The 56184-nt window shown below is 67.2% G+C and carries 55 protein-coding genes (2 of these 55 cut by a window edge); 34 read left to right on the top strand and 21 right to left on the bottom strand.

The window, feature by feature from the left end:
• Positions 1–734, top strand: the 3' portion of a protein-coding gene (locus GU920_RS17370; RefSeq protein WP_161768376.1) for an acyl-CoA dehydrogenase family protein. Its footprint begins 934 nt before the window's first position; the window shows 734 of its 1668 coding nt (coding positions 935–1668); its start codon lies off the left edge, out of view; the stop codon is at positions 732–734.
• A 226-nt stretch (positions 735–960) separates the two neighbouring features.
• Here the strand turns inward: GU920_RS17370 and GU920_RS17365 are convergent, their stop codons facing one another.
• On the bottom strand, positions 961–2196 hold the full coding sequence (locus GU920_RS17365; RefSeq protein ID WP_161768375.1) for an MFS transporter: 1236 nt from the start codon (positions 2194–2196) through the stop codon (positions 961–963).
• An 87-nt stretch (positions 2197–2283) separates the two neighbouring features.
• Complete coding sequence (locus GU920_RS17360; protein ID WP_235933367.1) at positions 2284–4221, bottom strand: lytic transglycosylase domain-containing protein; 1938 nt, start codon at positions 4219–4221, stop codon at positions 2284–2286.
• A gap of 186 nt (positions 4222–4407) precedes the next feature.
• Between GU920_RS17360 and dapA the strand changes: the two genes are divergently transcribed.
• From dapA to GU920_RS17330, 6 genes are all read left to right on the top strand, one after another.
• Positions 4408–5280 (top strand): 4-hydroxy-tetrahydrodipicolinate synthase, encoded by an 873-nt coding sequence (gene dapA / locus GU920_RS17355; RefSeq protein ID WP_161768373.1) that lies wholly within the window; start codon positions 4408–4410, stop codon positions 5278–5280.
• Complete coding sequence (locus GU920_RS17350) at positions 5277–6152, top strand: DMT family transporter (RefSeq protein ID WP_328799309.1); 876 nt, start codon at positions 5277–5279, stop codon at positions 6150–6152. Before dapA ends, GU920_RS17350 begins: the two co-directional genes overlap by 4 nt.
• 39 nt (positions 6153–6191) lie before the next feature.
• Positions 6192–6671: an SsrA-binding protein SmpB gene (smpB, locus tag GU920_RS17345; RefSeq protein ID WP_161768372.1), complete on the top strand. Its 480-nt coding sequence runs from the start codon at positions 6192–6194 to the stop codon at positions 6669–6671.
• A 173-nt stretch (positions 6672–6844) separates the two neighbouring features.
• Entirely contained in the window at positions 6845–7708 is an 864-nt protein-coding gene (gene sseA / locus GU920_RS17340; protein WP_161768371.1) for a 3-mercaptopyruvate sulfurtransferase, read from the top strand.
• A 3-nt stretch (positions 7709–7711) separates the two neighbouring features.
• On the top strand, positions 7712–8893 hold the full coding sequence (locus GU920_RS17335; RefSeq protein ID WP_161768370.1) for an amino acid aminotransferase: 1182 nt from the start codon (positions 7712–7714) through the stop codon (positions 8891–8893).
• 148 nt (positions 8894–9041) lie between these two features.
• Positions 9042–10232, top strand: a complete 1191-nt coding sequence (locus tag GU920_RS17330) for a hypothetical protein (protein WP_161768369.1) — start codon at positions 9042–9044, stop codon at positions 10230–10232.
• A 131-nt stretch (positions 10233–10363) separates the two neighbouring features.
• Here the strand turns inward: GU920_RS17330 and GU920_RS17325 are convergent, their stop codons facing one another.
• Together GU920_RS17325 and GU920_RS17320 are read right to left on the bottom strand one after the other, a co-directional pair.
• Positions 10364–11830, bottom strand: a complete 1467-nt coding sequence (locus tag GU920_RS17325) for an ammonium transporter (protein WP_161768368.1) — start codon at positions 11828–11830, stop codon at positions 10364–10366.
• A gap of 40 nt (positions 11831–11870) precedes the next feature.
• Positions 11871–12209: a P-II family nitrogen regulator gene (locus tag GU920_RS17320; RefSeq protein WP_161768367.1), complete on the bottom strand. Its 339-nt coding sequence runs from the start codon at positions 12207–12209 to the stop codon at positions 11871–11873.
• Between the two features lie 275 nt (positions 12210–12484).
• On the opposite strand from GU920_RS17320, the gene GU920_RS17315 reads away from it, so the two are divergent.
• A complete protein-coding gene (locus GU920_RS17315; protein WP_161768366.1) occupies positions 12485–14686 on the top strand; it encodes a transglycosylase domain-containing protein in 2202 nt (733 codons plus the stop codon).
• 82 nt (positions 14687–14768) lie between these two features.
• Here GU920_RS17315 and GU920_RS17310 read toward each other — a convergent pair whose 3' ends face one another.
• The gene (locus tag GU920_RS17310) at positions 14769–15386 is read right to left on the bottom strand and encodes an MlaC/ttg2D family ABC transporter substrate-binding protein (protein ID WP_394351573.1); all 618 of its coding nucleotides are present in this window, start codon (positions 15384–15386) and stop codon (positions 14769–14771) included.
• The gene (locus GU920_RS17305; protein WP_235933366.1) at positions 15376–16194 is read right to left on the bottom strand and encodes an MlaA family lipoprotein; all 819 of its coding nucleotides are present in this window, start codon (positions 16192–16194) and stop codon (positions 15376–15378) included. Before GU920_RS17305 ends, GU920_RS17310 begins: the two co-directional genes overlap by 11 nt.
• Positions 16195–16573: 379 nt before the next feature.
• On the opposite strand from GU920_RS17305, the gene GU920_RS17300 reads away from it, so the two are divergent.
• The 6 genes from GU920_RS17300 to GU920_RS17275 all read left to right on the top strand — a co-directional run bounded on the left by GU920_RS17300 (position 16574) and on the right by GU920_RS17275 (position 22667).
• Positions 16574–18307 carry a type I secretion system permease/ATPase gene (locus GU920_RS17300; RefSeq protein ID WP_161768365.1) on the top strand — a complete coding sequence of 578 codons (1734 nt, stop codon included), beginning with the start codon at positions 16574–16576 and terminating at the stop codon, positions 18305–18307.
• Positions 18304–19605: an HlyD family type I secretion periplasmic adaptor subunit gene (locus GU920_RS17295; RefSeq protein ID WP_161768364.1), complete on the top strand. Its 1302-nt coding sequence runs from the start codon at positions 18304–18306 to the stop codon at positions 19603–19605. The genes GU920_RS17300 and GU920_RS17295 overlap by 4 nt, the downstream gene beginning before the upstream one ends.
• Positions 19606–19690: 85 nt before the next feature.
• Positions 19691–20149 carry a RidA family protein gene (locus GU920_RS17290; protein WP_161768363.1) on the top strand — a complete coding sequence of 153 codons (459 nt, stop codon included), beginning with the start codon at positions 19691–19693 and terminating at the stop codon, positions 20147–20149.
• A 4-nt stretch (positions 20150–20153) separates the two neighbouring features.
• On the top strand, positions 20154–20924 hold the full coding sequence (locus tag GU920_RS17285; protein ID WP_161768362.1) for a glycerophosphodiester phosphodiesterase family protein: 771 nt from the start codon (positions 20154–20156) through the stop codon (positions 20922–20924).
• A gap of 92 nt (positions 20925–21016) precedes the next feature.
• The gene (locus GU920_RS17280) at positions 21017–22186 is read left to right on the top strand and encodes a GNAT family N-acetyltransferase (protein ID WP_161768361.1); all 1170 of its coding nucleotides are present in this window, start codon (positions 21017–21019) and stop codon (positions 22184–22186) included.
• 178 nt (positions 22187–22364) lie between these two features.
• Complete coding sequence (locus GU920_RS17275; protein WP_161768360.1) at positions 22365–22667, top strand: 4a-hydroxytetrahydrobiopterin dehydratase; 303 nt, start codon at positions 22365–22367, stop codon at positions 22665–22667.
• 54 nt (positions 22668–22721) lie between these two features.
• On the opposite strand, the gene GU920_RS17270 is transcribed toward GU920_RS17275, so the two are convergent.
• From GU920_RS17270 to GU920_RS17255, 4 genes are all read right to left on the bottom strand, one after another.
• Positions 22722–23204 carry a RidA family protein gene (locus GU920_RS17270; RefSeq protein ID WP_161768359.1) on the bottom strand — a complete coding sequence of 161 codons (483 nt, stop codon included), beginning with the start codon at positions 23202–23204 and terminating at the stop codon, positions 22722–22724.
• A gap of 52 nt (positions 23205–23256) precedes the next feature.
• Positions 23257–26079, bottom strand: coding sequence for an error-prone DNA polymerase (locus tag GU920_RS17265; protein ID WP_161768358.1), 2823 nt, complete (start codon positions 26077–26079; stop codon positions 23257–23259).
• 126 nt (positions 26080–26205) lie between these two features.
• Complete coding sequence (locus tag GU920_RS17260; protein ID WP_235933365.1) at positions 26206–26382, bottom strand: type II toxin-antitoxin system CcdA family antitoxin; 177 nt, start codon at positions 26380–26382, stop codon at positions 26206–26208.
• 15 nt (positions 26383–26397) lie between these two features.
• Positions 26398–27201, bottom strand: coding sequence for an LOG family protein (locus GU920_RS17255; RefSeq protein WP_161768357.1), 804 nt, complete (start codon positions 27199–27201; stop codon positions 26398–26400).
• Positions 27202–27282: 81 nt separating this feature from the next.
• Between GU920_RS17255 and dapD the strand changes: the two genes are divergently transcribed.
• The 3 genes from dapD (at position 27283) to GU920_RS17240 (ending at position 29036) form a co-directional block, all read left to right on the top strand.
• Positions 27283–28110, top strand: a complete 828-nt coding sequence (dapD, locus tag GU920_RS17250; protein WP_161768356.1) for a 2,3,4,5-tetrahydropyridine-2,6-dicarboxylate N-succinyltransferase — start codon at positions 27283–27285, stop codon at positions 28108–28110.
• Positions 28111–28240: 130 nt separating this feature from the next.
• Positions 28241–28615 carry a hypothetical protein gene (locus tag GU920_RS17245; protein WP_394351572.1) on the top strand — a complete coding sequence of 125 codons (375 nt, stop codon included), beginning with the start codon at positions 28241–28243 and terminating at the stop codon, positions 28613–28615.
• 208 nt (positions 28616–28823) lie between these two features.
• Positions 28824–29036 (top strand): hypothetical protein, encoded by a 213-nt coding sequence (locus GU920_RS17240; RefSeq protein WP_161768355.1) that lies wholly within the window; start codon positions 28824–28826, stop codon positions 29034–29036.
• A gap of 358 nt (positions 29037–29394) precedes the next feature.
• On the opposite strand, the gene GU920_RS17235 is transcribed toward GU920_RS17240, so the two are convergent.
• On the bottom strand, positions 29395–30384 hold the full coding sequence (locus GU920_RS17235) for a Hint domain-containing protein (protein ID WP_161768354.1): 990 nt from the start codon (positions 30382–30384) through the stop codon (positions 29395–29397).
• Between the two features lies 1 nt (position 30385).
• On the bottom strand, positions 30386–31966 hold the full coding sequence (locus tag GU920_RS17230) for a Hint domain-containing protein (protein WP_161768353.1): 1581 nt from the start codon (positions 31964–31966) through the stop codon (positions 30386–30388).
• Between the two features lie 253 nt (positions 31967–32219).
• Here GU920_RS17230 and dapE point away from each other — a divergent pair, with 253 nt between their 5' ends.
• From dapE to GU920_RS17210, 4 genes are all read left to right on the top strand, one after another.
• Positions 32220–33365, top strand: coding sequence for a succinyl-diaminopimelate desuccinylase (dapE, locus tag GU920_RS17225; protein ID WP_161768352.1), 1146 nt, complete (start codon positions 32220–32222; stop codon positions 33363–33365).
• A 2-nt stretch (positions 33366–33367) separates the two neighbouring features.
• A complete protein-coding gene (locus GU920_RS17220) occupies positions 33368–33787 on the top strand; it encodes a GNAT family N-acetyltransferase (RefSeq protein ID WP_161768351.1) in 420 nt (139 codons plus the stop codon).
• Positions 33788–33983: 196 nt separating this feature from the next.
• The gene (rnr, locus tag GU920_RS17215) at positions 33984–36242 is read left to right on the top strand and encodes a ribonuclease R (protein WP_161768350.1); all 2259 of its coding nucleotides are present in this window, start codon (positions 33984–33986) and stop codon (positions 36240–36242) included.
• Positions 36243–36346: 104 nt separating this feature from the next.
• Complete coding sequence (locus GU920_RS17210; protein ID WP_161768412.1) at positions 36347–37594, top strand: lytic murein transglycosylase; 1248 nt, start codon at positions 36347–36349, stop codon at positions 37592–37594.
• An 89-nt stretch (positions 37595–37683) separates the two neighbouring features.
• On the opposite strand, the gene GU920_RS17205 is transcribed toward GU920_RS17210, so the two are convergent.
• On the bottom strand, positions 37684–38889 hold the full coding sequence (locus GU920_RS17205; RefSeq protein ID WP_161768349.1) for a winged helix-turn-helix domain-containing protein: 1206 nt from the start codon (positions 38887–38889) through the stop codon (positions 37684–37686).
• 236 nt (positions 38890–39125) lie between these two features.
• Here GU920_RS17205 and GU920_RS17200 point away from each other — a divergent pair, with 236 nt between their 5' ends.
• Positions 39126–40379, top strand: coding sequence for a cation:proton antiporter domain-containing protein (locus GU920_RS17200; protein ID WP_161768348.1), 1254 nt, complete (start codon positions 39126–39128; stop codon positions 40377–40379).
• A 75-nt stretch (positions 40380–40454) separates the two neighbouring features.
• Here GU920_RS17200 and rlmN read toward each other — a convergent pair whose 3' ends face one another.
• The gene (gene rlmN, locus GU920_RS17195) at positions 40455–41639 is read right to left on the bottom strand and encodes a 23S rRNA (adenine(2503)-C(2))-methyltransferase RlmN (RefSeq protein ID WP_161768347.1); all 1185 of its coding nucleotides are present in this window, start codon (positions 41637–41639) and stop codon (positions 40455–40457) included.
• A 142-nt stretch (positions 41640–41781) separates the two neighbouring features.
• Here rlmN and GU920_RS17190 point away from each other — a divergent pair, with 142 nt between their 5' ends.
• Both GU920_RS17190 and GU920_RS17185 read left to right on the top strand, forming a co-directional pair.
• Complete coding sequence (locus GU920_RS17190) at positions 41782–42045, top strand: type II toxin-antitoxin system ParD family antitoxin (RefSeq protein WP_161768346.1); 264 nt, start codon at positions 41782–41784, stop codon at positions 42043–42045.
• Positions 42046–42142: 97 nt separating this feature from the next.
• A complete protein-coding gene (locus GU920_RS17185; RefSeq protein WP_201744208.1) occupies positions 42143–42379 on the top strand; it encodes a hypothetical protein in 237 nt (78 codons plus the stop codon).
• A 51-nt stretch (positions 42380–42430) separates the two neighbouring features.
• On the opposite strand, the gene GU920_RS17180 is transcribed toward GU920_RS17185, so the two are convergent.
• Positions 42431–42955 carry an invasion associated locus B family protein gene (locus GU920_RS17180; protein WP_161768345.1) on the bottom strand — a complete coding sequence of 175 codons (525 nt, stop codon included), beginning with the start codon at positions 42953–42955 and terminating at the stop codon, positions 42431–42433.
• A 188-nt stretch (positions 42956–43143) separates the two neighbouring features.
• On the opposite strand from GU920_RS17180, the gene GU920_RS17175 reads away from it, so the two are divergent.
• Positions 43144–44151 carry an asparaginase gene (locus GU920_RS17175; RefSeq protein WP_161768344.1) on the top strand — a complete coding sequence of 336 codons (1008 nt, stop codon included), beginning with the start codon at positions 43144–43146 and terminating at the stop codon, positions 44149–44151.
• 234 nt (positions 44152–44385) lie between these two features.
• Positions 44386–44733 carry a DUF2794 domain-containing protein gene (locus tag GU920_RS17170; protein ID WP_161768343.1) on the top strand — a complete coding sequence of 116 codons (348 nt, stop codon included), beginning with the start codon at positions 44386–44388 and terminating at the stop codon, positions 44731–44733.
• An 8-nt stretch (positions 44734–44741) separates the two neighbouring features.
• Here GU920_RS17170 and GU920_RS17165 read toward each other — a convergent pair whose 3' ends face one another.
• The gene (locus tag GU920_RS17165; RefSeq protein ID WP_161768342.1) at positions 44742–44900 is read right to left on the bottom strand and encodes a hypothetical protein; all 159 of its coding nucleotides are present in this window, start codon (positions 44898–44900) and stop codon (positions 44742–44744) included.
• A 159-nt stretch (positions 44901–45059) separates the two neighbouring features.
• On the opposite strand from GU920_RS17165, the gene mbfA reads away from it, so the two are divergent.
• Positions 45060–46037, top strand: a complete 978-nt coding sequence (mbfA, locus tag GU920_RS17160) for an iron exporter MbfA (RefSeq protein ID WP_161768341.1) — start codon at positions 45060–45062, stop codon at positions 46035–46037.
• Positions 46038–46218: 181 nt separating this feature from the next.
• On the opposite strand, the gene GU920_RS17155 is transcribed toward mbfA, so the two are convergent.
• From GU920_RS17155 to GU920_RS17145, 3 genes are read right to left on the bottom strand one after another with little or no spacing between them, the layout of a single operon-like run.
• Entirely contained in the window at positions 46219–46869 is a 651-nt protein-coding gene (locus tag GU920_RS17155; protein WP_161768340.1) for an HAD family hydrolase, read from the bottom strand.
• A complete protein-coding gene (rsmD, locus tag GU920_RS17150) occupies positions 46866–47429 on the bottom strand; it encodes a 16S rRNA (guanine(966)-N(2))-methyltransferase RsmD (protein ID WP_161768339.1) in 564 nt (187 codons plus the stop codon). The genes GU920_RS17155 and rsmD overlap by 4 nt, the downstream gene beginning before the upstream one ends.
• A complete protein-coding gene (locus GU920_RS17145) occupies positions 47426–48634 on the bottom strand; it encodes an NAD(P)/FAD-dependent oxidoreductase (protein ID WP_161768338.1) in 1209 nt (402 codons plus the stop codon). The genes rsmD and GU920_RS17145 overlap by 4 nt, the downstream gene beginning before the upstream one ends.
• Before the next feature lie 87 nt (positions 48635–48721).
• Here GU920_RS17145 and GU920_RS17140 point away from each other — a divergent pair, with 87 nt between their 5' ends.
• Positions 48722–49210, top strand: a complete 489-nt coding sequence (locus tag GU920_RS17140) for a peroxiredoxin (protein WP_161768337.1) — start codon at positions 48722–48724, stop codon at positions 49208–49210.
• 94 nt (positions 49211–49304) lie between these two features.
• Positions 49305–50063, top strand: coding sequence for a 2OG-Fe(II) oxygenase (locus GU920_RS17135; protein ID WP_161768336.1), 759 nt, complete (start codon positions 49305–49307; stop codon positions 50061–50063).
• Between the two features lie 47 nt (positions 50064–50110).
• Here GU920_RS17135 and GU920_RS17130 read toward each other — a convergent pair whose 3' ends face one another.
• On the bottom strand, positions 50111–51847 hold the full coding sequence (locus GU920_RS17130) for a Y-family DNA polymerase (RefSeq protein WP_161768335.1): 1737 nt from the start codon (positions 51845–51847) through the stop codon (positions 50111–50113).
• 175 nt (positions 51848–52022) lie between these two features.
• On the opposite strand from GU920_RS17130, the gene GU920_RS17125 reads away from it, so the two are divergent.
• Positions 52023–52460 (top strand): c-type cytochrome, encoded by a 438-nt coding sequence (locus GU920_RS17125; RefSeq protein WP_161768334.1) that lies wholly within the window; start codon positions 52023–52025, stop codon positions 52458–52460.
• 61 nt (positions 52461–52521) lie between these two features.
• Here the strand turns inward: GU920_RS17125 and GU920_RS17120 are convergent, their stop codons facing one another.
• Positions 52522–52815, bottom strand: a complete 294-nt coding sequence (locus tag GU920_RS17120) for an I78 family peptidase inhibitor (RefSeq protein ID WP_161768333.1) — start codon at positions 52813–52815, stop codon at positions 52522–52524.
• A 174-nt stretch (positions 52816–52989) separates the two neighbouring features.
• On the opposite strand from GU920_RS17120, the gene GU920_RS17115 reads away from it, so the two are divergent.
• The 4 genes from GU920_RS17115 to GU920_RS17100 all read left to right on the top strand — a co-directional run.
• On the top strand, positions 52990–54126 hold the full coding sequence (locus GU920_RS17115) for an S-(hydroxymethyl)glutathione dehydrogenase/class III alcohol dehydrogenase (protein ID WP_161768332.1): 1137 nt from the start codon (positions 52990–52992) through the stop codon (positions 54124–54126).
• 132 nt (positions 54127–54258) lie between these two features.
• Positions 54259–54729 (top strand): Cys-tRNA(Pro) deacylase, encoded by a 471-nt coding sequence (gene ybaK / locus GU920_RS17110; RefSeq protein WP_161768331.1) that lies wholly within the window; start codon positions 54259–54261, stop codon positions 54727–54729.
• Positions 54730–54787: 58 nt separating this feature from the next.
• On the top strand, positions 54788–55540 hold the full coding sequence (locus tag GU920_RS17105) for an NYN domain-containing protein (protein ID WP_161768330.1): 753 nt from the start codon (positions 54788–54790) through the stop codon (positions 55538–55540).
• Between the two features lie 218 nt (positions 55541–55758).
• On the top strand, positions 55759–56184 hold the start of the coding sequence (locus tag GU920_RS17100; RefSeq protein ID WP_161768329.1) for an LLM class flavin-dependent oxidoreductase. It continues 618 nt past the right edge of the window; 426 of the gene's 1044 nt are visible here — the first part of the coding sequence; it begins with the start codon at positions 55759–55761; its stop codon lies off the right edge, out of view.

The following is a 56184-nucleotide window of genomic DNA, read 5'->3' as shown; positions in this document are numbered from 1 at the left end:
ACGATTGGGTGATCAACGGCAACAAGACCTGGATCACCCACGCCGCCCGCACCCATGTGATGACGGTGCTGGCCCGCACCGTGGATGGCACCACCGATTATCGCGGCCTGTCCATGTTTCTGGCCGAAAAGACGCCCGGCACGGACGAGACCCCCTTTGTGGATCAAGGTCTTTCGGGCGGCGAGATCGAGGTGCTGGGCTACCGCGGCATGAAGGAATACACCGTCAACTTCGACGATTTCCACGTGAAGGGCGAAAACCTTCTGGGCGGGGTCGAAGGTCAGGGCTTCAAGCAACTGATGCAGACCTTCGAATCCGCCCGCATCCAGACCGCCGCCCGCGCCGTGGGCGTGGCGCAATCGGCGCTGGAAGTCGGCATGAAATATGCCGAGGATCGCAAGCAATTCGGCAAGTCCCTGATCGAATTCCCCCGCGTGGCGGGCAAGCTTGCCATGATGGCGGTGGAAATCATGGTCGCCCGGCAGCTCACCTATTTCTCCGCCTGGCAGAAGGACAATGACAAGCGCTGTGATCTGGAGGCGGGCATGGCCAAGCTGCTGGGCGCCCGCGTGGCCTGGGCCAGCGCCGATAACGCGCTCCAGATCCACGGCGGCAACGGCTTTGCGCTGGAATACCAGATCAGCCGCATCCTCTGTGACGCCCGCATCCTGAACATCTTTGAAGGCGCGGCAGAAATTCAGGCGCAGGTCATCGCCCGCCGCCTGCTGGATTGATCAATCCTTCCCTGTCACGCTGATGGATCAAACGCGGACTGGCCCCCCGGTCCGCGTTTTTCACCTCAGCGACCGCCCGCCACCTTAACAAACCCTTAACGACACCGATTTCTGGCACAGAAATCGCCGCGTTCTCTGCACGCAGAAAACGGCCCCCAACGCACCGCGCGGATACCGATTTTTGCGTGCAGGAATCGTCGCGAAATCTGCGTCAGATTTCGCCCTGTCACTCCCCGGGGACAGGCCGCCCATGCGATGGCCGCAGCGTCCCCAGTCGCGGATGCAACCGCCCGGCAATGGCGAAGGCCCCGATCATCCCGGCCCCCGTCACGGCAAAAAACGCCGCCAGCGGCGCGCCAAAAGGCACCAGAACGATCCAGGCCGACGCCGGGGTCAGGATCCCGCTCACATCGCGGAAGCTGCTGTAAACGGCCGACATTTCCGTCCTCTCCGACGGTTTCACCGCCATCAGGAAGGGCAACCCCCCCACCACATCCAGCAGCACCAGAAACACCGACGCACCCATCATCGCCACAACCGCCACCCAAGGCAGCGGCGAAAACACCGCGCTGGCGATGAAACACAACCCGCACAGGCCGAACGCCGTCCGAACCGCCCGGCGCACCGACCGCCGCCGCGCATAGCGCAGCATGAGGGGCGAGATGAACAAAAGCGCGTTCGAGATGGACAGCGCCACCCCACCCACCTTGTCGCCCAACCCGCTCTCGATACAGAAGATCGGCAGATAGACGACATAGACCCACCACCCGCAGGACCGCATCACCGCGAACATCCATCCCGCGATCAGCCGGGGCTGGCGAAAGAACCGCCCCAAATAGGCCAGGGGGTTCAGCGCAGGCCCCTTCGCCCGCGCGATCTGCTTGCCGTTGCCCAACCGCAGGATCCAGAACACCGCCAACAGGCAGAGCGCGAATGTCCCCGCCAGCAGGAAGGGCGCGGGCGCCCACCAGTCATGCAGCGTCACCCCCAGCATCGGCCCGATGGCCCAGGGCGCAGCGGAATAGACCATCTGGGTGGATTGGCTCCGCCCCAGATCGGTGCGATCAATGTAATCAAGCACATAGGCGTTGAAGCAGACAAAGGTCGTCGCCGTCGCCGCCGCAAGGCACATCAGCGCCAGCGGCACCGTGACCACCGTCCCCGTCACCGCCAGCGTCATCCCCACCAGATAGAGCAGGCAACCGCTCGTATACATCCAGCGCCGGGGCAGATGCCGGGTGAACCACGGCACCATCAACCCCCAGACCAGCGCCACGATCCCCGCCCAGAAATAGGCGCTCGACGTGGCCTCGGCGCTGCCCAGCGCGTCATAGACCACCAGAGGCATGGCCGAAATCAGCGTGCCCCGCACGCTCGCCTCGATCCCTGCCAAGAGGGCGAAGTTCTGCACCTTGGGCGTGGGCGAATGGCGCAGGAAAAGGGGAAGGTATCGGGTGGCCATGATCTGTCACAAATTTGTGCAATCAGCGCATCCTGCGGGCGCCGCCGTCTGCACCACGCGCGACAGATCGCGTCGGGAATGGACCCCTCACCCCCGCAACTCGCCCGTCACATCCACCGGCCCGACTGCCCCCCGCAGAATGGCGCGATAGATCACAAGGCTTTCCGTCACCCGCATCACATAGGTGCGCGTCTCGGTAAACGGGATCATCTCCACCCAATCCACCACATCCACATTCGGATCCCGCGGGTCCCCGAACATCCCGATCCACCGCTTGGGCCGCCCTGGCCCGGCATTGTAGCCAGACGCGATCAGCGCGACCGATGTCCCGAATTGTTCAACGAGTTGCGCCAGATAGCCCGTCCCGATCCGCACGTTATAGGCCGGATCGTTCAGCTTGCGCGCATCAAACGACAGCCCCACCCGCGGCGCCACCAGCTTGGCGGTCGAGGGCAGCACCTGCATCAACCCCCGCGCATCCGCCGCCGACCGCGCCGCCGGGTCGAACTCCGACTCCCGCCGTGAAATCGCCAAGGCCAGCGCCCGGCTCACCGGCAGCCCATCGCCCGGCACGAAGGCCGGCACCGGATAATAACTGCGCGGCAGGATCACGCCCTTCTCTGCCGCCTGCTTGGCCACCACCAGCGCGATATGCGGCTCCTCCATCTGCAGGGCCAGATCGGCCAGTTGCCCCAACTCTGCCCCGCTCAGGCTTTCCCCAAGATGCAGAAAGAACCGCTTGGCCAGATTGCGCTCTCCGGCGCGGGACAAAAGCATCGCCGCCTCCAGCACCGAGGATTGCGCAAACGATGCCCCCCGCCAATCCGCAGGCCGCCCGTCATGCAAAAGCGCCGGGTCCAACGACTGGCCCAGCGCCTCTGCCGCCAACAACCCGTAATAGGCGCTCTGATGCTGCGCCGCCTGCTGCAATTCGGCCGTGCCGCCCGCCTGATCGCCCGCCGCCAGCAGCGCCCGCCCCGCCCAGTAATGCGCGCGCGACACCGAGATCGGCGTCGCCACGCCTTCCCGCAGATTGCGGAAATGCGTCAGCGCCGTCTGGGCGTCCCCCAGTTTCCGCAGCGCGATGAAGCCTGCCAGAAATTCCAGATCGGCATAGCCCGATCCACCGCTGGTGAAATGCCGCGCCGCCACGCGATAGGCCGCCTCCGGCTTGTCCGCCCGCAAAAGCGACCGCGCCAGCGCCGCCCGCCGCTCGGCCCAGGCCTCTGGATCGCCCAGTGCCGCCGCCCCGGTCGATTGCGCGATCACCAGTTCCGCCGCCTCGTCATCCCGGTCGCGGCGGAACCGCCAGTCGAACCGCTCATAGGCCAGCCCCGGATCTGCCTGCAATTCGGCGGGGATACGGTCGATCAGCGCATTCACCCCATCCGCATCCGCCCGCAGCGCGATGCGCGCCTGCGCCAGCGCCTGCCAGCCCGGGCCGACGCGGGGCAGCATCCGCTTGGCCTCGGCCACCCGGTTCTGCCACAGCAGGCGATCCAGCCGCACCTCATGCGCCACCCGCAGCGCCTCGCCGTAAAGGCCAAGGATGTCCTGTTCTTCCTCGGCGGAAAAGGCCAGTTCCGTCCACGCGCGGAACGCCTCGGCCTCGGCCTCCGGCCCGCGCTCCAGCGCGCGCAGCGCCTTGATCAGCGCGAGCGACCCTTCCGCCGTTTCCGGCAAACCGCCCCCGAAATAGGCCACCACCCGGCCGGGATCGGTGGACCGCGCCACCGCCTCTTCGCCCTTTTCCTTCAACAGCGCCATGCCCGGCCAATCCGCCCGCCGCGCAAGGAAATCCTCGTAATCCCCCAGCCGCCCATCGCCCGCCCGCAGCCGCTGCCAGGTGATGATGTCGGCCCCCACCTGCCCGGCCCCGCGCGCCGTCGCCGCCGCACTGTCCCAATCGCCGCTTGAGGCCTGCGCCATGGCCTGCCGCAGCGCCGCAGGATCGGCCAGCACCGCCCCCGGCGCCAGCATCAGGAATAGGGAGAAAAGCCACCCAAGGCGGCGCAAATGTGCCATCGTCTGCCCGATCATCGTTCTTGTAGGTTATGCGTGATCCTTGCGCGCAATCCTGCCGCACCCGGATCGCCCCCGCAACCCACAAGCGCGTCAGCGCCTGCCCCACTTGGCAAGGCTTTGCCACAGGTCTAGGAAGGGCGCGTTTGCAACCGGGCGCACCGCGCCCAGAGACAGGAGACGCGTGCCATGATCCAAGGGTCCATTCCCGCCCTGGTAACGCCGTTCAAGAACGGCGACCTTGATCTGGACACGCTGAAGAAACTTGTCGACTGGCAGATCGAAAGCGGCTCCACCGGCCTTGTCCCCGTCGGCACCACGGGCGAAAGCCCGACGCTGAGCCACGAGGAACACGAAGCGGTGGTCGAGGCGGTGGTCAAATTCGCCGCAGGCCGCGTGCCGGTGATCGCGGGCGCAGGCTCCAACAACACCGTCGAAGGCATCCGCCTGATCCAGCACGCCGAACGGGTGGGGGCCGATGCCGCCCTCGTCGTCACGCCCTATTACAACAAACCCACACAGGCGGGCATGATCGCGCATTACACCGCGCTGCATGACTGCTGCACGCTTCCCATCATCATCTACAACATCCCCGGCCGCTCGGTCGTGGACATGACGCCGGAAACGATGGGCAAACTCGCCCAACTACCCCGCATCATCGGGGTCAAGGATGCGACCGGCAAGATCGAACGCGTCTCGATGCAGCGCGCCTCCTGCGGGCCGGATTTCATCCAGCTTTCGGGCGAAGACGCAACTGCGCTCGGCTTCAACGCCCATGGCGGCACGGGCTGCATCTCGGTCACCGCCAACGTCGCCCCCAAACTCTGCGCCGAATTCCAGGCGGCCACGCTGGTGGGCGACTACCGCAAGGCGCTGGAATATCAGGATCGGCTGATGCCCCTGCACGAGGCGATCTTCCTAGAACCCGGCCTTGCGGGCGCGAAATACGGCCTCTCCCTCCTGGGCCGCTGCAGCGAAGAGGTGCGCCTGCCGCTGGTGGGCCTGACCGACGCCACCAAGGCCCGCATCCGGGCCGCGATGGAACACGCAGGGCTGCTGTGACGGCAAAGATCCCGCGCAGCGCCAATCTGCGCGGGTCGCTCTGGATGGTTGCCGCCATGGCGGGCTTCGCGGTCGAGGACATGTTCCTCAAATCCGTCACCGCCCATATCCCCTTGGGGCAGGCGCTTCTGATCTTCGGCCTGACCGGCGCCGCCTTCTTCGCCATCCGGGCAAAGCGCGCGGGCGATACCCTGCTGCACCCCGCCCTCCTCTCCCGCCCCCTGCTCCTGCGTTCAGGGTTCGAGGTGGCGGGTCGCCTCTTCTATTCCCTCGCCATCGCCCTCACCCCTCTTTCCACCGCCTCCGCCATCCTTCAGGCCACCCCCCTCGTCGTCGTGGCGGGCGCGGCGCTTTTGTTCGGCGAAAGGGTCGGCTGGCGGCGCTGGACCGCCATCACCTTGGGTTTTGCGGGCGTCCTTCTGATCCTGCGCCCGGGGGCCCAGGGTTTCACCCTCCTCTCCCTCGTCACCGTGGCAGGGATGCTGGGCTTTGCGGGCCGTGACCTTGCCACCCGCGCCGCGCCCCCGGCGCTGTCGAACCGCCAGCTGGGCGTCATCGGCATGGCCATGCTCGCCATCGCCGGGGCCGTCATCCTGTCTGTCACCGGCGGGGCGCGCCTGCCCGATCCAACCGCGCTGGCCATGCTTGCCGGCGTTATCGTCTTTGGCATCGCGGGCTACAACGCCCTCACCATCGCCATGCGCACGGGCGAGGTGTCGGTCGTCACCCCCTTCCGCTACACGCGCCTTGTGTTCGCGATGATCCTCGGCATCGTCGTCTTTCAGGAACGCCCCGACGCCCTTACGCTGGCAGGCTCCGCCCTTGTCGTGGCCTCGGGGCTCTACACCCTGTCCCGCGCGCGCCGGGCATAACTGGACTTCGCGCCGCCCATCGCCTATCTCGGCACGACCATGGCCACGAAATCCGACCCCAACTCCAAACTCATCGCGGAAAACCGCCGCGCCCGCTTCGATTACCACATCGAAAGCGATCTGGAGGCAGGCATCATGCTGCTGGGGTCCGAGGTGAAAAGCCTCCGCCAGGGCGGATCGAACATCGCCGAAAGCTACGCCTCCGTCGAAGGCGGCGAATTGTGGCTGATCAACGGCTACATCGCCCCCTACCGCGAGGCCAAGACCTGGGGGCATGAGGAACGCCGCCGTCGCAAGCTTCTGGTGTCGCGCAAGGAACTGTCGCGCCTGTGGAACGCCACCGCGCGCGAAGGCATGACGATCGTGCCGATCCGCATGTATTTCAACGACCGCGGCATCGTGAAGATCAAGCTCGGCATCGCCAAAGGCAAGAAGCTGGCCGACAAGCGCGAAACCAGCGCCAAGCGCGACTGGGACCGCGAAAAGGCGCGCCTCCTGAAGATGTCCAAGCGGGACTGACTCAAATTCCTTCGAAGGAATTTGCAAAATTCTTCAAAGAATTTTGGCCCTTTCCTGCGCGCAGAGAACGTCGCGGTTTCTGCGTCAGAAATCGCCCGAGACCCTGTCCCGCCCTTGCCACAAAGGCGCGATCCGGCTAACTGCCCCCAGACCGCATGGCCGGAGGCCCACCCGTGACCGACGATCCAAAGACCCTCGTATCCACCGACTGGCTCGCCGCCCATCTGCGCGACCCCGACCTACGCATCCTCGATGCTTCGTGGTATCTCCCGGATGCAGGCCGCGACGCCCGGGCCGAATACAATGCCGCCCATATCCCCGGCGCGCGTTTCTTCGATATTGACGAAATCTCGGACCAGCGCTCCGCCCTGCCCCACATGGCCCCCCCGGTGGAAAAGTTCATGTCGCGCATGCGGGCCATGGGCGTGGGCGACGGGCATCAGGTGGTCGTCTATGACGGCGCGGGTCTTTTCTCCGCCGCCCGCGTCTGGTGGACCTTCCGCCTCATGGGCAAGACCGATGTCGCCGTGCTCGACGGCGGTTTCCCCAAATGGCGGGCCGAAGGGCGCGAGATCGAAGACCTCCCCCCCTTGGTCCGCGACCGCCACATGACCGTGTCGCGGCAGAACCAGCTGGTGAAGGACGTCACGCAAGTGGCCCATGCCTCCAAGCTGCGCGAGGCCGAAATCCTCGATGCCCGCTCTGCCGCGCGCTTCGCGGGCGAGGCACCCGAACCCCGCCCCGGCCTGCGCGCGGGCCATATTCCGGGGTCAAGGAACATCCCCTATGCCACGGTCCTGAATGCCGATGGCACGCTGAAATCCATTCCCGACCTGCGCGCCACGTTCGAGGCTGCAGGCGTTGATCTGTCCAAACCGGCCATCACCACCTGCGGATCTGGTGTGACGGCGGCAGTGCTGTCCTTGGCGCTGGAACGGATCGGCCACCGCAACCACGCGCTTTATGATGGCTCCTGGGCGGAATGGGGGATGTATGACGATCTGCCTGTCGAAAAAGGCGCAGGGGAAAAGGGATAGCCGATGTTTGACCAGTTGAAGGCCCAACCGCAGGACAAGATCCTGCAACTCATCGCCATGTATCGCGACGATCCGCGCAGCACGAAGATCGACCTCGGTGTCGGGGTCTACAAGGATGCGACCGGTCTCACCCCCGTCATGCGCGCCGTCAAGGCCGCCGAGAAAAAGCTGTGGGAGACCGAGACGACCAAGACCTACACAGGCCTTGCGGGCGAGCCCGCCTATAACGCGGCCCTGTCGTCGATGATCCTCGGCGATGCCGTGGCGGCTGATCGCATCGCCTCTGTCGCCACGCCGGGCGGCACGGGCGCCATCCGGCAGGCGCTGGAACTGATCCGCCTTGCGACGCCCGCCGCCACGGTCTGGATTTCCAACCCCACCTGGCCGAACCATCCGTCGATCATCCGCTACCTCGGCATGAACATGGCCGAATACCGCTACTTCGATCCTGCCACGCGGGGGGTGGATTTCGCCGGGATGATGGAAGACCTCGCCCAGGTGCGGGCGGGCGATGTCGTCCTGCTGCATGGCTGCTGCCACAACCCGACCGGCGCCAACCTCGATGCCGCGCAGTGGCAGGGCGTCATCGCGCGTCTGGCCGATCAAGGCGCGATCCCGCTGGTGGACCTCGCCTATCAGGGCTTCGGTGACGGGCTGGAGCAGGACGCCGCAGCCACCCGGCAGATCGCCGCTGCCTTCCCCGAGGTGCTGATCGCCGCCTCCTGCTCCAAGAATTTCGGCATCTACCGCGAACGCACCGGCATCCTGATCGGCATCGGGGCTGCCGCGGGCAAGGGCGTGCTGCAGGGCAACCTCAACTTCCTCAACCGCCAGAACTACAGCTTCCCGCCCGATCACGGCGCGCGGCTGGTGACGATGATCCTCGAAGATGCCGCGCTCCGCGCCGACTGGATGACCGAACTGGAAGAGGTGCGGCTGAACATGCTCACCCTCCGCCAATCGCTGGCGGATGAGCTGCGCAAGGCCACCAATTCCGACCGTTTCGATTTCGTCGCCACCCATCGCGGCATGTTCTCGCGCCTCGGCCTGACCGAGGCGCAGGTAAACACGCTGCGCGAAGATCACGGCATCTACATGGTGGGCGACAGCCGCATCAACATCGCAGGCCTCAATACCCGCACCGTCCCCATCCTCGCCGCCGCCATCGCGCAGGTAGCGGGCTGACAGGCACTGGCACCGAAACTTAAGCGCCCGCCGCACCCTGCGGCGGGCGCTTTCCGTTCGGAGAATGGCAGGCGCAATTCGGAGTGATGCCGCGAAACCGCCAAAGACCGTTCTGAAAAGCGCCGGAAATCCGCGCAATACCCACCGCATGTCCAGTGTGTTTGCCAGACTTCCTTCCTACCAGTTCTTCGCCATCATCGTGGCGGGTGTCCTTGCCCTCTACGCGATGGGCTATTTCGACCCCGTCCCCGAACAATCCGACGATCCCAGCGGCACCTATCTTTACTACGGCCCCGAAGGGGAAACCCGTCCCGCCCCCGGCGCAACAGCCGCCGAACAGGCCGCCGCCGCAACGGCCCTTGCCAATAGCGACTATTTCGGCGCCCTCGCCATAGGGCCGGGCGGACGCCAAGGGGTCTGGACGGGCGCGCGCAAACCCGAACTCGCCCGCGCCTACGCCCTCGCCCTGTGCGGCGATGACTGCCGCGTGGTTGCAGAGCGCCTTCCCCTCCACCGCGACCCGTCCCGCAGCGAACCCGTCCTGACCCGCGCCATGGCACAGGGCATCGCCACACGCTCCATGCTCAGCGAAGGCACGGTTGCAGTGGGCGGGGCAAATGCCTGGGGCGCAGACTTTCTGGGCAAGCGGCGGCGAAGTGCAGGCTTTATGCGCGACGCAGCCGAGGATTGCGAAGCCCGCCGCGCCACCGAACCGCTGGCCGATACCCCCCTGTCCGAACCCTGCCGCGTCCTGCGCGTGACGGGGATCGAGGATCTGCGCCCGAGGCCACAACTCTACCCTGCCGCTTTCACCATCGCACCCACCGAAATCGCCCCCGCAACCCGGTCGCATGTCATCCACCTGGCCGGTGGGCCGAAGCTCTGGCTGCAACCCTATCTCCCGAAAGGCCTGCACGGCACCCACGCCGCCAATGGCGGCGACGGCGGCGAAACCGTGCGTGAGGCGGGCTGGCCCGAGGCGGGGCGCGAAATCGCCCTTCTGTTCTGCGAAACCCAGCGCCGCCCCTCCGAAGGCCCCTGCGCCGTGACCCACATGAATGTGCCCGTCGAAAAGATGGAAGGCGTCCTTCCTGTCCCCCCCGACGTCTACTCCGCCTTCCAGCACTGGCAGGCGACCAAAGGGCCGGGCGCATTTGCCCTCAGCCCCTATGGCGTCTGGGGATCGTCCCACGACATGCCGGACGCGAGCGCCGCGATCCAACGCGCCGCCGACTGGTGCTGGTACCACTCGCGCCGCACATGGGTGTATCGCAAGGTGAACGATGCCTTCCTCGACCCCGCCATCCCCTGCCGCATCATCGCCATCCGCGACCGCTGATCCCGCCGCAACGAAAAACGGCCCGCGGGGGGAGGATCCCGCGGGCCGTCTCAGTTTCGCGCCGAGGAAGGGAGGAGGAACCCCGACGCGCCGTTTTCTGACGGGGCCACCCGCAGGCGGCCCCGCCAATCTCACATGTTGTAGGCGCGCTCGCCGTGTTCGGCGATGTCCAGACCTTCGCGCTCCACTTCCGGCTTCACGCGCAGGCCGATGGTCAGGTCCACCAGCTTGAACAGGATGAACGACCCGATCCCCACGAAGACGATGGTGAACGACACGGCCTTGACCTGCGCCATGAAGGCGGTGGAGAACACATACTCGGCCACCTGCAGCGTGCCCGGCTGCGACAGGTAGTCAGGGATACCCGCACCACCCAGCGCCGGGTTCACCAGGATGCCCGTGCCCAGCGCGCCGATGATGCCGCCCAGACCGTGGATCCCGAACACGTCGAGCGAGTCGTCCAGCCCGAACTTGTTCTTGATGAAGCCCACGAAGATGAAGCAGATCACGCCCGTCACCAGACCCAGCACGATCGCGCCCATCGGCCCGGCAAAGCCCGCCGCCGGCGTAACCGCCACCAAACCCGCAACAACACCCGACACAAGGCCCAGCAGCGACGGATGACCCTTGGTCGCCCATTCGGCGAACATCCACGCCACGCCACCCGCAGCCGCCGCCACGAAGGTGTTCACGATGGCCAGAGAGGTGATCGCATTGGCTTCCAGGTTGGACCCGGCGTTGAAGCCGAACCAGCCAACCCACAGCAGGGCCGCGCCGATCATCGTCATGGTCAGCGAGTGCGGCGCCATGGATTCCTTGCCATAGCCGATCCGCTTGCCCACCACGATCGCACCGACAAGCGCCGTGATGCCCGAGTTGATGTGAACGACCGTACCACCCGCAAAGTCCAGCGCGCCCCAGTTCCAGATCAGCCCGTTCGCGGCCAGATTCGCGGCGGCAGCTTCGGCAGCGGCAGTGTCACCGGCGGCTTCGGCGATCAGCAGCGCGGTCTGCTGTTCAGCCAGGAAGTCCGGGCCGCCCCACCACCACACCATGTGCGCCATCGGGAAATAGATGAAGGTCACCCACAGCACGACAAACACGATGATTGCCGAAAACTTCACCCGCTCGGCAAAGGCGCCGACGATCAGCGCCGGGGTGATGCAGGCAAAGGTCATCTGGAAGGCGATGAAGGTGTATTCCGGCATCCAGATCCCGTTCGAGAAGGTGGGAACCAGCGTCGAGTAATCCACGCCCGCCAGGAACATCTTCGACAGGCCACCCACATAGGTATCCAGCGACCCGCCGTAGGAGAAGGCGAGCGAATAGCCATAGGTCACCCAGATCAGGCAGACGATGGCGGTGATGGCAAAGACCTGCGTCAGCAGCGACAGCATGTTCTTGGTGCGCACCAGACCGCCATAGAACAGCGCCAGGCCCGGCACCGTCATCAGCAGCACAACGATGGTCGCCACCGACATCCACGCCACGTCGCCCTTGTCCACGACCTTTTCATAGACATAAGGCGTCAATTCCTGCGCCACGGCAGGCAGCGCCGACAGGCCCGCGACAAGCGCGGAAAGGCCGGACAGTTTCATCAAACTCTTCATTGTTGCGGTTTCCCCTTCCCTGCGTCTCTCAGAGCGCATCGTCATTGGTTTCGCCGGTGCGCACGCGCACGGCCTGTTCGACATCCAGAACAAAGATCTTGCCGTCGCCGATCTTCTCGGTCTTCGCGGTTTTCTGGATCGTATCGACCACCTGGTCGGCCAGGCTGTCGCTGACCACGATCTCAAGCCGGACCTTCGGCACAAAGTTCACGGCGTACTCGGCGCCACGATAGATTTCGGTATGGCCGGACTGCGACCCAAATCCCTTGATCTCGGTCACCATCATGCCCCTGACGCCGATGGTGGTCAGTGCCTCACGGACCTCCTCCAGCTTGAACGGCTTGATTGCAGCAATGATGAGTTTCACGTCGTTCCCCTTCCATTGGCGGGGGCCCGTTTAGGCCCTTGACGGCATGAAGAGGGGCCACTGCCCGCCACGACAAGGAAAGCCAGCGTCGCCCATCCCCCCGCAGCCGCATATTTTGCACAATTTTTGCACTTTTTGTAACGTGTGACTAATTTTTAAGCATAAAATGTAAGCGAATCGTTGCCGATCTGTGAACATCATCCTGTCTCCACATTCCGCTGCTGGCAGGCTAGACTGACGGCGCAGCAGCACGCAGAAGACGGGCAGAGACAGGCATGGCAGCATCGGGCAAAGGGCGCGGGTCGCTCGTCGCGGACAAGCGTTACACACCTGCACGCCAGACGCCGGCCCGCAACACGGGCGGCGGGGGCGGCACGCCGCCGCGCCGGCCATCGCGCGGGTCCGGCTCGGGTCGCCCGCCGCGCAAGCGCGGGCCCATCGGTCGCGTCTTCTTCGGCTTTTTCGGCCTGATCTGGCGGATCGTCTGGGGTGTGGGCTGGCGGCTCGGCGTTGTCGGCGGCTCGGTCCTCGGCGCGGCCATCCTCTACTTTCTGGCCCAGCTTCCCGATGTGGAACAGCTGGTCGATGCCCGCTCGCGCGGGTCGGTCACCTTTCTTGACCGCGAAGACAAGGTCTATGCCTGGCGCGGCGAAACCTTCGGCGGCATGATCACCGCCGACACCGTCTCTCCCTTCCTGCATGACGCCGTGGTTGCCACCGAAGACCGCCGCTTCTACCGCCATCTCGGCATCTCGCCGCGCGGCATCGCCAGCGCCATCCGCATCAACCTGTCCGAAGGACGCGGCCCGCTGGAAGGCAACGGCGGCTCCACCATCACCCAGCAGGTGGCCAAACTCCTCTGCCTCGGCGTCCCCTACGACCCCGCGCAATGGGAATCAGAGGCCGATTACGAAGCCGACTGCCGCCGTGGCAGCATCGCGCGCAAGATCAAGGAAGTTCCCTACGCCATGGCGATGGAGTTGAAATACTCCAAGGAAGAAATCCTCACGATCTACTTCAACCGCGCCTATCTGGGCGCGGGCGCGCGCGGGTTCGAGGCCGCCGCCCAGCGCTATTTCGGCAAATCCGCCAATGAGGTGAACGCCGCCGAAGCCGCGATGCTGGCAGGGCTGCTGAAGGCGCCCTCCTATTTCGCGCCCACCAACAACATGGACCGCGCCCGCGCCCGCGCCAACGTGATCATCGGCCTGATGGAAGAACAGGGCTACCTGACCGCCGATCAGGCCGAAGACGCCCGCGCCAACCCCGCCCGCCTGTCCGAGGCCGCCGCCTCCCGTTCCGGCGGCTTCTTCGCCGACTGGGTGATGGAAACCGCCCCCGCCTTCCTGACCAAGCAGACGACCGAGGATGTGGTCATCCGCACCACGCTCGACCAGCGGCTGCAGAAGGCCGCAGAAGAGGCGCTGGCCTTCGTGTTCGAGACGAAGATCAAGCAGGGATCGAATGCCCAGGCCGCCATCGTGGTCATGTCCGCCGATGGCGCCGTGCGCGCCATGGTCGGCGGCCGCAAGATCGAGGCGGCAGGCAGCTTCAACCGCGCCACGCAGGCGCTGCGCCAGACCGGATCGACGTTCAAACCCTTCGTCTATGCCGCCGCGCTGGATCTGGGTTACAGCCCGTCGGATTTCGTCGAAGACATCCCCCTGACGCTGAACATCCCCGGCTCCGGCCCGTGGACGCCCAAGAACTACGACAATGAATTCAAGGGTCTGATCACCCTGACGCAGGCGTTGGCCGAAAGCCGGAACATCCCCGCCGTCAAGGTCTCGGAATGGGTGGGCCGCGATGCCGTGCGGCAGGTCGCCAACGGCTTCGGCATCAAATCCAACCTGACCGACGTCCCCTCCATGGCGCTTGGCGCCTCCGAGGCGACGCTTCTGGAAACCACGGGCGCCTTCGCGGGCATCCTGAACGGCGGGTCCGCTGTTACGCCTTACGGGCTGGTGGAACTCAGCCTGCAGGGCGAATCCGAACCGCTGATCGGCGCCACGGGCGGGATCGGCGAACGCGTGATCCAGGAACAGTCCGCGCGCTATCTGACCTACATGATGTCGCAGGTGATCGAGGCCGGCACCGGCACCCGCGCCCGGCTCGAAGGCCGCCCTGCGGCGGGCAAGACCGGCACCACACAGGCCGCCCGTGACGCGTGGTTCGTGGGCTTTACCGCCGATTACGTCGCGGGGGTCTGGATGGGCTATGATGACAACACGCCCCTCACCGGCGTCACCGGCGGCGGCCTTCCGGCCGAGATCTGGCACGAGGTGATGGTCCGCGTCCACGAAGGGGTGGAGGTGAAGCCCCTGCCGATGGACATCCCCGAACCGCGCGTCCCGCCACAGCAGCAATACCCTGAATACGCCCAGCCCCTGCCCGACCAACCCGCCCAGCCGCAACGCGACCGGTCGCAGGAAGACCCGGTCGAATCCTTGCTGCGCGATCTGCTGGGCCTATACTGACTGGCGCAAGACCCGGCATCCGCGCAACAAAAAACCCGCCGGGACCAGACCCGGCGGGTTTTCTTATGCTATCGGATGCGCCTTACAGCGTGCGCAGTTCCGCCACCAGCCGGTCGATATCGCCGCCATTGCGATCCAGAAGCGCCCCGATCTCCGTCCGCTCAGAAGCCAGCATGTTGACCCCTTCGATAATGATGTTGAAGAACAGGTTCCGCCCCGACTTGTCCGACACATGCCAGCGCAGGTCGAACGGCGCCTCGCCCTGCAGATAGGCGACCGAGATCACCTCGAAATAGCTCTTGATCGGGCGCGCATCCGTTACCTCGATCCGGCCCCCGATGAATTCGCGGAAGCGGCGGCCGTATTTCCGGCTCAGATAGCCTTGAAATGCATCCGTAAAGGCCGAAAGCTGCGCCCGGCTGGCCTGCCGCGCCGCAGGCCCCAGCGCCGACCGCGCGATCACCGGCACATCGGCATAGCGCGCGAACAGCCGCTCGAAATCGCCAAACATCGCGTTCTCCGATTTGCCGGATGCAATGATGCGGTTCACGTCCGCCACGGCGGAATCAATCAGCGACCGCGCATCGTTCACCGTCAGCGCGAACACCGGCAGCGGCATCCCGAACGCGGCCGATGCCGCCAGCGCGATGGACGTAAATCCCCGGCGCGTCATCCGGGTCGCGTTGTGATCACTCTGCATAGGGGTCCTCGAAATCAGAATAGGGATCCTCGAAAGCGGCATAGGGGTCTTCGAACCCCTCCTCCGCCGCGCCCGCCGCGCCGCCCAGTTCGAAGCGGCGGTTCTGCAGATACAGCAGGCGCGTCTGCGCATAGCTGTCCGCACTTTCATACAGGACCGAATCCACCGTGTCGCTGTAGCGCGCCCTGCGGCTCAGCCCCGAGGCGACCTTCGTGCCCGTCGCGTAATAGGATTCCGGCTCCGGCAAGGCCAGCCGCACCGGGTTCGCCGCCACATCCACGATCACGCCGATGAAATCGCGATCGGTCGTCGGCCCCAGCAGCGGCACCTCGGCATAGGTGCCCTCCGGCATGCCCCAGACATGCAGCGTCTCGCCGAAATCGGTGGGATCGCCCTCGATCCCCAACGCGCTGGCCGGATCGAACAGCCCGCCGATCCCCACCGTCGTGTTCAGCGCAAAACGCAGCGTGTTCTCGGCCGCGCGGCCCAGACGCAACTGCAGCACGTTGTTCACCACATCGCCCGGCGCATCGAGGTTGCTGGCAAAATTGGAAATGCCCTGCTCCACCGGCTCGGGCAGAATGCTGCTATAGGTCGTGGCAGCCGGGCGCAGCAACGCCCGGTCCAGCCCGCGGTTGAACGCATGGACCTGCCGGTTGCTCGCCTCGTTCGGGTCCTTGACGCCTGTGGCGATCGGTGCCGGGCCGCAGGCCGTCAGCAGCGCCGCGCAAAGGCCCGCCACCACCAGCGCCGGCCGCGGCGCGCCGCTTGCCGCCATCCCGCCCGTGCTATCGCGTTTCACCATCATCCTGTCTCACCGTCCCGCCTGTTCACCCTGCTCCCGTCCCGCCCAAGCGGATCGCAACCGGCGACACATCCGCCAGCCATAAGCCCCCGCCCCGCCCTTGACAACCGCCACGCCCTCGCGCCCCGGTCACGAATTGCGGAAACCCGCCCGCCCTGGCGGACCCCAGACCGTGCGGCCCCGAACCGCAAGGCCCGCAATTCCACTGCATACGCAAGCCGATCCTCGCCGGATGTCTTCTTTCGCAGCCCGACTGTCGCCGCCCAAGGGAATAGACCGCCCCCTGCGCCGTTTTCCACATGGCACCGCCCCTGATGGCGTGTTAGCGTTTCGGCGTGCGGCCAGCCGCCGGGTAACCAGTGTTTGGGTAAGAGGGCGTCGCATGAAGCGGGGCAGACCAGCCGACGGCGTAGCAGAACTGCGCCACGCATTCGCAGACCAGCGCGGGCTGTTTGTCGCGGCCATAGTATTTTCCAGCGCCGTCAACCTGCTGATGCTGACCAGCCCGCTTTACATGCTGCAGGTCTATGACCGCGTGCTGGGCAGCCAGTCCGAAGCGACGCTTGTCGCCCTCACCCTGCTGATGACCGCGCTCTTCGTGATCATGGCCGTGCTCGATCACCTGCGCGGGCGCATCCTCGCCCGCATCGGCGCCCGCCTGCAGGACGCGCTCGATGCCCGTGCCTTCCGCGCCGCCCTGTCCCGCCAATCCGTAGCCCCCGACGACCGCGCCGCCCTCGCCGCCCAGCGCGATGTCGAGGCGATCCGCACCTTCTGGTCCTCGCCCATCGTCAGCGCGCTGATCGACATGCCATGGGCGCCCATCTACTTCGCCGCCATCTTCATCTTCCACCCGCTGCTGGGCTGGCTGGCCATCGCCGGGGCCGCGGTGATCTTTGCCATGGCCCTGTTCAACCAGCGCAGCACGCAGGCCGCGCTGCAACGCGCCAGCGAAACCGCCCTTCTGGCCGACCGCACCGCCGACCGCATGCGCAGCGAAGCCGATACCATCCGCGCGCTCGGCATGACCGGCGCCGCCTTCGCCCGCTGGCAACAGACCCGCGCCACCGCGCTGGAACAATCCATCCGCGCGGGCGATACGGGCGGCGGCTGGTCTGCCGCCTCGCGCGGGTTTCGCCTCTATCTGCAATCGGCCATGCTGGGCCTTGCCGCCTGGGTGGTGTTGCGCGGCGAACTGACCCCCGGCGCGATGATCGCCGCCTCCATCCTGATGGGCCGCGCGCTGCAACCCATCGAACAGGCCGTGGCGCAATGGCCCATCCTCACCCGCGCGCAAGAGGCTCGCACGCGCCTTGCCGATCTGCTGTCGCGCGTCCCGCCGCCCGTGCCGCGCACCGCCCTGCCCCGCCCCGCCGCACGGATCGAGGTGACGAACCTCTCCGTCATTCCCCCGGGCCAGACCGTCCCCACCCTGCGCGGCCTGTCCTTCACCCTGCAACCGGGGCAGGCGCTTGGCGTCATCGGCCCGTCTGGCGCGGGCAAATCCACCCTTGCCCGCGCCCTCACCGGCCTGTGGCATCCCGCCTCGGGCAGCATCCGGCTCGATGGCGCCACCCTCGATCAATATGATCCCGACACGCTCGGCGCGCTGATCGGCTACTTGCCCCAGCGCGTTAGCCTGTTCGACGGCAGCATTGCCGAAAACATCGCCCGCCTCGCCCCCACCGATGATGCCCGCATCATCGCCGCCGCCCGCACCGCCGCTGCCCATGACATGATCCTCCGCCTGCCTGGCGGCTATGACACCCGGCTCGACAGCACGGGCGGCCTCCTGTCAGGTGGTCAGGTGCAGCGCGTGGGGCTGGCGCGCGCGCTCTACGGCGAACCCGTGCTCCTGATCCTTGATGAACCGAACTCCAACCTCGACAATGAAGGCTCCCTCGCCGTGAACGCCGCCATCCGCGCCCACAAGGCTGCGGGAGGATCCGCCCTCATCATGGCGCACCGCCCCGCCGCCATTCAGGAATGTGACCTCCTCCTCGTGCTCGAAGATGGCCTGCGCCGCGCCTTCGGTCCCCGCGATCAGGTCCTGCGCGAGATGGTGCAGAACGCGGGCGACATCGTCGGCAAGGTCGCGCCCGGGGGCATCCGATGACGCCATCCCCCGATTGGTCCGCCCGCCGCCACATCCGCGCGGGCCTTGCTACGCTTGCCGGGCTGGCCCTCATGCTCGCCCTCTGGGGCAGCGGCACCGAACTGGATGGTGCGGTCATCGCCCCCGGCCAGATCCAGGTGGATCAGAACCGTCAGATCGTGCAGCACCCCGATGGCGGGGTCGTTTCCGCCATCGCCGTGCGCGAAGGGCAGGCCGTGCAGGCGGGCGACCTCCTGCTGTCGCTGGACGGCACGCTCCTGCGCTCCGAACTCAGCATCGTCGAGGCGCAGCTTTTCGAACTCCGCGCCCGCCGCGCCCGGCTCGAGGCCGAGCGTGACGATGCCCCCGCCCCGGCCTTCCCGCCCGACCTCAGGGCGCTTGCCGATACGCGCCCCGAGGTGGCCGAACAGATCGAAGGCCAGCGCCGCCTCTTTCTCGCCCGGCGCGACACGCTCGCCCGCCAGACCGAACAACTCGCCCGCCGCAAGGCCCAGACCGCAGCCCAGATCGAAGGGATCGACGCGCAATCCGCCGCCCTCACCCTGCAGGCCGAACTGATCGCGGGCGAACTGGCCGATCAGCAATCCCTGCTCGACCGCGGCCTTGCGCAGGCGGCCCGCGTCCTTGCGCTGCGCCGCGAGGCGGCCAGCCTGCAAGGCCGCGTGGGCGAGCTTGCCGCCCTGCGCGCCCAATCCGAAGGCCGCATGACCGAGATCGACATCGAATCCCTCCGCCTCGCCGCCCTGCGCCGCGAAGAGGCCACCGCCGAGCTGCGCGACATCGGCCCGGCGGAACAGGAACTGGCCGAACGCGCCCGCGCCTTGGGCGAACGCATCGCCCGGCTCGACATCCGCGCCCCAGTCTCGGGCACCGTCCTCAGCCTCGCCGTCACCACGCCGCGCGCCGTGATCCGCCCCGCGGACCCGATCCTCTACCTCGTCCCGCAGGATCGCCCGCTCGTCATCGCCGTCCAGATCCCGCCCCCCCATGTCGATGAGGTGCGGCTGGGTCAGCCCGTCCGCCTCGTCTTCTCTGCCCTCTCCACCCGCGATGCGCCGGAACTGCAAGGCACCCTCGCCCTCGTCTCTGCCGATGCGCTGGCCGATCAGACCACGGGACAGACCTTCTTCCGCGGCGAAATCACTCTTCCCCCCGATCAGATCGCCCGCCTTGGCGGGCGCGCCCTCGTCCCCGGGATGCCGGTCGAGGCCTATATCCTCACCGGCGCGCGCACCCCGCTGGCCTATCTGTTGCAGCCCTTCACCGATTACTTCCGTCAGGCCTTCCGCGAATCCTGATGCCACCCACCCTTGCCGCCCGCCGCGCCCCCGGCTAGCCTCCGCCGCGCAACAGCCGCGCAATCGCCCATCCCCCGGAGGAACCATGTCCATCGAAGCCCGCCTCACCGATCTCGGCGTCACCCTGCCCGATGCCCCTGCTCCGGCGGCGAACTACGTCCCCTTCGTGGTGGTGGGCAATCTCGTCCATGTCTCGGGCCAGATCAGCCAGAACGCGGGCGGCCTGATCAAGGGCCGCCTCGGCGCAGACATGACCATTGAACAGGGGGCCGACGCGGCGAAATCCTGCGCCATCTCGCTGCTCGCGCAGGTGAAGAAGGCCTGCGGTGGCGATCTTTCGCGCCTCGTGCGCGCGGTGAAACTGGTGGGCTTCGTCAACTCCACCCCCGACTTTACCGATCAGCCCAAGGTGATCAACGGCGCGTCCGATTTCCTCGTCGCCGCCTTGGGTGACGCGGGGCGCCACGCCCGCTCCGCCGTCTCGGCGGCCGCGCTGCCGCTCGGCGTGGCGGTCGAGATCGAAGGCATCTTCGAGATCCGCTGATCCCATGCGCCCCGCCCTGCCGCCTGCCTTCCTCAAGGCCCCCATCGCCCACCGCGCCTATCACGACCGCGCCCAAGGCCGCCCCGAAAACAGCCGCGCCGCGATCCGCGCGGCCATCGCCGCGGGCTACGCGATCGAGATCGACCTTCAGCTTTCGCGCGACGGCGTGCCGATGGTCTTCCATGACGAAACGCTGGAACGCCTCACCCCGCAGGACGGCTGGCTCTGCGACATGACCGCCGCCGCGCTGGCCGAAATCCCGCTCACAGGCGGCGACGAAACCATCCCCACCCTTGCCGAGGTGCTTGCCCTCGTCGCGGGCCGCGTGCCCCTGCTGATCGAACTCAAGGATCAGACCCTGCGCATGGCGGAAACCGATGGCCGGCTCGAGGCCGCCACCGCCGCCCTTCTGGCCGATTATGCAGGCCCCGTCGCGGTGATGTCCTTCAACCCCCATTGCATCGCCCATATGGCCCGCCTCGCGCCCGGGCTGCCGCGCGGCCTAACCACCTCGGCCTATGATGCCGCAGACTGGCACCCCCTGCCCCCCGCCACCTGCGACCGCCTCCGCGACATCCCGGATTACGACCGGGTTCAGGCCAGCTTCATCAGCCACGAAAACACCGATCTCGCCCGCCCCCGCGTGGCCGAACTGGCCGGCCAAGGTGCCGCCATCCTGTGCTGGACGATCAAATCCCCCGCGGCCGAGGCCGCCGCACGCCGCATCGCGCAGAACATCACCTTCGAACAATACCCCGCCCCGATCCCGGCTTGACGGGCGGCCCCGCCGCGCCAAGTGTCTGGCGTCGGGCGGGGGGGCCAAGCCCCCCCGGGCCCCCCCTCCTCAAGAACCGGCACCGGCAGGCCATGGAAACCCACCTCCTCGACAGCGTGACCGACCTGCCCGCCGCCCAATGGGACGCCCTCGCCTGCCCCGAAGCGGCCACCGGCGCGCGCCCGATCGACCCCTTCACCACCCACCGCTTCCTCGCCGCGCTTGATGCCTCCGGCTCCACCGGCAGCGGCACCGGCTGGCAACCCCGCCCGCTCGTGATCCGTGACGGCGACCGCCTCCTCGCCGCCACGCCGCTTTATGTGAAATCCCACAGCCAGGGCGAATACATCTTCGATCACGGCTGGGCGCAGGCCTTCGAACGCGCCGGTGGGCGCTACTACCCGAAACTCCAGATCGCCGTTCCCTTCACGCCCGCCACGGGCCGCCGCTTCCTCGCCGCCCCGGATGCGCCCCATGCCCGCGACACGCTGGTCGAGGCGGCGATCCACCTCGCCCGCTCGAACCGCCTGTCCTCGCTGCACGCCACCTTCTGCACGGGGGAAGAGGCCGAAACGCTGGCCGCCCGCTACGGCCTGCTGCACCGGGTGACCCAGCAATTCCACTGGGAAAACCGCGGCTACGCCACCTTCGATGATTTCTTGGGCGACCTCTCCTCGCGCAAGCGCAAGATGATCCGCAAGGAACGCGAAACCGCCCGCGCCTCGGGCCTGACGATCCGGCAACTGACCGGCGATGAGATAGAGCCCCACCACTGGGATGCCTTCTGGGCCTTCTATCAAGACACCGGCGCCCGCAAATGGGGCACCCCCTACCTCACCCGCCGGTTCTTCACCCATGCGCAGGAAACGATGCGCGCCGACATGCTCCTCGTGCTGGCCGAACGCCCCGACGGCACCCCTGTCGCGGGCGCGCTCAACTTCATCGGGCGCGACACGCTCTTCGGCCGCTACTGGGGCTGCATCGAGGATCACCCCTGCCTGCATTTCGAACTGTGCTACTATCAGGCCATCGACTGGGCCATCGCCCACCACCTGCCGCGGGTGGAGGCCGGGGCGCAGGGCGAACACAAGCTGGCCCGCGGCTACCTTCCCACCCCCGTTCACTCCCTGCACTGGATCGCCGATCCCGGCTTCCGCAAGGCCGTCGCCGATTACCTGCAGGCCGAACGCCGCGCCGTCGATGAGGAAATCGAGGTGCTCACCGCCTATGGCCCCTTCCGGCGCATCACCGCCGAGACCTGACAGCAATGTTGACCTTTTCGCCATACGGTGCCACCCCTAGGGCAGCCACCCGCGGCACCCCGCAACCCGGTCGCGCCACGGTCGCCATACCGCCGATTTTTCAAGGAAAAATCACCCCGCCCGAAGCCCGATTTTTCGCAGGAAAATCGCCCCTCCCCCGCAAGACCCGAAGATCGCCATGACAGACCGGCCCACCTACACCCCCGTCACCCCCGCCGACCTCATCCCCCTCACCGCCACCGGCTGGACGGCGGTCGAAGGCGGCCGCGCGCTGGCCAAGGTCTTCACCTTCCGCAACTTCATTGATGCGATGGGCTTCATGACCCGCGCCGCGCTCTGGGCGGAAAAATGGAACCACCACCCGGAATGGTCCAACGTCTACAAGACCGTCACGGTCACGCTGACCACGCATGACACCGGCGGGTTGACCGAGCTTGACCTCCGCCTCGCCGCCAAGATGGACGCGCTCTACAACGACTGACGGCGCAAATGCGCCCTGCACCGGGCCACGGTCAGGGCGCAGGCGCGCGCCGGATCAATCCGCCACCTCCACCGTGGCCCAGGTCTCGAAACACACGCCCCCCGCCAGCGCCATCACCCCTATGGTCGCCCGGCCCCCAAGGCCGCGCTCGCGCCCGAACACCTCCACGAACAGGTCGGACAGGCCGTTCGATACCTTGTGGACATCCTCATAGTCCGGCGTGCAGACCACGAAATTCAGCGTCCGCACGATGCTGCTCACCCGGTCCAGCGATCCCACCGCCTGCCGGATGCCGCCCAGCACGTTCAGCCCCGTCCGCCGCGCCGCCTGATAGCCCTGCTCCGTCGTCAGGTCTGCCCCCAGCCGCCCCTTATGGGTGATCTCGGTGCCGATCTGCGCCACATGGCCCGACAGGAACAACAGGCTCCCCACCCGGTGATAGGGCTTCATCGTGCCGTAATCCGCCCCGTAATACCCCATCGCGTCGAAATCCGGGATATCCAGCCCCATCTCGATCGCCATCCGCTCCGGTGTCATGCCCGCGCCCTCCTGTCAGATGCGCCCAGCCTGCCCCGCGCCCCGGAACCCTTCAAGCCGCTTCCGGCGTCAACCATGGTCGCAAAAGCGCCATGGGATGCGCCCTGAGCGTCAGCCGCATGGAGACATAATCCTCCACCACCTGCTCGCCTGCCGTCATCTCGCGGAACACCACCGCCGGCTCCACGATCCCCTCGCCATCCATGTCGCCCGCAAACAGCGGCAGCGGCCTGCTCTCGCCCAGCGCCTTGGCCGCCCATAGCGCATCCCGCCGCGACAGGCCCAGCGCGGCAAAGCCATCCGCCTCTGCCAACCGCGCCAGCGTCAGCGCGCTCACCCCCGCCCGCCGCCACACATCCTCCACCGCCCGATATCCGTTGCCACGCGCGCCCACGATCCACTGCGCCTCGTCCTCGGCCATCCCCTTGATCTGCCGGAACCCCAGCCGCAGCGCCAATCCCCCCCGCCCGTCGGGTTCCATCACATTGTCCCAATGGCTGGCATTGATGCAGGGCGGGCGCACCACCACCCCATGTTCGCGCGCATCCCGCACGATCTGCGCCGGCGCATAAAACCCCATCGGCTGGCTGTTCAGCAGCGCGCAGGCGAAGATCCCCGGATGATGCCGCTTCAGCCAGGCGCTCGCATAGACCAGCAGCGCGAAAGACGCCGCATGGCTTTCGGGAAAGCCGTAACTCCCGAACCCCTCGATCTGCGCGAAACAGCGCGCGGCAAACGCCTCGTCATAGCCATTGGCGGCCATCCCCGCCATGAACCGGTCGCGGAACTCGCTCACATTCCCATGCTTCTTGAACGTCGCCAGCGACCGGCGCAGACGGTCGGCCTCGGTGGGCGAAAACCCCGCCCCGATGATGGCGATCTGCATCGCCTGCTCTTGGAACAGCGGCACGCCCAGCGTCTTGCCCAAGACCCGCCCCAGCTCGTCGGATGGGAAGGTCACCACCTCCTGCCCGTTCCGCCGCCGCAGGAAGGGATGCACCATGTCCCCCTGTATCGGCCCGGGCCGGATGATCGCCACCTGAATGACCAGATCGTAGAATGTCCGCGGCCGCATCCGGGGCAGGAAATTCATCTGCGCCCGGCTTTCCACCTGAAACACGCCCAGACTGTCGGCCTTGCACAGCATGTCATAGGTCGCCGGGTCCTCGGCGGGCAGGCTCGCCAATGTGTGATGCACTTGATGATGCCTGCCCATCAGATCAAACGCCTTGCGAATGCAGGTCAGCATCCCCAGCGCCAGCACATCCACCTTCAATATCCCCAACGTGTCGATATCGTCCTTGTCCCAGCAGATGACGGTGCGATCCTCCATCGTCGCATTCTCCACCGGTACCAATTCATCCAGCCGCCCCTCGGTGATGATGAACCCGCCGACATGCTGGCTCAGATGCCGGGGAAACCCCTGTATCTCGTCGATCAGCTGCATGGTCAGCGCCAGCCGCCTGTCCGCAGGGTCCAGCCCGATCTCGCGCAGCCGCGTCTCGGTGATCTGGCCGGGTCCGCCCCAGCCCCAGATCTGGCTCGACATCGCCGCCAGCGTATCCTCGGTCAGGCCCATCGCGCGGCCCACCTCGCGCACCGCCCGCTTGCCCCGGTAATGGATCACCGTCGCGCACAGCCCCGCCCGATGCCGCCCGTATCGCGCATAGATATGCTGGATCACCTCCTCGCGCCGCTCATGCTCGAAATCCACGTCGATATCCGGCGGCTCGTTCCGCGCCTCGGACACGAAGCGCTCGAACACCATCGTCCCGATCTCGGGCGAAACGCTCGTCACCCCCAGCGCATAACACACCACCGAATTGGCCGCCGACCCCCGCCCCTGGCACAGGATCCCCCGCCCCCGCGCGAAATCCACGATGTCATGCACCGTCAGGAAATAGGGCTCGTACCGCAGCTTCCCGATGAGCTGTAACTCATGCGCCATCTGCGCCCGCACCCGCTCCGGCGCACCATCCGGGTATCGCCAATCGAGCCCCGCCCAGGCCAGCCGCGCCAACCGCTCCGCCGCCGTCTCGCCCCCCGTCACCTCGGACGGATATTCATAACGCAACTCGTCCAGCGAAAAGGCCAACCGCCCCGCCACCTCCCCCGCCCGATGCACCGCCGCCTCATGCCCGGCAAACAGCCGCAGCATCTCGGCCTCCGACCGCAGCCGCTGCTCGGCATGGGGCAGCGCGCGGCGGCCCAGATCATCCACCCGCACCCCCAGCCGGATCGCCGTCAGCACATCCGCCATCCGCCGCCGCGACCCGTGATGCATGATCGGCAGCGCGCTCGCCACAGGCAGCACCCCCACCCCCTCGGCCAGCCGCGAAAGTCGCGCGAAGCGCGCCCGGTCCTGCCCGTCATAGCGCGGCGCCATCAGCAGGAAACACGCCCCGGCAAAGCGCGCCACCAGCCGCGCCACCGCGCCCCGCCACGCCTCCATCTGCCCCCGCTGGGGTGGATGGATCAGCATCGCCATCCCCGCCCCCCAGTCCAGCAGATCCTCCAGCGACAGGTCGCACTCCCCCTTCTCCACCCGCAACCGCCCTGTTGAGATCATCCGGCACAGCCGCCCCCACGCCGCCCGATCCCCCGGCAGGCAGGTCACCGTGAACCCATCCCGCAGCACGATCCGCGCCGCCGGGATCAACCGCGTCCCCGGCCAGTCCCGCCCCTCCTCCGCCGCCAGCCGCGCCAGTTCCCGCGCATGGGCATGGGCGCGCACGATCCCCGCCACGGAATTCACATCCGCCACCGCCACCCCGGCCATCCCCATCGCGGCAGCACGCGCCATCACCTCCTCAGGATGCGATGCCCCGTGAAGAAAGGTGAAATTCGACAGGGCAGAGAGTTCGACGAAAGCCATGGGCAGCAGGGGATTCGCAGATGTTCCGGCAGGAACATTATAGGAACATCTGCACCAAGGACGAGTCCCCAAACCAGCCCTTCACGCCGGATCAGACACCGTCAGACAGGATATCTACCGCCCGTTTCAGAACGTCCGAAACGCAGCCAGCGGCAACCCCTCGCGCGCCACTTCCTCGGCATGGGCCTCCAGCGCCGCACGATTCTCCTCGCGCCAAAGGCGATTGCGCTCCGCCTGCGCAGCCTTCGCATCCAAAGGCCCCGTCACCTCAACCCGTCCCATCCCATGCTCAGCCTCACGCATGACCGCACCGCTCCCTCACCCTACGTCCCCCAAGACCACCTCCAGCGCCTCCTCCGCCGTCTCCACGAACCGGAACAGCGCCAGATCGCCCGCGTTGATCAGGCCCTGATCCGCCAGCGCCTGCCAGTTCACCACGCCCTCCCAGAAGGCCCGCCCGAACAGCAGGAACGGCACCCGCTTCATCCGCCCCGTCTGGATCAGGGTCAGCGCCTCGAACATCTCGTCCAGCGTGCCGAACCCGCCCGGGAAGATGCAGATCGCCCGCGCCCGCATCAGGAAATGCATCTTGCGGATGGCGAAGTAGTGAAAGTTGAAACACAGGTCCGGCGTCACATGGGCATTGGGCGCCTGCTCATGCGGCAGCACGATGTTCAACCCGATGGACTGCCCCCCTGCCTCCGCCGCGCCCCGGTTGCCCGCCTCCATGATGCCGGGTCCACCCCCGGTCACCACCACCAGCTCGCGCCCGTAACTCTTCAGGCTCTCCTCCGTGACGAGGAAGGACAGCTTCCGCGCCTCCTCATACCACCGCGCCAGCCCGCCCGCAGGCCCCGTGCCATCCGCCCGCACCCGCGCCGATCCCATCACCACGACCGTGGACCGGATCCCCCGCTCATCCAGCACCATTTGCGGCTTCAACAGCTCCAGCTGCAACCGCACCGGGCGCAACTCCTCGCGCATCAGGAAATCGGTGTCGGTGAAGGCCAGCCGATAGGCCGGCGCCCGCGTCTGCGCCGTATCCGGCAACCGCTCCGCCGCCGCCGCATCCTGCGAACTGTCGCGGAACGGGTGGCTGCGTCCGTCTTCCTTGGGTGTCATGCCGTTCCTCTTGTTGCATGGGTCATCCGCCCTCTCTATAGGGTCGCACCGGATCAGCCAATCAGAACGGGGGAACTGCCCATGTCCTACGCCGCGCTAGAGCACGCCATCGAAGCCGCATGGGAGACCCGCGACACCATCACCCCCGCCACCAAGGGCGAGGCGCGCGATGCCATCGAGACCACGCTGAACGCGCTCGACAGCGGCAAACTCCGCGTCGCCGAACGGCAGGCCGACGGGCAATGGCACGTCCACCAATGGGCCAAGAAGGCCGTGCTGCTGGGCTTCCGCATCAAGGACATGGAACACCATTCCGGCGGCCCGCAGGGCGGCGGCTGGTGGGACAAGGTGGACAGCAAGTTCCACGGCTGGGGCCCCGATCAATGGCGCGCCGCAGGCTTCCGCGCGGTGCCCAACTGCGTCGTCCGCCGCTCGGCCCATATTGCCAAGGGCGTGGTCCTCATGCCCTCCTTCGTCAACCTCGGCGCCTTTGTCGATGAAGGCACCATGGTCGATACCTGGGCCACCGTCGGCTCCTGCGCGCAGATCGGCAAGAACGTCCATCTCTCGGGCGGCGTCGGCATCGGCGGCGTGCTCGAACCCATGCAGGCCGGCCCCACCATCATCGAAGACAACTGCTTCATCGGCGCTCGGTCAGAGGTGGTCGAAGGCTGCATCGTGCGCGAAGGATCCGTCCTCGGGATGGGCGTCTTCATTGGCAAATCCACCAAGATCGTCGATCGCGAGACGGGCGAAGTCATGTATGGCGAGGTGCCTGCCGGATCCGTCGTCGTCGCGGGTTCCATGCCCTCGAAGAATGGCATCAACCTCTACTGCGCCGTGATCGTGAAAAAGGTCGATGCCCAGACCCGCTCCAAGACCTCGATCAACGAACTTCTGCGCGACTGATCCCACCAGATCCGACCCTGCCCCTTCATCTTGGCCCAAATACCCAGATCCACCGCCACCAACCCCCACCCCGGTCGCCTGACGGCGCCCTCCCCTCCCCCGAATCCGGGGGGGGGGCCGGGGGAGGGGGATGCCCGAAAAGGCCCCGCCCATGTCCGAAGCCTCGCCCGAATCCGACAAGCCAAAGCGCGAAAAGCGCCCCCAACAGGTCTATACGCTGGTGGTGGAAGTGGGCCGCAAACCCGGCGACGGCCTGCCCGACAAGGCCACCGGCGCCGCGCTCATGATCTACGCTTCCGGCGTGGATGAGGAAGAGGCCGTCCGCGAAACAGTCGCCATCCTGAAACAGGCCGACATGGCCCCGCTCGATGTCTCGGGCTATGGCACGCTGGAGGAACGCCTCAAGGCCGGGGACGAGATCGACACCGAAGAACGCGCCCTCATGCAGCGCGCGCTGGATGAAAACTCCGTCATCGTCGCCCAGATGACCCCCTTCTTCGACTAGCAGCCGGGTTCACCGTCACCCTCGGCGCAGGAACACCGCGGTTGCACCGCGGCCAGACCGCATCTAGCGTGAAGTGATAATTCGCGCAGTCGCGCAGGCGATGATCCGCGCCCGTCGGATCGTCCCGTCTTGGCGCTCCGGTCCGGGCCTTCCTTTCCCGTCCCTTCCGCGCCGAACCCAGATTTCATGACGAAGGTGAAACGCAAAAATGAACACGGAAAACATCAAGATAGCTGTTCCTGTTGCGGCGTTCATCAGCGTCGTCGCCGCCATTGCCTATACGCAACTCAAGAACGACGATCCCACCGATATCGCCGATCTCCAGAACGACATCGAGGCGCGTGGAACGCTCTCAACGGCCGACCATGATTTCCCGGCCTCTCTCGCGCAAAGAAAATTCAGGATAGAGCTGGCAGGATAGAACTGGAGACTTGCCTGCTGCGTGTCGAAGTCGCCTTCAACGAGGAGCACGTCTGCACGCCCTCCCACTCTCCCGATTTTCTGTCCTTCGTCAGGACCGAGCTTCAGCTGTCCGATGCACTGGAGGTCTCCTCGCTGGAAGATAACATCCGTGACACCTCGGTCCTCATGTTCTCCATCGCCCCGTCGTTCAGAAATGACCCAGAGGTTCTGCCGATCACGAAATCGGGCACGCAGTGTGACGGCCGCCGTGCAGAGACTTACAGATCGAGCATATGGAACGGTACATTTTCCCCAAGGATGTCGCCACCGACCTTGAACAGGCCATCCGGCAGTACACTGAGGAATTCTGCTAGACCTCAAACCGCCCGCCGCTGCACCCGCTGCATCGCGTTGCGCAAAGGCGCCGCCTCAAAGGCATCCAGCACGCGCCGCGCCGGGGCCATCCCCTCGGGCCCGGCGATCCCCAGCCCGCAGCCGCCCGCCTCCACCACTTCCGCCATGCCCAGATCCAGCACCACGCCCTGCGCCACCGCGCGGCGGCTGTCGGCCACCGCCATCTGCCCGTCGGCCAGATGCCGCGCCAGCACCAGCACCTCCTCCTCGCCGAACAGGTATTCCGCCTCCGGCCCCGCCACCAGCACCGGCTGGTCGGGCGACACCAGCATGTCGCCCCCCTCCCCGAAATAGGGCGCGCGCAGCCGGATCGGCGCCATGCTGCCCCGGCTCGGCACCTGTACCCGCGTCACGGCCACCAGTGCCACCGCCCCGTGATCCCGCGTCACCACCCTATCGCCGGGCCGCAGCGCGCCCGCCGCCACCGGCCCCTGCCGCGTCAGCACCGGCGTCGCCACACCCAGCCAGCCCAGCGGCCCCGGCTGCGCCCGGCCCTGCATCGCGCCGAACCACAGCACCGCCGGATGCCGGATCACCCCCGCCCCCCCGGCACACAGCGCCATCAGATCCGCCCGCCGGATCGGCATCGCCGCCGCGCCTTCCGCCCGCAAGCGCTGCCCCGCCAGATCCATCTCCATCCACCAGCCGCGCCCGCGCATGTCCCAGCCGAAACTCAGCCGCGCCACCCCGATCTTCTGCGGCAGGGGTCCGGGCAGCACATGCCGCAGCACCCGCCCGCCCTGCCGATGCAGAAGGGCCATCCCCGCCCCCAGATCGTGGAACAGCGACAGCGCCACCTCGTCCGCCCCGCTGCCCGCGCGCAGATCCAGCAACACCCCGGCCCCCGCCAAGGGCATCTCAATCTCGAACACCAGGATCCCATGCTCCAGCGCGCCCGTCGGCGGCGCGGCGGGCGGATCGGGCTGGTCCGACAGGGCGATCCAGCGCGTCAAGTCAGGCGGCGGGCTTAACCATCATGTCGCGCATCATGACCTGAGCCTCGAAGGCGCGCAACACGCGCCGTGCCGTCGGCCCATAACCCGCGCCACTTTCCGGGTCGATCTCGGGAAAGATCGCCACCAGCTCCTCCAGCACATCCCGCTCCAGCGCCTCCAGCGCCTGCGTGGCCGGAAAGAAGCTCTCCGCCGCCAGACCCTCGGCCCAGATCACCTGATGGCGGTCAAACAGCAGATGCAGATACTCCACCTCGCCCCCTGCGACGCGGCGGATCGTGCCGTCATTCACCAGATGCTTGGCCGCGATCAGCACTTCCGCCGCCCCGAACAGAACCTCGGCCATCGCGCTCTGCACCATCACCCGATGCTCGGGCGACAGCCGCAGCGCCCCATGATCCCCCAGCGCGCCCGCGGCAAAGGCGATGGGCGCACAGCGCCCTTCCGCCACAACCCGCTGCCGCCCGATCCAGCGCACCGGCTGCGCCCCGTCATCCCGCGTCAGCACCAGATCCCCGGCCCGCAGCGCCTCGACCGGCACCAATCCCTCGGGCGTGGCGATGCGCGTGCCGGCCACGAAACAGGGGATCATCGACAGCGTCACAAGGCCCACATCCGTGCCGCCCTGCCCGTTCGACACGGTGTAGGTAAAACTCTGCGTCTCCACCGTGCCATTTGCCACCACGGTAAAGGTCCCGTTCGCATTCAGCGTGATCTGCTCGCCCGAGGCCAGCGTGATCGTCTGCCCCGCCACCACGGGCTGACCGTTCACATGGGTAATGACCAGCGACCCGACGGTCGTGCTGTCATTGGCCAACACATTCACCACGCGGTCGTTGTTCACCCGCACCGTGGCCGTATCATCCACCGCCACCACAGTGGTCTGGATCGAATCCCCGGCAATCAGCAGGTTAGAGTCATATGACGCATCCGACACATCCGCGATGCCGATGCGGATCGTGTTCTGCACGCCGGAATTCACCGGAATCGACAGCGACAGCACCACCGTGAAGCCGTCCATCTCGGTGTTGTAGGCATCGTTCTGGTTGTTGACGAACAGGTTCTGCTGCGTCGCGCCGTTGATGTTGTTCACACTGGCCGTGCCGCCGTTCACCGTCATCCGCACCGACACGCCATTCACCCAAACACCGACCACATCGTTGAAATTGCTGTTGATGTATTCGGGGTATTCTTCCGACGCAAAGACAAAGCGCATCGTCATCACGCTGCCCGTCGGCACGAAGGTCACATCAAGAAAGGCCGCGTCAAAGGTGTTCGCGCCGGCCAGCGCGTTGAACTGCGCATTGTTGTTCGGCCCGTTCGTATCGGTGGACGTATCGGCGTTGCGGTTGGGGTCCCCGTTCGACTGGGTGAAATCCGTCACCCGCCCCGTGGACAGGATCACACCTGTATTCGACGGCACCACGCCCGGCGCCAACTGCCCGTTCGAGTAGATGGCCTTCGCCCGTGCATCCCCGGTATAGGTTGCCCCCAGAACCGTAACGCCATCGCCAAAGATGGCATTTGCCATCTGAATGGCCGTCGCGTTGGTGTTGTAGGTAAGCTCCGCACCCGTTGCCATGACATGCCATCCGCTGCGCCCCTGCCCAACGGCACGGGCTGTTAACTAACATTAACACCCCCCCTGCACCCGGAATCGTCCGAAAGTATGGCCTTGGCCGCGCAGAAGTCTGGCCGCCCTAAACTTCCGCCCCGCCGATCCGTCTCATTTCTGGCTGCCCCAACCCCCACCCCCGCCTCCGCCACGGATGCCCCCCGGTTGCGGCCCTGCCGCGCAGGGGCTATGCCTGTCCCGCCCCGCCGAAAGGACAGCCATGCCCACCGATCCCGCCACCCTGACCGCCGCCCTGATCCGCTGCCCCTCGGTCACGCCCACCGAAGGCGGGGCGCTCGTGCTGCTGCAGGACCTGCTGACCAAGGCAGGCTTCACCTGCACCCGGGTGGACAGGAACGGCACCGCCAACCTCTTCGCCCGCTGGGGCACGCGGGGCGCAAACCGCAGCTTCGGCTTCAACGGCCATACCGATGTCGTCCCCGTGGGCGACCGCGCCGCCTGGACACAAGACCCGTTCGGCGCCGCTGTCGTGGACGGCTGGATGTATGGCCGTGGCGCGACCGACATGAAATCCGGCGTCGCCGCCTTCGCCGCCGCAGCCATCGACTTCGTGCAGGACACGCCCCCCGACGGGGCCGTAATCCTCGCCATCACCGGGGATGAGGAAGGCGACGCCACCGATGGCACGGTCGCCCTGCTCGACTGGATGGCACAGAACGGCGAAGGCATGACCCACTGCATCGTAGGCGAACCCACCTGCCCCGATCACATGGGCCAGATGATGAAGATCGGCCGCCGCGGCTCGCTCACCGCCTGGTTCACCGCCACCGGGGTGCAGGGCCACTCCGCCTATCCCCACCGCGCTAGGAACCCCATGCGCGCGCTGACCACGCTCCTCTCCCGCCTGCCCGATCAACTGGATCAGGGAACCGATCACTTCGATCCCTCCACCCTCCAGATCACCACGATCGACTGCGGCAACCCCGCGAACAACGTCATCCCCGCCCGCGGCAGCGCCACCATCAATATCCGCTTCAACGATGCCCATACGGGCGAGGCCGTCGCCACATGGCTCCGCAGCGAAGCGGCCAAGGTGGAACAGGAAACCGGCGTCACCATCGCCACCCGCATCCAGATTTCCGGCGAAAGCTTCCTCACGCCCCCGGGCGATCTGTCGGCCCTCGTCTCCCGCGCCGTGCAGGCCGAAACGGGCGTAACGCCGGAACTTTCCACCACCGGCGGCACCTCCGACGCCCGCTTTGTCAAGGATCACTGCCCCGTGGTGGAATTCGGCCTCGTGGGCCGAACCATGCACCAGGTCGATGAACGGGTAGAGGTCGCACAGATCCACCAGCTCAAATCCATCTACACCCGCATCCTGCGGGATTACTTCGCGGCATCCTGACCATGACGATCCAGATCACCCCCACCCGCGACATCGCCACCTGCCGCCACCTCCGCCGCGTGGTCTTCATCGAAGAACAGGGCGTCCCCGAGGCGGATGAGATCGACGACAAGGACGATGCGGCGATCCACCTCCTCGCCACCGATGCGGGCCGGCCCGTCGGCTCTGCCCGCCTCCTCCTCCTTGGCCAAACCGGCAAGATCGGCCGCGTCTGCGTCCTGCCCAGCCACCGCGGCACCGGCCTCGGCGCGGCCCTCATCCGCGCCGCGCTGGTGGAACTGCGCGCCCAGGGCATGACCATCGCCAAACTCGGCAGCCAGACCCATGCCATCGGCTTCTACGAACGCCTGGGCTTCACCCCCGCCGGCCCAGAATACATGGACGCAGGCATCCCCCACCGCGACATGACCCTCCCCCTGTAACGCGGCGGGGCGACTGCCCGAAGGCAAGGTTCGCCACCCGCGCCCCTCCGGCCGCAAGCGCCCCCTCCCCCTGCCCCCTTCCCCGTTGCGCAAATATCCTCTGGGGGTCCGGGGGGCGAAGCACCCCCGGGCGGCGCGTCCGGGCCCCCCGTCCGAAGGAATGGCCTTTCCCTGCAACCCGTGCTAGGGCAGGTCCATGCAGGACATCCCCACCAAAGCCCAGATACTCCAGTGGATCGCCGATAATCCCGGCCTCTCGGCCAAACGCGACATTGCCAAGGCCTTCAACATCAAGGGCGCCGCACGGATCGACCTCAAGCGCATCCTGCGCGAACTGGAAGACGAAGGCGCGGTCACCAAAAAGGCCCGCAGCTACCGCGATCCCGACACGCTGCCCCCCGTCACCCTGCTGACCGCCCTGCCGCCCGATGCGCAGGGCGACATCTTCCTGCGCCCCATGGAATGGCAGGGCGCAGCCGAAGACGCCCCCCGCATCCTCTTCATCCCCAAAAAGGGCGATCCGGCCCTCGGTGCAGGCGACCGGGTGCTGGCCCGCCTGTCCAAGGTCGATCTCGATGACTACCAGTATGAGGCCCGCCTCATCCGCCGCCTCGGATCGAACCCCGTCAAGCTGCTCGGCATCTTCCGCAAATCCGCCGAAGGCGGCCGCATCATCCCCATCGACAAGGGGACCGACAAGGACTGGCTCGTCGGCCGCGACGACACGGCAGGCGCCCGCGACGGGGAGTTGGTCGAGGCCGAACAGCACGGCCCCAAACGCATGGGCCTGCCCCGCGCCCGCATCGTGGCCCGCTTGGGCGATCCGATGGGGCCCAAGGCCGTCTCGCTCATCGCCATCCACCAGCACGGCATCCCCGACCACTTCCCCGATCCGGTCATCGCCGAGGCCGAGGCTGCAAAGCCCGCTCCCCTCGACGGGCGCGAAGACCTGCGCGACCTGCCCCTCGTGACCATCGACCCGTCGGATGCCCGCGACCATGACGATGCCGTCTTCGCCGAGGCAGACCAAGACGCCGCAAATCCCGGCGGCCATATCGCCTGGGTCGCCATCGCCGATGTCGCCCATTACGTCCGCCCCGGTTCTGCCCTTGACCGCGAGGCGCGCAAACGCGGCAATTCCACCTATTTCCCCGACCGCGTGGTTCCCATGCTGCCCGATGTCCTGTCGGGCGACCTGTGTTCACTGCACGAAGGCGTGGACAGGCCCTGCCTCGCCGTCCGCCTGAAACTGGATGCCGAGGGCAACAAGATCTCCCACCGTTTCGTCCGGGGCATGATGCGCTCTGCCGCGTCCCTGACCTATGAAGAGGTGCAGCAGGCGCAGGACGGCCACCCCACCCCACGCACCGCCACCCTGATGGAGCGGGTCATCACCCCCCTCTACGCCGCCTATGCCGCCGCGACCAAGGCCCGCCACCTGCGCCAGCCGCTCGATCTCGACCTGCCCGAACGCAAGATCGTGCTGTCCGACGAAGGCAAGGTCCTCTCCGTCGCCTTCCGCGAACGCTTTGACGCCCACCGCCTGATCGAGGAGTTCATGATCCTCGCCAATGTCGCCGCGGCCGAGGAACTGACCCGCCTGAAACGCCCCCTCCTCTTCCGCGTCCACGAAGAACCCAGCCCAGAGAAACTCGACGCGCTCCGCGAAGTGGCCGAGGCGTCGGGCTTCACCCTGGCCAAGGGGCAGGTCCTGAAAACCGCCCACCTCAACCGCCTGCTCGCACAGGCGCAGGGGACGGAGTTTGACGAGCTGATGAACATCACCACCCTGCGCTCCATGACGCAGGCCTATTACCACCCGCAGAATTTCGGCCATTTCGGCCTGTCGCTGCGTAGCTACGCCCATTTCACCTCGCCCATCCGCCGCTATGCCGATCTGATCGTCCACCGCGCCCTGATCGCAGGCCACGACTGGGGCCGCGACGGTCTGTCCCCGCAGGACATCGAAACCCTGGATGAGACCGCCAAGCTGATCTCCGATGCCGAACGCCGGTCGATGACCGCCGAACGCGACACCAACGACCGCTACCTCGCCGCCTACCTGTCCGACCGCGTGGGCAGCGAATTCACCGGCCGCATCTCGGGCGTGCAACGCTTTGGCCTCTTCGTGAAGCTGGATGAAACCGGAGCCGACGGCCTGATCCCGATCCGCGAGGTGGGGCGCGAATTCTTCCATTATGATGACCAGACGCAAACGCTGATGGGCGCCGATACAGGCCTGACGCTTGGCATCGGGCAAAAGGTCACCGTGCGGCTCTCGGAGGCGATCCCCGTCACCGGTGGCCTCACGCTGGAACTGATCTCGCTCGACGGCGCCCCCCTGCCGCGCAGCCCGCGCGCCGGCAAGAAGGGCCGGTTCTCGCCCCGCAAACCCGGCGCCGCCGCCGCCCGCGATGCGAAACTCAAACGCAAGGTCATCCGCAAACGGCGCTGACGGCAACTCTCCGCCCGCACGCGCGCCCGGCATCTTTGTGCCGGGGCGGCGCTGCCTTATCTTCTGCCCAAACCACAAGAATGATCCGACAGGCAGGTGACGTGATGCGTGCAGCGATCCTTTCCCTCTCCCTCCTTCCGCTACCCGCCCTTGCAGACCCCGCCGCCTTGCCGCACCTTGCCACGCCACAGCACATCGCCCCCGGAGACGGCATCGTGATCCAGATCGGCACCCAGTCGGGCCTCGCGCAATGGGCCGAAGGTTTCCGCCCCCGGGCGCTGGCCGCAGGCATCTCCCCCGCAATCCTCGACCGCGCCCTCGCGGGCCTCCGCTATAACCCCGACGTCATCGAAAAAGACCGCAACCAGGCCGAGTTCACCCGCACCATCTGGGATTACCTCGACCGCGCGGTGTCCGACCTGCGGGTGGAAAACGGCCGCGCCGCGATCCGCGACAACCTCGCCCTGCTTGACCGGCTGGAAGCCACCTATGGCGTCCCCCGGGAAGTGGTTGTCGCCGTCTGGGGGCTGGAATCGAGCTTCGGCGCCAATCGCGGCGATATCCCCGTGATCGAGGCACTGGCCACACTCGCCTATGACGGCCGCCGCGGCGCCTTCTTCGAAGGCCAGTTGATCGACGCGCTGCGCATCCTGCAAAGCGGCGACGCGCGGCTGGAGAATTTCACCGGCAGCTGGGCCGGGGCGATGGGGCATACCCAGTTCATCCCCTCCAGCTTTCACAGCTTTGCCGTGGATTTCGATGGCGACGGGCGGCGCGACATCTGGTCGGACGATCCCACCGACGCGTTGGCCTCCACCGCGGCCTATCTGGCGAAATCCGGCTGGCAGACCGGGGTGCCATGGGGGATCGAGGTGACGCTGCCCAACGGGATCGACTACATGCTGGCCGGCAACGGTCAGGCCAAACCCATCGCCGACTGGGCCGCGCTTGGCCTACGCAGCGCAGACGGCGGCGCCCTGCCCGACATCGGCCCGGCCGAGCTTCTGCTGCCCGCAGGCGCGCAGGGGGCGGCCTTCCTCATCACGCCCAATTTCCGCGCGATCGAGCGCTACAACACCGCCGATGCCTATGTCATCGCGATCGGCCACCTCTCCGACCGGCTGACCGGCGGCCCGCCCATCCGCGCGGCATGGCCCCGGCAGGATCGCGCCCTGACGGGCGACGAACGGCGCGAATTGCAGGCCCGGCTCACCGCCGCAGGGTTCGATACCGGCGGCGTGGATGGCAGGATCGGCCCCAAGACCCTCGCCGCCGTGCGCGCCTTCCAGCTATCCATCGGCATGGTGCCTGATGGCTATGCCTCGCCCTCTCTCCTGATGCGGCTGCGTTGATGGCAGCCTGGCAGGGGGGCCGTCTGCCCCCCTCGTCGCTACGCTCCTCACCCCCCGAGGATATTTGACCAACGGGGAAGCAGGCAGACTCAAGGTTGCCGTTTGGGCGCGCGCAGCCAGCCCTCCGCCCATTCCACCCGCCCGCAGCCCGCAAAGGCCGCCAGCCGGTCCAGTTCCGCCTCAAGCTTCGCCAGCCGCCCCTTGCCGAAACCCACCCCCGGCTCGGGCCAGACCGCGCGTAGGGCCAGCACATCGCCCGCGCGCTTCACATCCATCCGCCCCACCAGCCGCGCCCCTTCCAGCAGCGGAAAGACATAGTAACCGAACACCCGTTTCGGCTCTGGCACGAAAACCTCGATCCGGTAGCGGAAGCCGAACAGGAACTCTGCCCGCGCCCGATCCCGCAGCGCGGGGTCAAAGGGCGACAGCACCCGCAGCCGCGCAGGTGGCTCCGGCACCTCGGCCCCCGCCAGCCCCGGCAGCGCGAAAACACGCCGCCGCGCGCCCTCTGCGCCTTCCACGGCCACCTCTTCAACACGGCCCGCGCGCAGGGCGCCCGCCAGCCAGGCCTTCGCCTCCTCCGGCCGGATCGCATCCCAATAGGCCGCCACCTCGCCCGCCGTCCCGAAGCCCAGCCGCTCCAGCGCCGACAGGCAGGCCCATTCGACCAGCGCCGCCTCGTCCACCTCCACCCGGCGCTGCGCCTCAGGGATCACCCGCTCCGCCAGATCATAGACCTTGCGAAACCCCTCGCGCCGCGTGATCGCCAGCTGCCCCGTCCGCCACAGCCATTCCAGCGCCGTCTTCGACGGGTGCCAGTCCCACCACCCGCCCCGCCCCCGCACCTCGCCCGCGCCCACCTCGGCGCTCGTCACCGGGCCGTCACGGGAGATCCGATCAAGGATCGTGTCGAATTGCGCCTCATAGCCATCGCGGAACCAGCGGCGCCAGTTGCCCTCCAGTCGCGCCGCATCGCGGGCGAAACGGTGCCGCCAATAGGGCCACAGCCCCACCGGCAGGATCGCGGCGTCATGCGTCCAATGCTCCCACAGCGCGCGCTCCCGCTCCACCAGCCGCGCCAGCGCGGGCGGGCGGAACGCCGGGCGACGCGACCACAGGATCATGTCATGCGCCCGCGCCACGGTGTTGATGCTGTCCACCTGAACAAAGCCTATCCGCGCGACCAGCCCCGCCAGCGCCGCACCACCCGCCGCCCCCACCGGCGGTTCGGCCAGCGCGTGACGCGCCAGAAACAGCCGCCGCGCGCGGTCATTCGGGATCAGGGGAACGCTCATCCCACAGCCGTAACAGCCCGCCCCCGCACTGGCCAAGCCCCCAGCCCTTCCCGCCTTGCAACATTCTGAAAAATCCGCCCGAAAAACGTGATCACAACAGGCCGCAGCGCGATTGCATCGCCCCAGCAACCGCCTATTCTTCATTCATTCATCAGCCCTTCGCCATGGATCGCCCTGCCCGGCCCGTTCGGTCGGCGGCGGTGCCAGACCATCCTTCTGTTCAAGCCGTACGGTACATGCCCCACGATACACCGCTCATCGCCACCATCGTCATCGGTCTGTCTCTAGCCTGCGTGATGGGCCTTCTGGCCCAGCGCCTGCGCCTGCCCGTGCTTGCGGGCTACCTGCTGGCGGGCTTCATCATCGGCCCCTTCACGCCGGGCTATGTCGCCGATCAGGACCTTGCCACCGAACTGGCCGAACTGGGCGTGATCCTGCTGATGTTCGGGGTGGGGCTGCACTTCTCGCTCAAGGACCTGCTCTCCGTGCGCCGCATCGCCATCCCCGGCGCCATCGGCCAGATCGCGGTGGCCACGGCGGCCGGGGTTGCCCTCGCGCTCCTCATGGGATGGGGCCTCGGCGCAGGGCTGATCTTCGGCCTGTCGCTTTCGGTCGCCTCCACCGTCGTCCTGCTGCGCGCCCTGCAGGACCGCGACCTTGTCGCTACGGGCCGGGGCCGCATCGCGGTGGGCTGGCTCATCGTCGAGGATGTGGTCATGGTCCTCGCCCTCGTCCTCATCCCGCCGCTCGCGGGGCTCCTCGGCGGCACCGCCCAGCCCGTAGAGGGCGAGGCCGCGCAGGAAGTCCTGCGCCTCGGCTTCGGCCCCGTCACCGCCACGCTGTCGGTCACGCTGGTGAAATTCGCGGCCTTCGTCGCGATCATGCTGCTGGTCGGGCGCAAGGTGATCCCGTGGATCCTGCACTACGTCGCCCATACCCGCAGCCGCGAGCTTTTCCGCCTTGCGGTCCTCTCCATCGCGCTCGGCGTGGCCTATGGCTCGTCACAGATCTTCGGCGTCTCCTTCGCGCTGGGGGCCTTCTTCGCCGGCATGGTCATGGCAGGCTCCACGCTCAGCCAGCAGGCCATGCGCGAAACCCTGCCGCTGCGCGACGCCTTTGCCGTCCTGTTCTTCGTCTCGGTGGGCATGCTCTTCAATCCGGCCATCATCATCGAGGCGCCGCTTGCCCTGCTGGCCACGGTGTCCATCATCCTCGCCGTGAAATCCGCGGCCGCCTACGGCATCGTGCGCGCCTTCGGCCATGACAAGGGCACCGCGCTGACCATCGCCACCAGCCTCGCCCAGATCGGCGAGTTTTCCTTCATCCTGATCGTGATGGGCGTGAAACTCGCCATCGTCCCGCCCGAGGCGAAGGATCTCGTCGTCGCGGGCGCGCTCCTGTCGATCCTCGCCAACCCGCTGCTCTTTGCCTGGCTCGACCGCTGGACCGCGCGCCACGCCCCACCGCCCCCCACCGATACCCCGGCCTGAGGCGAAGCACCCTCCCTCCCCCGGCACGGGGGAGGGTCGGGGAGGGGGTGGCCAATCCCAAAAGACCCGGCCGGATCAGCCGCCCAGCCCGGCCTCCGCCGCGATCTCGCGCGCCGATTTCCGCGCCCGCTCAGTGGCCGATTTCAACTGCCCGCAGGCCGCCATGATATCCTCGCCGCGCGGGGTGCGGATGGGGCTCGCATAGCCCGCCTTGTAGATGATGTCGGCAAAGGCCTCGATCCGCTCCCAGTCCGACCGCTCATAGGGCGCGCCGGGCCATTCGTTGAACGGGATCAGGTTGATCTTCGCAGGAATCCCCGCAATCAGCTTCACCAGCCGCCGCGCATCGGCATCGCTGTCATTCACGCCCTTCAGCATCACATATTCAAACGTGATCCGCTCCGAATTCGACAGGCGCGGATAGTCGCGCAGCGCGTCCAGCAGCGTGGCGATGTTCCACTTCTTGTTCACCGGCACCAGCCTGTCGCGCACCTCGTCGGTCGTCGCGTGAAAGGATACCGCCAGAAGGCAGCCGATCTCTTCCGCCGTCCGCGCGATCTCGGGCACGATGCCGCTGGTGGACAGGGTAATCCGGCGGCGCGACAGGCTCAGCCCCTCGCCATCCATCACCACGCGCATCGCATCCCGCACGTTGTCGAAGTTGTAGAGCGGCTCACCCATGCCCATCAGCACGACATTGGACACCAGCCGCGTCTCGTCCTTGGGTTCCCCCGGCACAGGCCATTCCCCCAGATCGTCCCGCGCCAGCATCACCTGCCCGACAATCTCCCCAGCCGTCAGGTTCCGCACCAGCTTCTGCGTCCCCGTATGGCAGAAGGAGCAGGTCAGCGTGCAGCCCACCTGGGAAGAGATGCACAAGGTCCCCCGGTTTTCCTCCGGGATATAGACCGTCTCCACCTCATGCCCGCCCGCGATCCGCACCAGATACTTGCGCGTGCCATCCGCCGACACCTGCCGCGACACCACCTCCGGCACCTCGATCACGAAATGCTCGGCCAGCAGCGCGCGATACTCCTTGGCAAGGTTCGTCATCGCCGCGAAATCGCGGATGCCGAAGTGATAGACCCATTGCCAGATCTGCCCCAGCCGCATCTTGGCCTGCCGCTCCGGCGTCCCCGCCGCGATCAGCGCCGCGCGCAGCTGATCCCGCGTCAGGCCGATGATATTGGTCCGCCCCCCCTCCGGCAGCTTGCGCGGGATGGTCAGCACGTCCTGCGTGATGGGCGCTGTAGCGGTCATGGGTCATCTGTCCTGAAAGGCCGGGAAGGCGTTGATATAGGGGATTCGCCCGAAAAACGAAAGCCACCCCCGCGCCCGCGCCTTGACCACCCCCCCCACCCGCCGCACATACTACCCAGTAGCACCGACCAAGGGCCTCAAGATGACCGTCAAGTCCTCCATCTCCCTGACCGACCAGCAGGATGCCTTCGCCCGCCGCCTCGTCGCCGAGGGCCGCTACAGCAGCCTCAGCGCGGTGATCCAGCAGGGCCTAGAACTCCTCCGCCGCGATTTCGAAGCCAGCGATGCCCTGCGCGCGCTTCTGGAACAGCGGCGGAAAGAACCTTCGTTGTCCTTCGAGGAGTTGGAGCGTCTTGTGAAAGACGATCTCGCCAAGGATCGGGGCGATCTTGGGCTGGACGCTTGACGCCGTCCCCGGCATTCGACGGGACCTGATCTCAATCGCCCGCTTCATAAGGCAAAGCGCAATCGCCAAAGGGGAACCACCAAGCCGCGCCATCGCGATGGCCGACAGGCGTCTTGAAGAAATCATGGCCGCCGCCGCCGCCCTGACCCACGCGCCGTACCAAGGCACCCGCTGCCCCGAACTCGGCCAGAATACCCGCCGCGTCACGAAGGATCGCGCCATCTTCTACTATGATCTAATCGAAGACCGGCAGGTGATCCGCCTCCTCGCCATCTTCTTCGGCGGGCAGGACCATGACGCCCGCATCCTCGCCCGCCTGCTCGCCCCCGACTGAAACGAAAAGGCCCCCGAACCGGGGGCCAAATCCATGCAATCCCCGCCGCCCTTACTGGCAGCGCGATTCCGCTTCCGTCATCGCCGCGGTGAACCCGCGCAGGCTGAACGTGTCCTGCGTCTGCGTCCCGCGTTCCGACCGTGCGGTCAAAACCGCCGACGTCCCCGCCTTCATCGCCGCCAGCAGCTGCGCATCCTGCTCGGGCGAGGCAGGCCACGCCCATTCACCATCGGTGAACAGCTCGAAACTCGTGCCATCCACATTCATCGCCACGGTCGAGCCATTGGCGAAAGGATAGCCCCCGGTAAAGGAAATCTCGCCCGGCCGCCCCGGCCGGAAGGTCACGAACAGCAGGATATCCCCCCGCCGCGCCTGCACCGGCTGGCCGTCGCGGGTGTTCACCGTCTCGCGCGGGACGGTCACGCCCCAGCATTCTTTCGGCTCTTCTTCGGTGAACACGTTCCAGTCCGACGTCACCGCCACACGGTTATCGGATTCCTGCGCAAACGCCGCGCCGCCGGTCAGGCTTGCCGCAAACAGAGCAGCGCCAAGGACGCGGCCGAACAGGGTGGTCATGGGGTAGGCCTCCGCACTTTGCCTCTTGTCCGCCCACGGCCCTGTCGCCGCCCCTTCCGGGGCCGCGCAAACCTTTTCCTGTGGCGCAGGACTTGCCAACTCGATACTCCCTTTTAATCGAGAAAGACCAATCCGCGAAAGCCCCTTGGGCAGAAAATCGCGCATCTGTGACGCTGACGGAGGACCCCATGCCCGCCACCCGCCCCCTGCCCGCCCCCATGATCGAACTCTGGCGCGGCGGGATGCTGGAAAGCACCCATCTCGGCCATGCCGTGATCTGCGACGCCTCCGGGGATATCGTCGAAAGCTGGGGCGATCCCGCCGCCGTGATCTTCCCCCGCTCGTCCTGCAAGATGATCCAGGCCCTGCCGCTCTTGGAATCCGGCGCGGCGGATGCGCATGGCCTGACCGACCGTCAGGTGGCGCTGGCCTGCGCCAGCCATCAGGGCGCGGCGATCCACACCGAGGCCGTCACCCGCTGGCTCTCCGACCTTGGCCTCAGCGATGACGACCTGCGCTGCGGCGCGCATGAACCCTATGACACGGCAGAGCGGAACCGCCTCATCAAGGCCGATGCCAAACCCTGCCAGTGCCACAACAACTGCTCCGGCAAACATGCAGGCTTCCTCACCCTCAACCGCCACCTCAAGGGCGATGCGGAATATGTCGCGGTGGATCACCCCGTCCAACGCGCCGCGAAACAGGCGCATGAAGAGGTGACGGGCGAATCCTCCCCCGGCTACGGCATCGACGGCTGCTCCGCCCCCAACTTCGCCACCTCTGTCCACGGCCTCGCCCGCGCCATGGCCCGCTTCGCCGCCGCCACCGGCACGGGCGATGCGCGCGACCGCGCCATGCACCGCCTGACCCGCGCCATGGGCCAGCACCCCGAAATGGTCGCCGGCGAAGGCCGCGCCTGCACCGAACTCATGCGCGCGATGGACGGCCGCGTCGCCATCAAGACCGGGGCCGAGGCCGTCTTCATCGCCATCGTGCCCGAACGGAAAATGGGCATCGCGCTCAAGATCACCGACGGCGGCACCCGCGGCGCCGAAGGGGCCATCGCCGCCCTGCTGGTGAAACTCGGCGTCCTCGACCCCGCGCATCCGGCCGCGTTGAAACGCCTCGACGCCGTGCAAAAGAACTGGCGCGGCATGGAAACCGGCATCATCCGCCGCGCCCCGGCCTTCCCGTGATCGCCACGCCACAAAAGGAAAGGCCCCCGTCGCGCTTGACGGGGGCCCCCTGTTACGACAGACCGGCCGAGGCCGACGCTTGGTGGGGGCTTTGAAATCGACCCCGGCCTGTCGTCTGCAACCGTGTATGCCCCCCGATCAGGGCGGAAATCAGATCAGATCAGGGTATTTCGGCGGACTCTTCGCGGCAGGTCCAAGGCTTGATTTGCCCGCCCAAGCGCGTAAGCTTGCCCAATGACGGTCCAGCCCCCGACCCCGTTCCCCAATTCCCTGCGCCTGACCGAACAGGTCAGCTTCGACCGGCGCGAATTGTCGCTGATCCTCACCCTCTACGGGCGCATGGTCGCGCTCGGGGAATGGCGCGATTACGGCATCTCCACGTTGCGCGAATATGCCGTCTTCGCCATCTTCCGCCGCACGGCGGAAAACCCGCTCTACCGCATCGAAAAACACCCCAAGCTGCGCGCGCGGCAGGGGATGTATGCCGTCGTCGGGATGGACGGCCAGATCCTGCGCCGCGGCCACGACCTGTCGGCCGTCCTGCGCGTGCTGGAACGCAAGCTCATCCGCCCGATCGACTGACGCCCGCCTCAGCGGCCCGATTTCGTGCCCATCACCGTGGTGCCATCCGGCGCGGCCCCGCCATCGCTGGGCCAGGTCAAGGTCGGCAGATCAAACCCAAAACTTCCCGCAAGGCTCGGCCCGGCAAGGACAGAAAGGATCAGGGCAAGGGGGGCAAGACGCTTCATCGTTCTCTCTCCTGAAATGAACTGTTTCGTTCACTCAAGAATATGAACCGATCGGTTCACCTTTTCAAGGCAATAGTGAACAGATCGGTTCAATTTTTCACCTTGCCCAATCTGCATGGCCCTCTAAATTAGAACTATTCTAATTCCAGTGAGTCGCTCATGATCCCCGGCCTGACCACCCGCCGCCGCTTTGCCGATCTGTCGGAACAGGAAATCCTCGCCCTCGCCATCTCGTCGGAAGAAGACGATGCCCGCATCTACCGCAGCTACGCCGAACGCTTGCGCGGCGAATTTGCTGCCACCGCCGCCCTCTTCGATGGCATGGCGGCCGAGGAAGACCAGCACAGACAGCGCCTGATCGACCTGCACCGCACCCGCTTTGGCGAGGTGATCCCCCTCATCCGCCGCGAACACGTGGCGGGCCACTATGCCCGCAAACCCGTCTGGCTGGCCCGGAACCTGCCGCTCGACACGATCCGGGGCGAGGCGGCGGCCATGGAACAAGAGGCGCAGCGCTTCTACGCCCGCGCCGCCCAAGGCACGACCGACGCCGCCACCCGCAAGCTGCTGGGCGATCTCGCCGCAGCCGAGGCTGGCCATGAACGCAAAGCCACCGACCTGGCCGAGCGCCACCTAACCGACGACGCGCGCAGCGACGAAGACCGCACCGCCCGCCGCCAGTTCATCCTGACCTGGGTGCAGCCGGGGCTTGCCGGGCTGATGGATGGCTCCGTCTCCACCCTCGCGCCGATCTTCGCCACCGCCTTCGCGACACAGGACACCTGGACCACCTTCCTCGTCGGCACCGCGGCATCGGTCGGCGCCGGGATCAGCATGGGCTTTACCGAGGCCGCGCATGATGACGGCGTCCTGTCCGGGCGCGGCTCACCCCTGAAACGCGGCCTCGCCTCCGGTGTGATGACGACGGTCGGCGGCATGGGCCATGCCCTGCCCTACCTCATCCCAGATTTCTGGACCGCCACGATCATCGCGATGGTGGTGGTCTTCGTGGAACTCTGGGCCATCGCATGGATCCAGAACCGCTTCATGGAAACCCCTTTCCTCCGCGCGGCCCTGCAGGTCGTCGTCGGCGGTGCGCTGGTCTTTGCGGCCGGCGCGCTGATCGGCGGGGGCTGATCGCCGGACGCAGGTCGTGACGCAGGACTTGCGCCGTTCACCCCGTAGGATGGGCAGTTCTGCCCATCCTACCCAGCGCCCCTTCATCCCGTAGGATGGGCAATCCTGCCCATCCTACCCAGCCCGCACCCCACCCGCGACCTGCACGCTCAGGATAGCGCCCGCGCACCGGCACAGCCCATCACGGCCGAACCCCCAGCAGCGCGGGCAACTCCGCCATATCGCCAAAGAGCACCGCCCCCTCGGCCACCAATCCCGAATGCACGCCCTTCGGCGCATAGCCGAAACACCGCATCCCCGCCAACCGCGCCGCCCGCGCCCCCGCCGCGCTGTCCTCGACCACGACGCAAGCCCCCGGATCGACCCCCAACCGCCCTGCCGCGTGCAGGTACAGATCCGGCGCAGGCTTGGGCCGGCCCATCGCCTGCCCCGAATAGAGATGCCCCCGAAACCGTTCCACCAACCCATGCTGTCCCAGCGTGATGGCCATCTTCTCGGGCGTCCCGTTCGATCCCATCGCAAAGGGGATCCCTGCCGCATCCAGCGCGTCCAGCACCCCCACCACACCCGGGATCAGCGGCACGGAGGCCCGCAGCATCGCATACATCCGTGCGTAGAAATCGCTGACCCAGCCCTCGGGCAGCCGCGCCCCGTTGGCGCGCGCCTTGGCCGCCACCGTCTCCACCGTCCCGCCCATATAGCCCGTCTCAAGCTCTTCCAGCGTCAGGCGCAGGCCATGGCGTTCCAGATCGTCGCGTATCATGATCAGCGTCGGATGCTCGCTGTCCACAACCACACCGTCGCAATCAAAGATCACGGCGGCGGGTCTCATGCCCCGGCCCTCAGGATGGTGACCACCGTATCGCCATAGGCGCGCTGATCCAGCCGCTCGAAACCCTGCGGGATCACCGGCGCCATCCCCTCTTCCCACAGGATCATCGCCTCGGGCGCGATCCATCCCCCCTCGACACAGGACGCCAGCGCCTTTTCGCCCAACCCCTTGCCATAGGGCGGGTCCAGAAACACCAGCCCGTAGCCTGGCCCCCGGTTCGGCCCCATCCGCGTGGCATCCCGGCGCCAGACATCCGTCACGCCCATCGTCCGCGTCAGTTCGATGTTCCGCCGCAAAAGCGCCCGCGCCGCCGCCCCGTCATCCACGAACGCCGCCCGCGCCGCCCCGCGCGAGATGGCCTCCAACCCCAGCGCCCCGGTCCCGGCAAACAGGTCCAGAACACGCGCCCCCGTGATCGGGTCTCCGTAACCCCCATTGATGAGCAGATTGAAGATCGCTTCCCGCACCCGGTCCGACGTGGGCCTCAGATGCGCCTTCGCATCCCCCTCGCCCACGGGCGCAAGATGCAGCCCCCGGAACTGGCCGCCGATGATCCTCATGCCTTCAGCAGCGTCTTCAGATCAACCGCGACATCCGCGACCAGCGCCGCATCAGGGGATTTTCCCATCTCGATCAACCGCTTGCCCACCATATAGGCGCGGCTGTCATTCATCGCATCCACCGCCAGCAGCTCCGCCCCGCGATAGTACCAGAAGGACACCGCCCCCTCCGCCCCGGCCCGCGTGGCGATCTGGTCATAGCCTGTGTTCAGCCCCGCGATCTGCAACTTGGTGTCATACTGATCCGACCAGAACCAGGGCAGCGCCTCATAGGGCTTGGCCGCCCCGCAGATGTTCTCGGCCACGGCTTCCGCCATGTCGATGGCGTTGCCCACCGATTCCAGCCGCAGCCGCCCGCCCTTCCAGGGGAAAGACGCGCAATCGCCCGCCGCCCAGACATGGGGAGCCGATGTCCGCCCCATCGCGTCACAGGCGATCCCGTTCTCCACCGCGATCCCCGCCGCCTCGGCCAGCGCCGTGGCAGGCACGATCCCCACCCCCGCGATCACGAAATCCGCAGGCAGTTCCCGCCCGTCCGACAGGCGCACCCCCGTGACCCGCCCTTCGCCGAGCAACCGCTCCAGCCCCGTCGATTCCAGGATCGTCACCCCCCGCGCGCCATGCAGCGCGCGGAAGTAATCCGATGTCTCCGGCGCCGCGACGCGTGCCAAGATGCGCGGCGCCATCTCCAGCACCGTCACCGCCAGCCCCAGCTTGGCCCCCACCGCCGCCGCTTCCAGCCCGATATAGCCGCCCCCCACGATCACCAGCCGCCGCCCGGCCACGAACTCGGCCCGCATCGCATCCACATCGGCCAGCGTCCGCACCGTGAACACGCCCGCCAGATCGCCACCGATCGCCGCAGGCAGCCGCCGCGGCACCGATCCCGTGGTCAGCACCAGTTCATCATATCCCACCGCGTCGCCGCCCACCGTCACCACCCGCGCGGCCGTGTCGATCGCCTCCACCCGCGCGCCCAGCCGCAGCGCAATCCCCTGTTCGGCATAGAACTCCGCCGACCGCAGCCACAGCCGCTCCTCCTCCATCTCGCCCAGAAGATAGGCCTTCGACAGAGGCGGCCGCTGATAGGGCGGCGCGGGCTCCTCGCCGATGATCGTGACCTCGCCCGCAAAACCCAGCGCCCGCAGCTTTGCCGCACAGGCCGCCCCCGCCTGCCCTGCCCCCACGATTACCACATGCGCCATCGCCCGTCCCCCGTTTTCATCTGGCCGAAGCCCGGGCCGGACCCTATATCCCTCCGCAAGTGAAACGCAACGACACGAGGGACAAGAATGACGATTTCCGTAGGCCAGCCGCTGCCCGAAGCCACGCTGATCCGCATGGGCGAAACCGGGGCCGAGGCCGTGTCGCTCCATGACAAGGCCAAGGGTCGCAAGGTGGTGATCTTCGCCGTTCCCGGCGCCTTCACCCCCACCTGCCACTCCGCCCATGTCCCCAGCTTCATCCGCACCAAGGACGGCTTCGCCGCCAAGGGCGTGGATGAAATCATCTGCGTCTCGGTCAACGATCCCTTCGTGATGAAGGCCTGGGGCGAAGCCACCGGCGCCACCGCCGCCGGCCTCACCCTGCTGGCCGATGCCGATTCCAGCTTCACCAAGGCGATGGGCCTTGCCTTTGACGCGCCCCCCGTGGGCCTGCTCGCCCGCTCCAAACGCTACGCGCTCTATGCCGAGGACGGCGTCGTCAAGGCGCTGCATCTGGAGGAAAGCCCCGGCGCCTGCGAAATCTCGGGCGGCGAGGCGCTGCTCAAGGCGATCTGACGCATACCGTCGGCCACAGCCGGAAATTGGTAAGTTTACCTTGCCAATTTCCGGTTATCATGCAAACAGGCAGCACATCATACATGGGTGCTGCATGCCGTCCGTTCTTTCCAGATCCCGCGTCATCGCCCGCCTCACCGGCACCCTGCCCGATGGCGGGTATGAAGACGGCACGCCGATCTACGCCCTCGACATGCCAGACCTTCTGCGCACAGAGGACGCCCCCACCCCGCAACGGGCCGAAATCGACCTCGGCGGCAAGCTCGCCTTCGTGATCGAGGACGTGCTGACCCGCGCCGAATCTGCCCGCCTGATCGAGGTGACCGAAACGCTGGGCTTCCGCGACGCCGCCCCCGGCATCAACACGCCGCCCGGAATGCGCCGCAACAAGACCGTCCACTGGATTGCCCCCCGCGATGCCATGGCCGAGATGTTCCGCCGCATCGCCCCCCTCCTGCCGCAGGAACTGGACGGCCGCCGCCTGTCCCCCGTCCTCAGCCACCGCATCAACACCTACCGCTACGACCGGGGGGATGAATTCAACCTGCATATCGACGGGGATTGGCCGGGCTTCGGCCTGTCACCCGATGGCGCGCGCATGGTGCAATGGGCAGGCACCCACTCCATGCTGACCATGCTTCTCTACCTCAACGGGGCCGAAGACGGCCTGCAAGGCGGCGCCACCACGCTTTACGATCAGGGCGAATGCCGCGCCGCCATCACCCCGAAAACCGGCCGCGCGCTGTTCTTCCGCCACGGATCGAACCGCGACACCGTCCTCCACGCGGGCGAGAGGCTGACAGGCGACGTTCCGAAATACGTGGCCCGCATCAACGTGATGTACGACCTCTGACCCCGGCCTTGACGTCGCAGTGAAGGGGGGGCTCACCCCGCCCCCCCTCAATCCCCTCCATGGCAGAACCACCCCCCCGACACCTCCCCGCCATGGGCATAGAACAGCCACAGCCGTTCGCCCTCTTCCGTCTCCACCCACCAGTAATCGCGCGGCCCTGACCGCCAGTCGGGATCGTCCAGCCACCATTCCGGCGCGATCCGCTCAGGCCCCACGGCCACCCGCGTCACCCTCTCGCGCCGCCGCCAGCGGAACCGCGCGGGCGGCGTCGGATCACCCTCCGGCGCGCCCAGCGGCTCGGGGCGGAACATCATCAGGGGCCGCGCCGCCCGCCGCGGCCACGGCCCGGCAAAAGGCCGCGACCACGCCGCCGCCAGCACCTGCGCGCCCTTCTCGGGCAGATGGCTCTCGCCCGGATGGAACCGGGTCACCGCCTCGGTCCCCAGCCGCACCCCCAGCTTGCCGATCAGATCGTCCAGCGCCGCATCCCCTGCCGCCTCACGCGGCAGCGCGGCACTCGCCCCCCCGCGCGGCAGCGCATCCCCCGCGCCCCCGCGCGGCAGCGCATCCCCTGCGCCCCCGGCGCTCGGCGCCCGATGCTGCACCGGTGATAGCGGCTCGGTCAGCACCGCCTCCAGCCGCAGCATGTCGATCCCGAAGCCCGCATCCAGATCGCCCAGCTTCATCCACAGCAGCGGCCGGATGCGATCCACCCGGTCCGATGCGCGCGCCAGCCCCACCTCGGCCACCTCCACCTGCCCATCGGCGCGAAAGGCCTGCAGCCGCACCCGCCGCGCGCCCCGCCCATGCCGCACCAGCCGCGCGCACAGCACCGGCAGCAGCCGGTCCACCGCCGCCTCTACATCGGACAACAGCCCGATGGGATCGGGCAGGCTGATCCGCGCCGCGAAATGCAGGGGCGCCCCCGCCGGTGTCACCGGCTCGGGCTCCAGCCCCAGCGCCTGATCCAGCCGCCGCAGCACCATCGCCCCGAACCGCCGCGCCAGCGCGGCACGCGGCAGCACGGCGATATCCTCCACCTGCCGCAGGCCCAGCCGCACCAGCCCCTCCACCGCCTCGGGCGGCAGCCGCAGCGCCGCCACCGGCAAAGGCCCCAGCGCCTGCCGCATCTTGCCCGGCGGTGCGATCACCCCGCGCGGGCCCGCCTCTGCCACCGCCCCCGCAACCGGCAGCACCCCGCCCTTCTCCCACCCGCGCCGCTTGGCCGCGCGCGACCGGGTGGCATGGGCCTCCTGCTGGATGGCATCGCCGCTGCGCGCCACCGGCACCCCCTGCCCCGCATGGCGCGACAGCGCCCATGCCGCCCCCGGCGTATCGGCAATCGCCGCCCGCAGGCTCAACCCCAGCGCGGCGCAATCCGCCTCCACCTGCGCCAGCAGCGCCGCCTCCCCGCCGAACAGATGCGCACAGCCCGTCAGATCCACCACCAGCCCCGCAGGCGGCTCTTCCGCAACCCAAGGGCTGAACTTGCCCGCCCAGCGGCGCAGCCCCGTCAGGAAAGCCGCCTCTCCGGCCGGATCGGCAGGCACCGTCACCAGCGCCGGGCACATCGCCGTGGCATCGCGCAACGGCTGCCCCGGCGTCAGCCCCGCCGCCTCGGCCTCGGCCGCCAGCGACACGATCACCTGCGCCCCGTTCTGGTCGCCCACCACCGCCAAAGGCCCCGCCAGCCCCGCCGCCCCCCCCCGGGCAAGGCGCAAGGCCCGCTCGGCGGCAAGCCGCGGGAACCACAGCGAAAGGATGCGACGGCGACTCGGGTCCATGGATGTTCCAGTTTTGTTCCGATCTTCCCCCATCGCCCCGAAAAGTCCAGCCACCCCCGCGATCAAGCGCCTGAAAACTTTCCGTGAGAATGCCGGATGCCCCGGTGACAACGTGACGCAGCCAAGGCACTCTGCACGTTCGAGTGACGCACCATTGCCATCAGGGAGTCGAAGAATGAAGCTTGCCGCCAAGACCCTCGTGCTGGGCTTTGCCCTTGTCGCCGGGGCCGCCATCGCCGCCGAAGCCACCGATCCCACCGTGCGGGAACGTCAGGTCCTGATGGATACGATCGGGATGAACACCGGCATCCTTGGCAAGATGGCCGGGGGCGAAACCCCCTTCGACGCCGCCGCAGCCGAGGCCGCGAAAGCCGCCCTCGTCGCCGCCGCCACCGAAATTCCGGCCAAGTTCGAACCGCAGGCGACCGATCCGAAATCCACCTCGAAGCCCGAAATCTGGACGAACTGGGAAGATTACCTCGCCAAGGCGAACGCGCTCAAAACCGCGGCCGAGGCCGTCGATGCCACCACGCTCGAAGGCGTGCAGGCCGGCATGGGCGCCATCGGCGGCACCTGCCGCGATTGCCACAGCACCTATCGCACGCCCAGCTGATCCGCGCCCGGCACGCCCGCCGCAAACAGGCCCCCGCCCCATCGGCGGGGGCCTTTTCGCATCAGCCGCAGGTCACGCGGGCGATCAGCCCCGTCCGGTCGATCTGGAAATTCAGCCGGTCCGGATTGTAATCCATCGTCACCGCCGTGTCGGGATAGATCACCCTCACCGGCTTATTGAACCGGATCGTATCCAGCTGCGCCGCCGGCGCCCCCACCAGATATTGCAGATCCAGCGCCCCGCACTGGTTCACCGGGCCGGGCGCCGGGCCAGGATCGGGGGCCTCCACCGGCACACAGGCCGTCACCGCCAGCGCAAGGCCAAGCCCCGCCATCGTCTTTGCCAGAACATGCATCGTCAGTCTCCCAAAGGGCCCGGATGACCATTGCATCCGCCCCGCAGCTTTTCCCCCGCCCCGCCGCAAGGCAACCCCCGCGCCGCGAACCGGCAAACACCCGCCGTTTCCCGCGTTGCATTTCCCGCCACTTTCGCCCAGCCTGCGCCCAAATCGCAAGTTTGGGAGGATCCGATGCGTACCCGCGCCGCCGTCGCCGTTGCCGCAGGCAAACCGCTGGAAATCATGGAGGTGAACCTCGACGATCCCAAGGAAGGCGAGGTCCTGATCGAGATCAAGGCCACCGGCATCTGCCACACCGACGAATTCACCCTCTCCGGCGCGGACCCGGAAGGCATCTTCCCCTCCATCCTCGGCCATGAAGGCGCGGGCGTGGTGGTCAAATGCGGCCCCGGCGTCAAGACGCTGAAACCCGGCGACCACGTCATTCCGCTCTACACGCCCGAATGCCGCGAATGTCCCTCCTGCCTGTCGCGCAAGACCAACCTCTGCACCGCCATCCGCGCGACCCAAGGTCAGGGCCTCATGCCCGATGGCACCACCCGCTTCTCCATGCTGGATGGCACGCCCATCTATCACTACATGGGCTGCTCCACCTTCGCCCAGCACACCGTCCTGCCGGAAATCGCGCTGGCCAAGGTCCGCGAAGACGCCCCCTTCGACAAGATCTGCTACATCGGCTGCGGCGTGACCACCGGCGTGGGCGCGGTGCTGAACACCGCCAATGTCGAAGCCGGGGCCAAGGCCGTGGTCTTCGGCTTGGGTGGGATCGGGCTCAACGTCATTCAGGGCCTGAAACTGGCCGGGGCCGACATGATCATCGGTGTCGATCTGAACGATGAGAAAAAGGAATGGGGCGAACGCTTCGGCATGACCCATTTCGTCAACCCCAAGTCGCTGCCCGAAGGCACCTCGGTCGTCCAGGCCATCGTGGACATGACCAAAACCCCCTTCGACAAGATCGGCGGCGCCGACTACAGCTTCGACTGCACCGGCAACGTCAAGGTGATGCGCGACGCGCTGGAATGCACCCATCGCGGCTGGGGCCAGTCCATCATCATCGGCGTGGCCCCCGCGGGCGCCACGATCGAAACCCGCCCCTTCCAGCTGGTCACAGGCCGCGTCTGGAAAGGCACCGCCTTCGGCGGCGCACGCGGCCGGACGGACGTGCCCAAGATCGTGGACTGGTACATGGACGGCAAGATCGAGATCGACCCGATGATCACCCACGTCCTGCCCTTGGAGCGCATCAACGAAGGCTTCGATCTGATGCACGCGGGCAAATCCATCCGCGCGGTGGTGGTCTTCTGACGGCGCGGCGGGGTGAACCCCGCCCAGCCCCGGATGACAGGAAAAGGCCAAGCGGCCCCGTCACGGGCCTGACCCGGGGCGCGGGGCAGGATCAGGGAAACAGCTGGTTCCAGCGCGCAGGAAAGCAGGATCATGCCCGAAACCTCCGGAACCCTGCTCCTCAAGGCCAAGGGCATCCCCTTCACCCTCCACCCCTATGACTACGACCCCCGCGCCGATGCCGTGGGCCTCGCCGCCGCGCAGGCCCTCGGCCTCAAGCCCGCCCTCACCCTGAAAACCCTGATGGTGGAAGTGGACGGCAAACCCGCCTGCTGCGTCATCCCCTCCGACCGCCATCTGTCGATGAAAAAGGTCGCCGCGGCCTTCGGGGCCAAATCCGCCACCATGATGCCCCCGGCCAAGGCCGAGAAACTGACGGGCTACAAGGTCGGCGGCATCTCCCCCTTCGGCCCCCGCCGCCCCGCGCCTACGGCGATCGAAGCCACCGCCACCACCGCCACCAAGGTCTGGATCAACGCTGGCCAGCGCGGCCTCCTCCTCGGCATCGCGCCACAGGATGCGCTTGCGGCCATCCCGGCCACCGCCGCCGCCCTGATCGCCTGACCTTTTCCCTTTCCCTCCGCCGCGCAAAGGCGCACCCTAGGGGAAAAAGGACAATCCCATGCCCGACCCCCGCGCCCCCCGCCTCTGCGTGCTGATCGACGCCGACAACGTGCCCTCCAGCTATGCCGAAGCAATCTTCGAGGAAATAGCCTCCCTTGGCGAAGCTTCGGTCCGCCGCATCTACGGCGACTGGTCCGCCCAGCGCCTGGCTGGATGGGCCAAGCAGGTGGCGGCCCTCGGCCTCGTTGCAGATCAGCAATTCTCCAACACAAAGGGCAAGAACGCCTCTGACATCGGGCTTGTCATCGCCGCGATGGATTTCCTCCATTCCGGCCTCTTCGACGGCTTCGTCCTCGTCTCGTCGGACAGCGACTTCACCCGCCTCGCCGCGCGCATCCGCGAGCAAGGCCTCGATGTCTACGGCATCGGCGAAAAGAAGACGCCCGAAGCCTTCCGCATGGCCTGCAAGCGCTTCATCTATGTCGAAAACCTTGGCGCGGCCGAAGATCACCCCGAACCCGCCCCCGCGCGCGGCGCACCGCGCGCCGAACAGCCCGACACGCCGAAATCCGGCACGAAAGAGGCGCCCGCAAAGGCCATCCCCTTCATCATCGCCGCCATGCGCGCGATCGACCCCGATGCCGAATGGTATTCGCTGGGTCAGGTCGGCCAGTTCATCACCCAAGGCAATCCGGACTTCGACACCCGCACCTATGGCAGCGCCAAGCTTTCGGACCTTGTCCGAAAGATCAGCCGCTTCGAGGTGCGCCCCGGCCCCGGCGGCCAGTTGCAGATGCGCGACGTCGCCTGATCCCCAAGACGCCAAAATCCTTCCCGAAGGATTTTGGCCGTCGCCCGCTGAAAATCTTGGACCAAGATTTTCAGCACCCGCCGCCCAAAACTTTTCAGGAAAAGTTTTGGGCGACCGTTGCGCCAGTCGGTGCGTGCCCGCACCGACGGCCTGCATCAGGCCGCAGTGTAAATTCCGCCCCCCTTTGTCTATCTTCGCCGTGCAGCAGGAGAAGACCCATGCAGATTGACCTCGGACTGGACAGCTTCGGTGACACCACCCACGGCCCGGACGGGCAGCCCAGGCCCCATGACGCCGTGCTGCGCGATGTGGTGGAACAGGGTGTTCTGGCCGATGCGGTCGGCGTGCACTTCCTTGGGCTTGGCGAACATCACCGTGCCGATTTCGCCATCTCCGCGCCCGAGATCGTGCTATCCGCCATCGCCGCCCGCACCTCCCGCATCCGCCTTGGCTCTGCTGTCACGGTGCTGTCCTCGGATGATCCGATCCGCGTGTTCCAGCGGTTCTCCACGCTCAACGCCATCTCCGGCGGCCGGGCCGAGGTGATCCTCGGGCGGGGCTCCTTCACCGAAAGCTTTCCGCTCTTCGGATATGATCTCGAAGATTACGAACGCCTGTTCGAAGAAAAGCTCGACCTCTTCGCG

Origin of the sequence: Paragemmobacter ruber, assembly GCF_009908315.1 — a bacterium.
GTDB lineage: Bacteria > Pseudomonadota > Alphaproteobacteria > Rhodobacterales > Rhodobacteraceae > Paragemmobacter > Paragemmobacter ruber.
The sequence above is the reverse complement of the archived record's forward strand: the minus strand, read 5'-3'. Positions and strand labels throughout refer to the sequence as shown.

Coding starts and splice junctions, on each gene's coding strand:
- GU920_RS17365 (WP_161768375.1), bottom strand. CDS start 2,196: ATGGCCACCCGATACCTTCCCCTTTTCCTGCGCCATTCGCCCACGCCC.
- GU920_RS17360 (WP_235933367.1), bottom strand. CDS start 4,221: ATGGCACATTTGCGCCGCCTTGGGTGGCTTTTCTCCCTATTCCTGATG.
- dapA (WP_161768373.1), top strand. CDS start 4,408: ATGATCCAAGGGTCCATTCCCGCCCTGGTAACGCCGTTCAAGAACGGC.
- smpB (WP_161768372.1), top strand. CDS start 6,192: ATGGCCACGAAATCCGACCCCAACTCCAAACTCATCGCGGAAAACCGC.
- GU920_RS17335 (WP_161768370.1), top strand. CDS start 7,712: ATGTTTGACCAGTTGAAGGCCCAACCGCAGGACAAGATCCTGCAACTC.
- GU920_RS17330 (WP_161768369.1), top strand. CDS start 9,042: ATGTCCAGTGTGTTTGCCAGACTTCCTTCCTACCAGTTCTTCGCCATC.
- GU920_RS17325 (WP_161768368.1), bottom strand. CDS start 11,830: ATGAAACTGTCCGGCCTTTCCGCGCTTGTCGCGGGCCTGTCGGCGCTG.
- GU920_RS17315 (WP_161768366.1), top strand. CDS start 12,485: ATGGCAGCATCGGGCAAAGGGCGCGGGTCGCTCGTCGCGGACAAGCGT.
- GU920_RS17310 (WP_394351573.1), bottom strand. CDS start 15,386: ATGCAGAGTGATCACAACGCGACCCGGATGACGCGCCGGGGATTTACG.
- GU920_RS17305 (WP_235933366.1), bottom strand. CDS start 16,194: ATGATGGTGAAACGCGATAGCACGGGCGGGATGGCGGCAAGCGGCGCG.
- GU920_RS17300 (WP_161768365.1), top strand. CDS start 16,574: ATGAAGCGGGGCAGACCAGCCGACGGCGTAGCAGAACTGCGCCACGCA.
- GU920_RS17295 (WP_161768364.1), top strand. CDS start 18,304: ATGACGCCATCCCCCGATTGGTCCGCCCGCCGCCACATCCGCGCGGGC.
- GU920_RS17290 (WP_161768363.1), top strand. CDS start 19,691: ATGTCCATCGAAGCCCGCCTCACCGATCTCGGCGTCACCCTGCCCGAT.
- GU920_RS17285 (WP_161768362.1), top strand. CDS start 20,154: ATGCGCCCCGCCCTGCCGCCTGCCTTCCTCAAGGCCCCCATCGCCCAC.
- GU920_RS17280 (WP_161768361.1), top strand. CDS start 21,017: ATGGAAACCCACCTCCTCGACAGCGTGACCGACCTGCCCGCCGCCCAA.
- GU920_RS17275 (WP_161768360.1), top strand. CDS start 22,365: ATGACAGACCGGCCCACCTACACCCCCGTCACCCCCGCCGACCTCATC.
- GU920_RS17270 (WP_161768359.1), bottom strand. CDS start 23,204: ATGACACCGGAGCGGATGGCGATCGAGATGGGGCTGGATATCCCGGAT.
- GU920_RS17265 (WP_161768358.1), bottom strand. CDS start 26,079: ATGGCTTTCGTCGAACTCTCTGCCCTGTCGAATTTCACCTTTCTTCAC.
- GU920_RS17260 (WP_235933365.1), bottom strand. CDS start 26,382: ATGCGTGAGGCTGAGCATGGGATGGGACGGGTTGAGGTGACGGGGCCT.
- GU920_RS17255 (WP_161768357.1), bottom strand. CDS start 27,201: ATGACACCCAAGGAAGACGGACGCAGCCACCCGTTCCGCGACAGTTCG.
- dapD (WP_161768356.1), top strand. CDS start 27,283: ATGTCCTACGCCGCGCTAGAGCACGCCATCGAAGCCGCATGGGAGACC.
- GU920_RS17245 (WP_394351572.1), top strand. CDS start 28,241: ATGCCCGAAAAGGCCCCGCCCATGTCCGAAGCCTCGCCCGAATCCGAC.
- GU920_RS17240 (WP_161768355.1), top strand. CDS start 28,824: ATGAACACGGAAAACATCAAGATAGCTGTTCCTGTTGCGGCGTTCATC.
- GU920_RS17230 (WP_161768353.1), bottom strand. CDS start 31,966: ATGGCAACGGGTGCGGAGCTTACCTACAACACCAACGCGACGGCCATT.
- dapE (WP_161768352.1), top strand. CDS start 32,220: ATGCCCACCGATCCCGCCACCCTGACCGCCGCCCTGATCCGCTGCCCC.
- GU920_RS17220 (WP_161768351.1), top strand. CDS start 33,368: ATGACGATCCAGATCACCCCCACCCGCGACATCGCCACCTGCCGCCAC.
- rnr (WP_161768350.1), top strand. CDS start 33,984: ATGCAGGACATCCCCACCAAAGCCCAGATACTCCAGTGGATCGCCGAT.
- GU920_RS17210 (WP_161768412.1), top strand. CDS start 36,347: ATGCGTGCAGCGATCCTTTCCCTCTCCCTCCTTCCGCTACCCGCCCTT.
- GU920_RS17205 (WP_161768349.1), bottom strand. CDS start 38,889: ATGAGCGTTCCCCTGATCCCGAATGACCGCGCGCGGCGGCTGTTTCTG.
- GU920_RS17200 (WP_161768348.1), top strand. CDS start 39,126: ATGCCCCACGATACACCGCTCATCGCCACCATCGTCATCGGTCTGTCT.
- rlmN (WP_161768347.1), bottom strand. CDS start 41,639: ATGACCGCTACAGCGCCCATCACGCAGGACGTGCTGACCATCCCGCGC.
- GU920_RS17190 (WP_161768346.1), top strand. CDS start 41,782: ATGACCGTCAAGTCCTCCATCTCCCTGACCGACCAGCAGGATGCCTTC.
- GU920_RS17185 (WP_201744208.1), top strand. CDS start 42,143: ATGGCCGACAGGCGTCTTGAAGAAATCATGGCCGCCGCCGCCGCCCTG.
- GU920_RS17180 (WP_161768345.1), bottom strand. CDS start 42,955: ATGACCACCCTGTTCGGCCGCGTCCTTGGCGCTGCTCTGTTTGCGGCA.
- GU920_RS17175 (WP_161768344.1), top strand. CDS start 43,144: ATGCCCGCCACCCGCCCCCTGCCCGCCCCCATGATCGAACTCTGGCGC.
- GU920_RS17170 (WP_161768343.1), top strand. CDS start 44,386: ATGACGGTCCAGCCCCCGACCCCGTTCCCCAATTCCCTGCGCCTGACC.
- GU920_RS17165 (WP_161768342.1), bottom strand. CDS start 44,900: ATGAAGCGTCTTGCCCCCCTTGCCCTGATCCTTTCTGTCCTTGCCGGG.
- mbfA (WP_161768341.1), top strand. CDS start 45,060: ATGATCCCCGGCCTGACCACCCGCCGCCGCTTTGCCGATCTGTCGGAA.
- GU920_RS17155 (WP_161768340.1), bottom strand. CDS start 46,869: ATGAGACCCGCCGCCGTGATCTTTGATTGCGACGGTGTGGTTGTGGAC.
- rsmD (WP_161768339.1), bottom strand. CDS start 47,429: ATGAGGATCATCGGCGGCCAGTTCCGGGGGCTGCATCTTGCGCCCGTG.
- GU920_RS17145 (WP_161768338.1), bottom strand. CDS start 48,634: ATGGCGCATGTGGTAATCGTGGGGGCAGGGCAGGCGGGGGCGGCCTGT.
- GU920_RS17140 (WP_161768337.1), top strand. CDS start 48,722: ATGACGATTTCCGTAGGCCAGCCGCTGCCCGAAGCCACGCTGATCCGC.
- GU920_RS17135 (WP_161768336.1), top strand. CDS start 49,305: ATGCCGTCCGTTCTTTCCAGATCCCGCGTCATCGCCCGCCTCACCGGC.
- GU920_RS17130 (WP_161768335.1), bottom strand. CDS start 51,847: ATGGACCCGAGTCGCCGTCGCATCCTTTCGCTGTGGTTCCCGCGGCTT.
- GU920_RS17125 (WP_161768334.1), top strand. CDS start 52,023: ATGAAGCTTGCCGCCAAGACCCTCGTGCTGGGCTTTGCCCTTGTCGCC.
- GU920_RS17120 (WP_161768333.1), bottom strand. CDS start 52,815: ATGCATGTTCTGGCAAAGACGATGGCGGGGCTTGGCCTTGCGCTGGCG.
- GU920_RS17115 (WP_161768332.1), top strand. CDS start 52,990: ATGCGTACCCGCGCCGCCGTCGCCGTTGCCGCAGGCAAACCGCTGGAA.
- ybaK (WP_161768331.1), top strand. CDS start 54,259: ATGCCCGAAACCTCCGGAACCCTGCTCCTCAAGGCCAAGGGCATCCCC.
- GU920_RS17105 (WP_161768330.1), top strand. CDS start 54,788: ATGCCCGACCCCCGCGCCCCCCGCCTCTGCGTGCTGATCGACGCCGAC.